Origin of the sequence: Azotobacter bryophylli (genome assembly GCF_042643485.1) — a bacterium.
In the GTDB taxonomy this organism is placed as follows: Bacteria; Pseudomonadota; Gammaproteobacteria; order Pseudomonadales; family Pseudomonadaceae; genus Azotobacter; species Azotobacter bryophylli.
On sequence record NZ_JBHRSJ010000031.1, the window covers coordinates 56,742 to 111,475 of the forward strand.

Annotated in this window: 53 protein-coding genes and 1 pseudogene (2 of these 54 cut by a window edge); 24 read left to right on the forward strand and 30 right to left on the reverse strand. The window is 66.9% G+C overall.

The features are described 5' to 3' along the window. On the forward strand, nt 1-1,725 hold the end of the coding sequence (locus tag ACFOJE_RS15120) for an NAD-glutamate dehydrogenase (RefSeq protein WP_377815288.1). 3,183 nt of this gene lie to the left of the window's left edge; only the last 1,725 of its 4,908 coding nucleotides appear in the window; its start codon lies beyond the left edge, outside the window; the stop codon is at nt 1,723-1,725. Nucleotides 1,726-1,757: 32 nt separating this feature from the next. Here the strand turns inward: ACFOJE_RS15120 and ACFOJE_RS15125 are convergent, their stop codons facing one another. Next, nucleotides 1,758-2,093, reverse strand: coding sequence for a hypothetical protein (locus ACFOJE_RS15125; protein ID WP_377815289.1), 336 nt, complete (start codon nt 2,091-2,093; stop codon nt 1,758-1,760). Between the two features lie 131 nt (nt 2,094-2,224). On the opposite strand from ACFOJE_RS15125, the gene ACFOJE_RS15130 reads away from it, so the two are divergent. Continuing rightward, nucleotides 2,225-2,650 carry a helix-turn-helix domain-containing protein gene (locus tag ACFOJE_RS15130; RefSeq protein WP_377815291.1) on the forward strand — a complete coding sequence of 142 codons (426 nt, stop codon included), beginning with the start codon at nt 2,225-2,227 and terminating at the stop codon, nt 2,648-2,650. Nucleotides 2,651-2,674: 24 nt separating this feature from the next. On the opposite strand, the gene ACFOJE_RS15135 is transcribed toward ACFOJE_RS15130, so the two are convergent. After that, nucleotides 2,675-3,673, reverse strand: coding sequence for an alpha/beta fold hydrolase (locus ACFOJE_RS15135; protein ID WP_377815292.1), 999 nt, complete (start codon nt 3,671-3,673; stop codon nt 2,675-2,677). Nucleotides 3,674-3,721: 48 nt separating this feature from the next. Continuing rightward, nucleotides 3,722-4,600, reverse strand: coding sequence for a DUF6685 family protein (locus tag ACFOJE_RS15140; protein ID WP_377815293.1), 879 nt, complete (start codon nt 4,598-4,600; stop codon nt 3,722-3,724). A 227-nt stretch (nt 4,601-4,827) separates the two neighbouring features. On the opposite strand from ACFOJE_RS15140, the gene ACFOJE_RS15145 reads away from it, so the two are divergent. Then, the gene (locus ACFOJE_RS15145) at nt 4,828-5,874 is read left to right on the forward strand and encodes a quinone-dependent dihydroorotate dehydrogenase (RefSeq protein WP_377815294.1); all 1,047 of its coding nucleotides are present in this window, start codon (nt 4,828-4,830) and stop codon (nt 5,872-5,874) included. Nucleotides 5,875-5,956: 82 nt separating this feature from the next. Here ACFOJE_RS15145 and rmf read toward each other — a convergent pair whose 3' ends face one another. Further along, a complete protein-coding gene (gene rmf, locus ACFOJE_RS15150) occupies nt 5,957-6,172 on the reverse strand; it encodes a ribosome modulation factor (protein ID WP_377815295.1) in 216 nt (71 codons plus the stop codon). Nucleotides 6,173-6,586: 414 nt separating this feature from the next. Between rmf and rlmKL the strand changes: the two genes are divergently transcribed. Further along, entirely contained in the window at nt 6,587-8,767 is a 2,181-nt protein-coding gene (gene rlmKL, locus ACFOJE_RS15155) for a bifunctional 23S rRNA (guanine(2069)-N(7))-methyltransferase RlmK/23S rRNA (guanine(2445)-N(2))-methyltransferase RlmL (protein WP_377815297.1), read from the forward strand. A gap of 46 nt (nt 8,768-8,813) precedes the next feature. Here the strand turns inward: rlmKL and dacB are convergent, their stop codons facing one another. Next, a complete protein-coding gene (gene dacB / locus ACFOJE_RS15160; protein ID WP_377815299.1) occupies nt 8,814-10,277 on the reverse strand; it encodes a D-alanyl-D-alanine carboxypeptidase/D-alanyl-D-alanine endopeptidase in 1,464 nt (487 codons plus the stop codon). Nucleotides 10,278-10,487: 210 nt separating this feature from the next. Between dacB and ACFOJE_RS15165 the strand changes: the two genes are divergently transcribed. Further along, nucleotides 10,488-10,829: a YggL 50S ribosome-binding family protein gene (locus ACFOJE_RS15165; protein ID WP_377815301.1), complete on the forward strand. Its 342-nt coding sequence runs from the start codon at nt 10,488-10,490 to the stop codon at nt 10,827-10,829. Between the two features lie 90 nt (nt 10,830-10,919). Here the strand turns inward: ACFOJE_RS15165 and ACFOJE_RS15170 are convergent, their stop codons facing one another. From ACFOJE_RS15170 to ACFOJE_RS15190, 5 genes are all read right to left on the reverse strand, one after another. Then, complete coding sequence (locus ACFOJE_RS15170) at nt 10,920-11,996, reverse strand: FUSC family protein (RefSeq protein WP_377815303.1); 1,077 nt, start codon at nt 11,994-11,996, stop codon at nt 10,920-10,922. 85 nt (nt 11,997-12,081) lie between these two features. Further along, nucleotides 12,082-13,413 carry a deoxyguanosinetriphosphate triphosphohydrolase gene (locus ACFOJE_RS15175; protein WP_377815305.1) on the reverse strand — a complete coding sequence of 444 codons (1,332 nt, stop codon included), beginning with the start codon at nt 13,411-13,413 and terminating at the stop codon, nt 12,082-12,084. Between the two features lie 151 nt (nt 13,414-13,564). Continuing rightward, a complete protein-coding gene (locus ACFOJE_RS15180; protein ID WP_377815306.1) occupies nt 13,565-13,900 on the reverse strand; it encodes a hypothetical protein in 336 nt (111 codons plus the stop codon). Next, nucleotides 13,897-14,280: a phage holin family protein gene (locus ACFOJE_RS15185; protein ID WP_377815307.1), complete on the reverse strand. Its 384-nt coding sequence runs from the start codon at nt 14,278-14,280 to the stop codon at nt 13,897-13,899. The genes ACFOJE_RS15180 and ACFOJE_RS15185 overlap by 4 nt, the downstream gene beginning before the upstream one ends. Nucleotides 14,281-14,293: 13 nt before the next feature. Next, nucleotides 14,294-14,683 carry a DUF883 family protein gene (locus ACFOJE_RS15190; RefSeq protein ID WP_377815308.1) on the reverse strand — a complete coding sequence of 130 codons (390 nt, stop codon included), beginning with the start codon at nt 14,681-14,683 and terminating at the stop codon, nt 14,294-14,296. Nucleotides 14,684-15,168: 485 nt separating this feature from the next. Here ACFOJE_RS15190 and ACFOJE_RS15195 point away from each other — a divergent pair, with 485 nt between their 5' ends. Next, the gene (locus ACFOJE_RS15195; protein WP_377815501.1) at nt 15,169-16,377 is read left to right on the forward strand and encodes an ammonium transporter; all 1,209 of its coding nucleotides are present in this window, start codon (nt 15,169-15,171) and stop codon (nt 16,375-16,377) included. A gap of 94 nt (nt 16,378-16,471) precedes the next feature. After that, entirely contained in the window at nt 16,472-16,708 is a 237-nt protein-coding gene (locus ACFOJE_RS15200; protein WP_377815310.1) for a glutaredoxin family protein, read from the forward strand. Between the two features lie 56 nt (nt 16,709-16,764). Here ACFOJE_RS15200 and ACFOJE_RS15205 read toward each other — a convergent pair whose 3' ends face one another. From ACFOJE_RS15205 to ACFOJE_RS15220, 4 genes and pseudogenes are all read right to left on the reverse strand, one after another. Continuing rightward, nucleotides 16,765-17,265, reverse strand: coding sequence for a thermonuclease family protein (locus ACFOJE_RS15205; RefSeq protein WP_377815311.1), 501 nt, complete (start codon nt 17,263-17,265; stop codon nt 16,765-16,767). A gap of 260 nt (nt 17,266-17,525) precedes the next feature. Then, entirely contained in the window at nt 17,526-17,897 is a 372-nt protein-coding gene (locus ACFOJE_RS15210; RefSeq protein ID WP_377815313.1) for a VanZ family protein, read from the reverse strand. Nucleotides 17,898-18,029: 132 nt separating this feature from the next. Next, nucleotides 18,030-18,578 carry a hypothetical protein gene (locus tag ACFOJE_RS15215; protein ID WP_377815315.1) on the reverse strand — a complete coding sequence of 183 codons (549 nt, stop codon included), beginning with the start codon at nt 18,576-18,578 and terminating at the stop codon, nt 18,030-18,032. 138 nt (nt 18,579-18,716) lie between these two features. Further along, a pseudogene (locus ACFOJE_RS15220) lies at nt 18,717-19,418 on the reverse strand (dienelactone hydrolase family protein); the annotation flags it as partial. 315 nt (nt 19,419-19,733) lie between these two features. On the opposite strand from ACFOJE_RS15220, the gene ACFOJE_RS15225 reads away from it, so the two are divergent. The 3 genes from ACFOJE_RS15225 to ACFOJE_RS15235 all read left to right on the forward strand — a co-directional run bounded on the left by ACFOJE_RS15225 (nt 19,734) and on the right by ACFOJE_RS15235 (nt 22,508). Beyond that, nucleotides 19,734-19,892 (forward strand): hypothetical protein, encoded by a 159-nt coding sequence (locus tag ACFOJE_RS15225; RefSeq protein ID WP_377815317.1) that lies wholly within the window; start codon nt 19,734-19,736, stop codon nt 19,890-19,892. Between the two features lie 23 nt (nt 19,893-19,915). Further along, on the forward strand, nt 19,916-21,277 hold the full coding sequence (locus ACFOJE_RS15230) for an OprD family outer membrane porin (RefSeq protein WP_377815318.1): 1,362 nt from the start codon (nt 19,916-19,918) through the stop codon (nt 21,275-21,277). A gap of 106 nt (nt 21,278-21,383) precedes the next feature. Next, nucleotides 21,384-22,508 (forward strand): GNAT family N-acetyltransferase, encoded by a 1,125-nt coding sequence (locus tag ACFOJE_RS15235; RefSeq protein ID WP_377815320.1) that lies wholly within the window; start codon nt 21,384-21,386, stop codon nt 22,506-22,508. Nucleotides 22,509-22,549: 41 nt separating this feature from the next. Here ACFOJE_RS15235 and ACFOJE_RS15240 read toward each other — a convergent pair whose 3' ends face one another. Together ACFOJE_RS15240 and ACFOJE_RS15245 are read right to left on the reverse strand one after the other, a co-directional pair. Next, complete coding sequence (locus tag ACFOJE_RS15240; RefSeq protein ID WP_377815322.1) at nt 22,550-23,104, reverse strand: peptidylprolyl isomerase; 555 nt, start codon at nt 23,102-23,104, stop codon at nt 22,550-22,552. A 126-nt stretch (nt 23,105-23,230) separates the two neighbouring features. After that, nucleotides 23,231-24,157, reverse strand: a complete 927-nt coding sequence (locus ACFOJE_RS15245) for a LysR family transcriptional regulator (RefSeq protein WP_377815324.1) — start codon at nt 24,155-24,157, stop codon at nt 23,231-23,233. A 170-nt stretch (nt 24,158-24,327) separates the two neighbouring features. Here ACFOJE_RS15245 and ACFOJE_RS15250 point away from each other — a divergent pair, with 170 nt between their 5' ends. Next, a complete protein-coding gene (locus ACFOJE_RS15250; RefSeq protein ID WP_377815325.1) occupies nt 24,328-24,927 on the forward strand; it encodes an FMN-dependent NADH-azoreductase in 600 nt (199 codons plus the stop codon). A gap of 161 nt (nt 24,928-25,088) precedes the next feature. After that, entirely contained in the window at nt 25,089-26,423 is a 1,335-nt protein-coding gene (locus ACFOJE_RS15255) for a DEAD/DEAH box helicase (protein WP_377815326.1), read from the forward strand. Between the two features lie 3 nt (nt 26,424-26,426). Here ACFOJE_RS15255 and ACFOJE_RS15260 read toward each other — a convergent pair whose 3' ends face one another. Then, nucleotides 26,427-26,666, reverse strand: coding sequence for a hypothetical protein (locus ACFOJE_RS15260; protein WP_377815327.1), 240 nt, complete (start codon nt 26,664-26,666; stop codon nt 26,427-26,429). 154 nt (nt 26,667-26,820) lie between these two features. Between ACFOJE_RS15260 and ACFOJE_RS15265 the strand changes: the two genes are divergently transcribed. Then, nucleotides 26,821-27,285, forward strand: a complete 465-nt coding sequence (locus ACFOJE_RS15265) for an outer membrane lipoprotein (RefSeq protein WP_377815328.1) — start codon at nt 26,821-26,823, stop codon at nt 27,283-27,285. Between the two features lie 70 nt (nt 27,286-27,355). On the opposite strand, the gene ACFOJE_RS15270 is transcribed toward ACFOJE_RS15265, so the two are convergent. After that, nucleotides 27,356-28,027 (reverse strand): COG3650 family protein, encoded by a 672-nt coding sequence (locus tag ACFOJE_RS15270; RefSeq protein ID WP_377815329.1) that lies wholly within the window; start codon nt 28,025-28,027, stop codon nt 27,356-27,358. A gap of 63 nt (nt 28,028-28,090) precedes the next feature. On the opposite strand from ACFOJE_RS15270, the gene ACFOJE_RS15275 reads away from it, so the two are divergent. From ACFOJE_RS15275 to ACFOJE_RS15285, 3 genes are all read left to right on the forward strand, one after another. Continuing rightward, on the forward strand, nt 28,091-28,489 hold the full coding sequence (locus ACFOJE_RS15275; RefSeq protein WP_377815330.1) for a DUF488 domain-containing protein: 399 nt from the start codon (nt 28,091-28,093) through the stop codon (nt 28,487-28,489). Between the two features lie 97 nt (nt 28,490-28,586). Then, entirely contained in the window at nt 28,587-28,910 is a 324-nt protein-coding gene (locus ACFOJE_RS15280) for a DUF2288 domain-containing protein (RefSeq protein WP_377815331.1), read from the forward strand. A gap of 42 nt (nt 28,911-28,952) precedes the next feature. Beyond that, the gene (locus ACFOJE_RS15285; RefSeq protein WP_377815333.1) at nt 28,953-29,321 is read left to right on the forward strand and encodes a DUF5064 family protein; all 369 of its coding nucleotides are present in this window, start codon (nt 28,953-28,955) and stop codon (nt 29,319-29,321) included. A 17-nt stretch (nt 29,322-29,338) separates the two neighbouring features. Here ACFOJE_RS15285 and phnE read toward each other — a convergent pair whose 3' ends face one another. From phnE to ACFOJE_RS15315, 6 genes are all read right to left on the reverse strand, one after another. Further along, complete coding sequence (phnE, locus tag ACFOJE_RS15290; protein WP_377815334.1) at nt 29,339-30,106, reverse strand: phosphonate ABC transporter, permease protein PhnE; 768 nt, start codon at nt 30,104-30,106, stop codon at nt 29,339-29,341. Further along, complete coding sequence (locus ACFOJE_RS15295; RefSeq protein ID WP_377815335.1) at nt 30,103-30,933, reverse strand: PhnE/PtxC family ABC transporter permease; 831 nt, start codon at nt 30,931-30,933, stop codon at nt 30,103-30,105. Before ACFOJE_RS15295 ends, phnE begins: the two co-directional genes overlap by 4 nt. Then, nucleotides 30,927-31,730: a phosphonate ABC transporter ATP-binding protein gene (locus ACFOJE_RS15300; protein ID WP_377815337.1), complete on the reverse strand. Its 804-nt coding sequence runs from the start codon at nt 31,728-31,730 to the stop codon at nt 30,927-30,929. The genes ACFOJE_RS15295 and ACFOJE_RS15300 overlap by 7 nt, the downstream gene beginning before the upstream one ends. Further along, nucleotides 31,727-32,590, reverse strand: a complete 864-nt coding sequence (locus tag ACFOJE_RS15305) for a putative selenate ABC transporter substrate-binding protein (protein ID WP_377815338.1) — start codon at nt 32,588-32,590, stop codon at nt 31,727-31,729. Before ACFOJE_RS15305 ends, ACFOJE_RS15300 begins: the two co-directional genes overlap by 4 nt. 141 nt (nt 32,591-32,731) lie before the next feature. Beyond that, the gene (locus ACFOJE_RS15310) at nt 32,732-34,762 is read right to left on the reverse strand and encodes an LTA synthase family protein (RefSeq protein WP_377815339.1); all 2,031 of its coding nucleotides are present in this window, start codon (nt 34,760-34,762) and stop codon (nt 32,732-32,734) included. A 25-nt stretch (nt 34,763-34,787) separates the two neighbouring features. Continuing rightward, nucleotides 34,788-35,171 carry a diacylglycerol kinase gene (locus tag ACFOJE_RS15315; RefSeq protein ID WP_377815340.1) on the reverse strand — a complete coding sequence of 128 codons (384 nt, stop codon included), beginning with the start codon at nt 35,169-35,171 and terminating at the stop codon, nt 34,788-34,790. A 176-nt stretch (nt 35,172-35,347) separates the two neighbouring features. Here ACFOJE_RS15315 and ACFOJE_RS15320 point away from each other — a divergent pair, with 176 nt between their 5' ends. The 3 genes from ACFOJE_RS15320 (at nt 35,348) to ACFOJE_RS15330 (ending at nt 39,044) form a co-directional block, all read left to right on the forward strand. Then, nucleotides 35,348-36,136 carry a hydroxypyruvate isomerase family protein gene (locus tag ACFOJE_RS15320; RefSeq protein ID WP_377815342.1) on the forward strand — a complete coding sequence of 263 codons (789 nt, stop codon included), beginning with the start codon at nt 35,348-35,350 and terminating at the stop codon, nt 36,134-36,136. 303 nt (nt 36,137-36,439) lie between these two features. After that, entirely contained in the window at nt 36,440-37,675 is a 1,236-nt protein-coding gene (locus tag ACFOJE_RS15325) for a glycosyltransferase (protein WP_377815343.1), read from the forward strand. Nucleotides 37,676-37,766: 91 nt separating this feature from the next. After that, the gene (locus ACFOJE_RS15330) at nt 37,767-39,044 is read left to right on the forward strand and encodes a glycosyltransferase (protein WP_377815344.1); all 1,278 of its coding nucleotides are present in this window, start codon (nt 37,767-37,769) and stop codon (nt 39,042-39,044) included. On the opposite strand, the gene ACFOJE_RS15335 is transcribed toward ACFOJE_RS15330, so the two are convergent. Then, nucleotides 39,032-40,039: an NAD-dependent epimerase gene (locus tag ACFOJE_RS15335; protein ID WP_377815345.1), complete on the reverse strand. Its 1,008-nt coding sequence runs from the start codon at nt 40,037-40,039 to the stop codon at nt 39,032-39,034. The two genes, ACFOJE_RS15330 and ACFOJE_RS15335, sit on opposite strands and share 13 nt — an antisense overlap. Before the next feature lie 206 nt (nt 40,040-40,245). After that, nucleotides 40,246-43,095, reverse strand: a complete 2,850-nt coding sequence (gene rapA / locus ACFOJE_RS15340; RefSeq protein ID WP_377815346.1) for an RNA polymerase-associated protein RapA — start codon at nt 43,093-43,095, stop codon at nt 40,246-40,248. Between the two features lie 155 nt (nt 43,096-43,250). Here rapA and ACFOJE_RS15345 point away from each other — a divergent pair, with 155 nt between their 5' ends. The 3 genes from ACFOJE_RS15345 (at nt 43,251) to ccoM (ending at nt 44,433) form a co-directional block, all read left to right on the forward strand. Continuing rightward, nucleotides 43,251-43,847 carry an alpha-ketoglutarate-dependent dioxygenase AlkB family protein gene (locus ACFOJE_RS15345; protein WP_377815347.1) on the forward strand — a complete coding sequence of 199 codons (597 nt, stop codon included), beginning with the start codon at nt 43,251-43,253 and terminating at the stop codon, nt 43,845-43,847. Beyond that, nucleotides 43,844-44,005 carry a hypothetical protein gene (locus tag ACFOJE_RS15350; protein ID WP_377815348.1) on the forward strand — a complete coding sequence of 54 codons (162 nt, stop codon included), beginning with the start codon at nt 43,844-43,846 and terminating at the stop codon, nt 44,003-44,005. The genes ACFOJE_RS15345 and ACFOJE_RS15350 overlap by 4 nt, the downstream gene beginning before the upstream one ends. Before the next feature lie 317 nt (nt 44,006-44,322). Beyond that, the gene (gene ccoM, locus ACFOJE_RS15355; RefSeq protein WP_377815349.1) at nt 44,323-44,433 is read left to right on the forward strand and encodes a cytochrome c oxidase subunit CcoM; all 111 of its coding nucleotides are present in this window, start codon (nt 44,323-44,325) and stop codon (nt 44,431-44,433) included. A gap of 118 nt (nt 44,434-44,551) precedes the next feature. Here ccoM and codA read toward each other — a convergent pair whose 3' ends face one another. Then, nucleotides 44,552-45,820: a cytosine deaminase gene (codA, locus tag ACFOJE_RS15360; RefSeq protein WP_377815350.1), complete on the reverse strand. Its 1,269-nt coding sequence runs from the start codon at nt 45,818-45,820 to the stop codon at nt 44,552-44,554. Nucleotides 45,821-45,958: 138 nt separating this feature from the next. Beyond that, complete coding sequence (locus tag ACFOJE_RS15365; protein WP_377815351.1) at nt 45,959-46,429, reverse strand: MaoC family dehydratase; 471 nt, start codon at nt 46,427-46,429, stop codon at nt 45,959-45,961. 376 nt (nt 46,430-46,805) lie between these two features. On the opposite strand from ACFOJE_RS15365, the gene ACFOJE_RS15370 reads away from it, so the two are divergent. Both ACFOJE_RS15370 and hrpA read left to right on the forward strand, forming a co-directional pair. Further along, on the forward strand, nt 46,806-48,503 hold the full coding sequence (locus ACFOJE_RS15370) for a long-chain fatty acid--CoA ligase (RefSeq protein ID WP_377815352.1): 1,698 nt from the start codon (nt 46,806-46,808) through the stop codon (nt 48,501-48,503). Nucleotides 48,504-48,629: 126 nt separating this feature from the next. Next, nucleotides 48,630-52,694, forward strand: a complete 4,065-nt coding sequence (gene hrpA, locus ACFOJE_RS15375) for an ATP-dependent RNA helicase HrpA (RefSeq protein ID WP_377815353.1) — start codon at nt 48,630-48,632, stop codon at nt 52,692-52,694. A gap of 174 nt (nt 52,695-52,868) precedes the next feature. On the opposite strand, the gene ACFOJE_RS15380 is transcribed toward hrpA, so the two are convergent. Together ACFOJE_RS15380 and ACFOJE_RS15385 are read right to left on the reverse strand one after the other, a co-directional pair. Further along, nucleotides 52,869-53,243: a low affinity iron permease family protein gene (locus ACFOJE_RS15380; protein WP_377815354.1), complete on the reverse strand. Its 375-nt coding sequence runs from the start codon at nt 53,241-53,243 to the stop codon at nt 52,869-52,871. Nucleotides 53,244-53,449: 206 nt separating this feature from the next. After that, a protein-coding gene (locus tag ACFOJE_RS15385) for a methyl-accepting chemotaxis protein (RefSeq protein WP_377815356.1) crosses the window boundary here: on the reverse strand, nt 53,450-54,734 show its 3' portion. The gene runs 662 nt beyond the window's last position; only the last 1,285 of its 1,947 coding nucleotides appear in the window; its start codon lies beyond the right edge, outside the window — the gene reads right to left on this strand; its stop codon occupies nt 53,450-53,452.

The window sequence follows — 54,734 nt, forward strand, 5'->3', positions numbered from 1 at the left end:
AAGAGCATCGCCATCAGCCCGCAGATGCGCGAGCGCTTCGCCATCGGCGCCGAGCGGCTGACGCCCAACGAACTGATCGGCGCGCTGCTACGGGCGCCGGTCGATCTGCTCTGGAACGGCGGCATCGGCACCTACGTGAAATCCAGCCAGGAAAGCCACGTGGACATTGGCGACAAGGCCAACGACGCGGTGCGGATCAACGGCAGCGAGCTGCGCGCGCGGGTGGTCGGCGAGGGCGGCAACCTCGGCATGAGTCAGCTCGGCCGGGTCGAATACGCCCTGGCCGGCGGCGCCTGCAATACCGACTTCATCGACAACTCCGGCGGGGTCGACTGCTCCGACCACGAGGTCAACATCAAGATCCTGCTGGGGGACGTGCTCGCCGCCGGCGACATGACCGAGAAGCAGCGCAACCAGTTGCTCGCCGAGATGACCGATGCGGTGGCCCAGCGCGTGCTGACCGACAACTACAAGCAGGCCCAGGCGCTGTCCATCGCCGAGCGCCGGGCCCGGGTGCATCCCGGCGAGTTCCGCCGGCTGATCGAGGCCCTGGAGCAGGACGGCCGGCTCGATCGGGCCCTGGAGTTCCTGCCCGGCGACGAGCAGCTGGCCGAACGCCTGGCCGCCGGCCACAGCCTGACCCGTCCGGAACTCTCGGTGCTGATCGCCTACAGCAAGATCGACCTCAAGGAGGCCCTGCTGACCTCCGCGGTGCCGAACGACGACTACCTGATCCGTGATATGGAGGGCGCCTTCCCGGCGCTGCTGGTCGACCGCTTCGGCACCCTCATGCGCAGCCACCGGCTCAAGCGCGAGATCGTCAGCACCCAGATCGCCAACGATCTGGTCAACCACATGGGCATGACCTTCGTCCAGCGCCTGAAGGAGTCCTCCGGCATGAGCGCGGCCCAGGTGGCGGCGGCCTATGTGATCGTGCGCGACATCTTCCACCTGCCGCACTGGTTCCGCCAGATCGAGGCGCTGGACCACCAGATCCCGGCCGAGCTGCAGCTGGCCCTGATGGAGGAGCTGGCCCGCCTCGGACGCCGCGCCAGCCGCTGGTTCCTGCGCAACCGTCGCAACGAGCTAAATGCCGCCCGCGACGTGGCCCACTTCGGCCCGCGGGTCGCCGCCCTCGGCATCCGGCTCAACGAACTGCTCGAAGGCGGCACCCGCGAACTCTGGCAGCTGCGCTACAAGGCCTACGTCGCGGCCGGGGTGCCGGAGCTGCTGGCGCGGATGGTCGCCGGCACCGGTTACCTGTACACCCTGCTGCCGATCCTCGAAGCCGCCGATCTCACCCGCTGCGAACCGGCGATGGTGGCCGAAACCCATTTCGCCATCGGCGGGGCGCTGGAGCTGCCCTGGTATCAGCAGCAGATCACCAACCTGCCGGTGGAGAACAACTGGCAGGCGCTGGCCAGGGAAGCGTTCCGCGACGACATGGACGCGCAGCAGCGGGCGATCACCGTCTCGGTGCTGCGGATGGAGGGCGGGCCGAAGGCGATCGATGCGCGGGTGGCGCTGTGGCTGGAGCAGCACCAGGCGATGGTCGAGCGCTGGCGGGCGATGCTCGTCGAGCTGCGCGGCGCCATCGGCACCGATTACGCCATGTTCGCCGTCGCCAATCGCGAGCTGGCGGATCTGGCCCAGAGCGCCGGCGTTGCCGGCGCCCCGCCCGACCGCTCATCGGTCAGGAGCCAGATCCAGCTCGTTCACGGTTGAGGCTTGGGGCAGAATCCGGAACGATTACCGGGTCACTGTCGTTTGGGCCGGAAGCAATGGCTGTGTTCCGGCAACCATCTGTAGAAGAAGTAGAACTCGAACAGGTTGGGTTGGATGCAATGGCATACGGCCATGTCAGGGGATGACGGCCGGAAGCTGTATTCGAGATAGCCCAGCTCGGCCATCGGCGACAACGCGTCCTGTTCCTCCGGGCTCAGCCAGACGGGTTGTCCGCGGGTCAGGTCGACGGCATGGCCGCAGAGCCTGGCCAGTGTCGCTTTGCCATTCTGTCGAGGAGTGGTCTGTCCCGGTCGGCGATTGGGCACACGTTCCAATGGCATACCGCCACATTGCCATCCTTTGTCCATACTGCTGCCTCCATGTCCTTTTATTGGAATCTTGTTATCTGGCACGGCTGTACATTCAGTTGTAGTTACTAAGTTTTAGTAGGTCAACTCGCCTTAGTGTTACTTAGTGTTATTCCAGGGATGGGATAAGCATGAACAGGAAACGCTTTCTCTTCACGACCGGCGAGCGCCTGCGTGGCCTGCGCGGACTGCTGGGCCTCAGCCGGCCCGAGTTCGCCCGGGTCGTCGGCATGTCGGCCAAGCGCCTGGAGAATATCGAGAGCGGTCGGCAGCGCATGCACGACGAGGATCTGCAGAAGGTCTGCAGCACCTTCGAGGCGTTCAGCCGCTGGCTCGTCTACGAAGGCCCGGTCGAACGCCGGCTTCCGGGGCTGAAGATCACCGATTCGGCACACAGGGCGGCCCTCTATCTGATCAAGTGCAATCCGCAGTTGCTGGAGGGCAGCGGTCTATCGTTCGAGGACTGGCAGATGCGCCATCGCGATGCGCTCCTCGAACTCGGGGAGCGCATCGAGCGCGGCGGCGACGGGGAGTCGGCCCGGGCCGGGACGGACTGATCCGCCCGCGGGTTATGGACGGGTTCAGCGTGGGGTTCCCAGCTTCTCCAGCAGGGCCTGGTGGAAGCGCTCCGGCGCCTGGATATGCGGCGAATGGCCGAGATCGGCAAAGGTCACCAGGGTCGCGTCGGGAATGCGCGCGGCGACCTCCCGGCTGATCCGCGGATAGTCGCCGAGCTTGCCGCGAATCTCCGCCGGCGCGGCGTCCTTGCCGATCGCGGTGTTGTCCTTCTCGCCGATCAGCAGCAGAGTCGGCACCTGCAGCTGGCCGAACTCGTAGTACACCGGCTGGGTGTAGACCATGTCGTAGGTCAGCGCCGAGTTCCAGGCCACGAGCTCCCGGCCGGGTCCGCGGAACATGCCGGCCTGCATCTCCACCCAGCGGTCGAATTCGGGACGCCACTGGCCGGCGTAGTAGGTGTTCTGCTGATAGGCGCGGATGCCTTCGGCGTCGGTCTTCAGCTCGCGGGCATACCACTGGTCCACGCTGCGCCAGGGCACGCCGACGGCCTTCCAGTCCTCCAGGCCGATCGGGTTGACCAGCACCAGCCGCTCCACCTGCTGCGGATAGAGCAGGGCGAAGCGGGTGGCGAGCATGCCGCCCATGGAGTGGCCCATGACGGCGTGGCGGCGGATGCCGAGGTGCTCGAGCAGGGCCCGGGTATTGGCCGCCAACTGGTGGAAGCTGTACTGGTAGTGCTCGGGCTTGCTCGATTTGCAGAAGCCGATCTGGTCCGGCGCCACCACCCGGTAGCCGGCATCGGTGAGCGCCTTGATGCTGCCCTCCCAGGTCGCCGCGCAGAAGTTCTTGCCGTGCAGCAGCACTAGGGTGTGCCCGTTGGGCTTGGCCGGCTGCACGTCCATGTAGGCCATCTGCAGCCGCTTGCCCTGGGATTCGAATTCGAAACGCTTGACCGGATGGGGATAGTCGAAGCCCTCCAGCTCCGGCCCGTAGACCGGCGCCTCGGCGGCCAGGGCCGGCAGGCCCAGGGCCAGGAATGAACAGCACAGCCAGCGCGACATCGGGACTCTCCTTGAGAGGTGTGATCGGAATGGCAGGCGCCCTCGGCTTCAGGCCGGGAGCTGGGTGGCCGCTTCCTGCTCGGCGAGGGTGGCGACCACATCCGGCGCCCCGGCTAGGCGCAACCCTTCGCCGAGGGCGTCGGCCGCCGCATGCTGGCGCGGCAGCAGGAGGAACTCCGGGGCTCCGTTCTGGCGCAGCAGGGCGAGGCGGGCATAGGGCAGGCGGTTGTCCAGCAGCAGCCCCATGAAGGCCGGGTCGCTCCAGGCCTCCACCGGCATGCCGAGCACATGGTAACGCCGCCGCAGCTCGCTCAGACCGTCGCGGCTCAGGCGATAGTGGGTCAGCTCGGCCGGGCGCACGACTTCCAGCCCGCGCCGCCGGGCGTAGACGATGGCGCAGGCCAGGGCCTGGGGATGCTGATCCCCGGCGAGGAACAGGCGGGAGCCGCGCCAGCCGGCCTGGCGCAACTGCAGGGTTCCCTCGCCGGCGAGCGCCGGCAGCGCGAGGCCGCTGGTCTTGAGGAAATCCCGGTAGCTGATGATGCGGATGTGCCGGCACTCGGGCGTCTTGCTGTAGTCCTCGAGCGAGACGTAGGCCGGCGCCAGCGGGTCACTGCCGCTCAGGCCGTCGATCCGCCGCAGATCGATGGCATCCAGATCGCGTTGCTCCTGCTCGATCACCCGCATCAGCACGGTGCGGGCGGCGGCCTTGTCGTCCTGGACCGGTCCGGAGAGGGCGTCGCGCGGCAGGTCGATCAGGCGCTGCAGGGGCGGGTCGGCCTGCCACCAGATGCTTTCCGGGACGGCGGGCAGCGGTTGGAAGGGCAGGCGCAGCGCGCGGGCTCTTGCCAGTATCTGACGCGGGACGCGGCCCGCCAGCCCCAGACGTTGAGCGAGGGCGGCGAGGGGCGAGGGCAGAAATGGCATGCGGCGGTCGGCTCGTCTATCTAACTAACGGAACAAAGGCGGCAGTGTGGCAGACCCTGTCCACCCTGGCCAGGCGCGAAGATAAAGGGGGGGCTTGCCTCAGGCAAGGGGCATGGGGGCTGGTGCCGATCCCGTCGACCTCTTCGACTATAGCGCCTCGCTTGCCCGGCACGTGCTGGCTATAATCGCCGCCTACTTTCCTGCCATTCACCGAGCTAAGCCTGCCCATGTACAACCTGGCCCGCGAGCTGCTGTTCAAACTGTCCCCGGAAACTTCCCACGAGCTGTCCATCGATCTGATCGGAGCCGGCGGTCGGCTGAACCTCGACGGTTTGCTGTGCAAGAAGCCGTCGAACCTGCCCGTGCAAGTGATGGGGCTGAACTTTCCCAATCCGGTCGGGCTCGCTGCCGGCCTGGACAAGAGCGGCGACGCCATCGACGGTTTCGCCCAGCTGGGTTTCGGCTTCCTCGAGATCGGCACCGTGACCCCCCGCCCGCAGCCGGGCAATCCGAAGCCGCGCCTGTTCCGCCTGCCGCAGGCCGAGGCGATCATCAACCGCATGGGGTTCAACAACCACGGCGTCGACTATCTGGTGGCGCGGGTCAAGGCGGCGAACTACCGCGGCGTGCTCGGCATCAATATCGGCAAGAACTTCGACACTCCGGTCGAGCGCGCGGTGGACGACTACCTGCTGTGCCTGGATAAGGTCTATGCCCACGCCAGCTACGTTACGGTCAACGTCAGCTCGCCGAACACTCCCGGCCTGCGCAGCCTGCAGTTTGGCGATTCGCTGAAGCAGCTGCTCGACGCCCTGCGCCGGCGCCAGGAGGAGCTGACCGAGCGCCATGGCCGGCGCGTGCCGCTGGCGATCAAGATCGCTCCGGACATGACCGACGAGGAAACCGCACAGGTCGCCCAGGCGCTGCTCGACGCCGGCATGGATGCGGTGATCGCCACCAACACCACCCTCGGCCGCGAGGGCGTCGAGGGCCTGCCGTACGCCCAGGAGGCGGGCGGTCTGTCCGGCGCGCCGCTACGCGAGAAGAGCACGCACATGGTCAAGGTATTGGCCGGAGAGCTGGGCGGGCGGCTGCCGATCATCGCCGTCGGCGGCATCACCGAGGGCAAGCATGCCGCCGAGAAGATCGAGGCCGGCGCCAGTCTGGTGCAGATCTATACCGGCTTCATCTACAAGGGACCGGCGCTCATCCGTCAGGCGGTGGATGGCATTGCCCAGTACAGGGTCAGCCAGCAACTGCGCGGGGGAGCATGAAGAAGGGCTCCCGAAGGAGCCCTCAGGGCCTTTGCCCGACGCCCGGGTGGGGCGTTCCTAGTTGGACTGCCGTGATCCTGGGTCAGCCTACGGCATTGAATTGGTTCAGGCGATGAATGCCGGCCGTGCCGGTCAGGCCATCCCAGTTGTCACCGCGACCCTCCCGCCAGCCGTTGATCCAGGCCTGGCGGGTCTCGGGGTGGTTGAACGGGCAGAGCTCCCGGGATTTGCCGTGAATGCCGTGCTGATAACCGCGCAGGAATGCCCTTTCCACCGGATCACGCTTGAGTCTTCTCATAGGGTGTTGCCCTCACTGTCTTGACTGTTATGTCCCATTGGCCTCATGGCGAGACCTGGCAGCTCTGGCTGCCGCGGAAACCGCTGCCGGCGTGGCGGTTCCCCTCCATCGCCATTGCGGCGACGGGCTGACCTGAGTTCTAACCAATGGCTCTGTGCCTGTGAATGATCGTTTTGTCATAACGCCTTAACTTTTGTAGTAAGCCGAACATATATGGCGCAGGCTTGGAGCCGGGAATCGGCGAGACAGCCGCGCCAGTCGGGCCTGTCCGGGATGTCGGCTCCCCCGGACGGGTGGCGCTTCGGTGCGTTTCGGCCGGCATGCGACCAAGGGTCGCCGTGTCATCTGCCGTTCTTGTCAATTCAATAGTGCTACCCAGTGGCGCGTTAACCCAGGACCTGGATGAATTTTCCCATGTCGGATCGTTACGAACTCGTTCTCACCTGCCCGAAAAGCCTCGAAGGCCTGCTCGCCGAGGAGGCGGCCGGCCTGGGGCTGACCGGTGTCCGCGAACAGGTGGCGGCGGTGCAGGGCCAGGGCGACCTGGAAACCGCCTATCGTTTGTGCCTCTGGTCGCGTCTGGCCAACCGCGTTCTGCTGGTGCTGGTACGCTTCCCGGTGGGCAACCCCGAGGAGCTGTACCAAGGAGTGCAGGCGGTCGATTGGCAGGATCATCTGCTGCCGAGCGGCAGTCTGGCGGTGGAGTTCAGCGGCCGCGGCGCAGGCATCGACAACACCCATTTCGGCGCGCTCAAGGTCAAGGACGCGATCGTCGACCAGCTGCGCCGCCTGAGCGGGCAGCGCCCCTCGGTGGACAAGCTCAACCCGGACCTGCGCGTCCATCTGCGCCTGGACCGGGGCGAGGCAGTACTGTCGCTGGATCTCTCCGGCCACAGCCTGCACCAACGCGGTTACCGCCTGCAGCAGGGCGCCGCGCCCCTGAAAGAGAACCTCGCCGCGGCGATCCTGATCCGCGCCGGCTGGCCGCGCATCGCCGCCGCCGGCGGCGCCCTGGCCGACCCCATGTGCGGGGTCGGCACCTTCCTGGTGGAGGCGGGCATGATGGCTGCCGATATCGCGCCGAACCTGCGCCGCGAGCACTGGGGCTTCTCCAACTGGCTCGGGCATGTGCCGGCGCTGTGGAAGAAACTGCACGCGCAGGCCGAGGAGCGCGCCGCGGCCGGCTTGGCCCGGCCGCCGTTGTGGATCCGCGGCTACGAGGCCGATCCGCGGCTGATCCAGCCGGCGCGCAACAACATCGAGCGCGCCGGGCTGGAGGGCTGGATCAGGGTCTACCAGGGCGAGCTGGCCACCTTCGAGCCGCGCCCGGATCGTAGCCAGACCGGCCTGGTGGTGTGCAACCCGCCCTACGGCGAGCGCCTGGGCGACGAGGCGAGCTTGCTCTATCTCTATCAGCATCTCGGCGAGCGCCTGCGTCAGGCCTGCCTGAACTGGGAGGCGGCGATCTTCACCGGCGCGCCCGAGCTGGGCAAGCGCATGGGCCTGCGCAGCCACAAGCAGTACGCCCTGTGGAACGGCGCGCTGCCCTGCAAGCTGCTGCTGTTCCGGGTGCGCCCCGAGCAGTTCGTGCTGGCCGAGCGGGGCGCCGAGGGCGCTGCCGGGCAGCAGCTGGGGACCGAGTCGGCGCGGCTCTCCGAAGGCGGGCAGATGTTCGCCAACCGTCTGCAGAAGAACCTCAAGCAGCTGGGCAAGTGGGCACGGCGCGAAGGTGTCCAGTGCTACCGCCTGTACGACGCCGACATGCCGGAGTACGCCCTGGCGGTGGATATCTACGGCGACTGGGTGCACGTGCAGGAGTACGCGCCGCCGCGCTCGATCGACCCAGAAAAGGCCCAGGCCCGCCTGCTCGACGCCCTGGCGGCGATCCCCGCTGCCTTGGGCGTGCCCGCCGACAAGGTGGTGGTCAAGCGCCGCGAGCGGCAGACCGGGACCCGCCAGTACGAGCGCCAGGGCAGCGAGGGGTGTTTCATGGAGGTGCAGGAAGGCGGGGCGAGGCTTCTGGTCAACCTCACCGACTACCTGGACACCGGCCTGTTCCTCGATCACCGGCCGCTGCGCCTGCGCATCCAGCGCGAAGCGGCCGGCAAGCGCTTCCTCAACCTGTTCTGCTATACCGCCACGGCCACCGTGCACGCGGCCAAGGGCGGGGCACGCAGCACCACCAGCGTCGACCTGTCGAAGACCTATCTGGACTGGGCGCGGCGCAACCTGGCGCTGAACGGCTTTTCCGAGAAGCAGCGGCTGGTGCAGAGCGACGTGCTGGCCTGGCTAGCGGAGGAGCGCGGGGAATTCGACCTGATCTTCATCGATCCGCCGACCTTCTCCAACTCCAAGCGCATGGAGGGCGTGTTCGACGTGCAGCGCGACCACGTGCGTCTGCTCGACCTGGCCATGGCCCATCTGGCGCCGGGCGGCGTGCTGTACTTCTCCAACAACTTCCGCAAGTTCCAGCTCGATCCGGCGCTGGCCGAGCGCTATGCCGTCGAGGAGATCAGCGGGGCCACCCTCGACCCCGACTTCGCCCGCAATCCGAAGATCCACCGGGCCTGGCGGCTGCAGGCGCGCAAGGGCTAGGAGGCTCCCGCGCAGCCTTCGTGGCTGCGCGGAAGCGTCGGGGCGATCAGCGTTGCGCCGTCTGGCTGGTCTGTTTCGGCTGCCGGTACAGATCGACCAGCACTTGGTCCAGGATCGCCGAGGCACCCCACGGACGAGGGTGATTGAGGATGGCCACCACGGCCCAGGTGTTGCCGTTGGCGTCGCGGCTGTAGCCGGCGATGGCGCGGACCGTGTTCAGGGTGCCGGTCTTTATGTGGGCCTCGCCGGCCAGGTCGGTTCGGCGCAGGCGCTTGCGCATGGTCCCGTCCATGGCCACCAGTGGCATCGAGGCGATGAACTCGGCGGCGTAGGGGCCGTCCCAGGCGGCTTTCAGGAGTGCCGCCATTTCCCGCGCGCTGACCCGCTCGGCGCGCGACAGGCCGGAGCCGTTCTCCATCACCAGATGCGGGGCGCTGATGCCCTTGCGCGCCAGCCACTGGCGGATCACCCGCTGCGCGGCCTTGGCGTCGTCGGCGTCGGCCGAGGTGCGGAATTCCGCGCCGAGGCTGAGGAACAGCTGGCGGGCCATGGTGTTGTTACTGTACTTATTGATGTCGCGGATGATCTCCACCAGATCCGGCGAGAAGGCGCGGACCAGCAGGCGGGCGTTCTTCGGTACCTCGCCCAGGCGATCCTGGCCCTGGATGGTGCCGCCCAGCTCCTGCCAGATGGCGCGCACCACGCCCGCGGCATAGGCCTGGTGATCGAGCGGTGCCAGGTAGGACTGCACGCTGCAGCCGGCCGGCAGCTTGCCGGTCACCACCATGGTGCTGCCGTCGAACTGCTTGACCAGGTTGTAGCGGACGTCCGGGAAGTCCGGGCATTTGCCCGCCGGCAGCGCCTTGACCTGGTTGTCGATGCGCATCCCGGCGATCGGCGGCTCCACGGAGACGCTCACCTTGCCCGGCTCGCCCCGGGCGATGAAGCGCATCGCCTTGAGGTTGATCAGCAGCGAATCCGGCTCGACCAGGAAGGGTTTGTCGTCGTCCCCGCCGTCATCATTGAACTGCGGCAGTTCCGGCTGGACGAAATGGCTGCGGTCGAGCACCAGATCGCCCTTGACCTCGCGTACGCCGTTGGCGCGCAGGTCGCGCATCAGCAGCCAGAGCTTTTCCATGTTCAGCTTGGGATCGCCGCCGCCTTTCAGGTACAGGTTGCCGTTGAGCACGCCGTCCTTCAGTTGGCCGTCGGTGTGGAACTCGGTCTTCCACTGGTGGGTCGGGCCGAGCAGTTCGAGGGCGGCATAGGTGGTGACCAGCTTCATGGTGGACGCCGGGTTCACCGATACGTCGGCATTGACGAAGTTGGACGTGCCGGGGCCGTTGAGCGGCACCACCGCCAGGGACAGCGCGTTGGTGTCGATCTTGCTGGCCTTCAGGGCCTTCTCGATGTTCGCGGGTATCGCGGCGTTGGCCGGACTCACGGCTGCGGAAAGGGCCAGAGGCAGCAGGAGGCTGGCGATGGCGAGCCGGCGAAAGAATGAGATCATGAACGATGCCCCTCCGACTGAGGGCTGAAAAGGAAGCGAAACACAGGCGATCCCCTGGCTGCTAGCGGGATGGACACCATTATGCCCGAGCGCTCCGCGAAATGTGATCGGCTGCGCAGGCGTCGGGAATCGCTGATCGGCCATATTCGTGCGCAGTTCTGCCGACGAACTGATAGAGTGCCGGCCCTTTCATTCATCGAGGATTACGACATGGCTACCAACCGCTCCCGCCGTCTGCGCAAGAAGCTCTGCGTGGGCGAGTTCCAGGAACTCGGCTTCGAATTGAACCTGGTCTTCCAGGAGGGCTTGGACGACGAAGCCGTCGACAACTTTCTCCAGCAGTTCCTGAACGAGGCGATCCGGGCCAATGGTCTGGATTTCGTCGGTGCGGAGGATTTCGGCTTCGTCTGCCTGGGCAAGCGCGGATCGGTCAGCGAGGAGCAGCGGGCCCAGGTCGAGGCCTGGCTGCGCAATCGCAAGGAGCTGCGCGAGGCGTCGGTCAGCCCTCTGCTGGATGTCTGGTATCCGGAAAACCCGGTCAACCCGGCATGATGCGATCGGGCGTCAGGTCCGTCTGGGAGATCTGACGCGATCGGAGATAGGCCCGGGCGTTCCGCAACGCACGGGCCTCATGTCCTGGGCTCAGGGTTGGCTATCGGTCCTGGGCTGGGCGACAGCGGCCAGCCGGCTGGCCCGGCGCAGCATCAGCAGGTGCACGCCGTAGACCAGCAGGGCGACCAGCAGCGCCAGGGCCACGCCGATCATGCTGTTGATCAGGCGCCACTGGTACTGCTCCCAGTCGCGGGCCAGGCTTTCGGTCAGCAGGACGAAGCAGAAGGTCATCTGCATCACGAAGAAGCCGTAGTCCTTCATCTGGAAGGCCCGGTTGAGCAGGATTAGCGGCAGCACGATCATCACCATCTGCGGCGGACTCTGCAGAGTATGCCCGATCAGTACCAGCAGGCCGGCCGCGAGCAGGCCGGCGAGGGCGACCTGGAGCTTGCGCAGCAGTTCGTCGGTGAAGTCCATCTGCAGGCTGGCGACCAGGGCCAGGCTCAGCCAGTAACCGCGGGGCAAGTGCGCTAGGTTGACGATCAGGCCGGCGAGAGCGCAGGCCAGGGTGCAGCCGAGGGCGTACATCCGCCACTCTTGCCGGGGCAGGCGGCTGGCATGGCGTCTCAGCACCTTCAGCACGCTGAACAGACGCGGCATGTACGGCCACATACGCAGACCGTGCAGTCCGCGCAGACCGAAGGCGAGCAGGGCGACCCAGAGCCCGCCGAGGGTGAAGAGCATGGCCACCGCATAGGGATTCGGGATATTGCCGAGGCTCTGCTGGCCCTGCCCCAGGCAGAGGCAGACCAGCATGCTGATGCCGAGCTTGCCGGTTTCGCTGCCGAACCGCTGGAACCAGGCGAGCAGCAGGCCGCCCGAGGCGAACACCAGCAGACTGGTCAGCGGATCGGGAGCGGACCAGAAGCCCAGGCCGACGCTGGTGGCGCCGAGGACGATGAGCAACAGCATGCGCAGCATGCCGAAGCGATGCAGGGGATTGGATTGCGCGGCCTGGAAGGCGCCAATGGAGGCCCAGAGAAAGCCGGAGTGGCCGCTGAACAGCCCGAGCAGCAGCGGCAATGCGCAACCGAGTGTGGCCACCATGGCGGTTCCCCAGAAGGGGTGGATCTTCCATTGCTTGAGGTGGGGTAAAAGCCGGCGCATTGTCCTGCGCACTCTCCAATTCTCGAATCGAACAAACGCTGCGCATGGGCCGGATTGGCGCTAATCGATAGCGCCTGGGCGATCGTCACAACGGCTTGGACAGCCCTGTCATTTCCCGAGCCATTTCCGTGGCATAGCTGTCGGTCATTCCTGCGATGTAGTCGATCATGCGCAGGAACGCATCATACAGCGGCAACTGGGGATCGGGTGCATTATTGCCGAGCAGATCGAGGATGCGCCGGTTCTTGAAGGAAGGCCGCCGTCCGCCGTGCTGTTCCAGTGCGGCACCGCAGAAGGCATTGAGGAGAATCTCCAGGGTGGTATAGGCGCCGATCTCGTGCAGAGTCTTGCGCTTGTCATGGAAGATCTTCTCGCGTGCGATGCGCTTGGCCTGCAGTACGCAGCGCTTGGCCGGTCCGTGCATGTGCTCGACCAGATCGCCAGCCAGGGTACCCGCGAGCAGCGAGTCCTGCTGTTCGACGAAAGCACGGGCCGCGGCGTTGGTCAGGTGCTCGATGGCCTTGCCGCGCAGGATGGCCAGCTTGCGCCGCTTGGAGTCGTGCGGGCCGAGCTGGCGGTAGGTATCCGGCAGGTCGTCGCCGACCAGGCCGAGGAGCAGGGACTCGACTTCGGCGTATTCCAGCAGCTCCATCTCCAAGCCGTCCTCGAGATCGATCAGGGCGTAGCAGATGTCGTCGGCCGCCTCCATCAGGTAGACCAGCGGATGCCGGGCCCAGCGCTGCTCGTCCACCTGTGGCAGGCCGAGCTTGCGGGCGATCTGCTCGAGCAGGGGCAGTTCGCTCTGGTAGCAGCCGAACTTCTGCTTCTTGTAGCCCAGCGCCTCGGCATGGCGCGAGGCCCAGGGATACTTGAGGTAGGCGCCGAGGGTGGCGTAGGTGAGGCGGGTGCCGCCGTCGAACTGGTGGTATTCCAGTTGGGTGAGGACGCGAAACCCCTGGGCATTGCCCTCGAAATGTAGGAAGTCGTCACGCTCGGCATCGCTCATCGCGTCCAGCCAGCCGCGCCCGGCGGCCTGCTGGAACCAGTAGCGGATGGCGTCTTCGCCCGAGTGGCCGAAGGGCGGATTGCCGATGTCGTGAGCCAGGCACGCGGACTGGACGATCATGCCGAGGTCGTCGGGGTCGCACCACTCCGGCAGGGCATCGCGCAGCACCTCGCCGACCCGCATGCCCAGCGAGCGGCCGACGCAGCTCACCTCCAGGGAGTGGGTGAGGCGCGTGTGGATATGGTCGTTGCTGGAGACCGGGTGGACCTGGGTCTTGCGTCCCAGGCGGCGGAAGGCGCCGGAGAAGATGATGCGGTCGTGATCCTTGTGAAAGGGGCTACGCCCCAGTTCGTCGACGCTGTGTACCGATTTGCCCAGGCGTTCCCGGGTCAATAGAGTCTGCCAGTCCAAAGCCACATCTCCTCACAATCGAACGGCCGTCGCTGCGGCCGGGGGCGAACCACTGGATTGGCGCCTCGCCGTCTTCGCATGCGCTCGACGACGCAAATGCATGATCCGTTCCGCATCCTTGTCGGCTCTTCCGCCGCCGTCAAGCTCGGGATCAGCGGGTCTTCTCCTTCTCTTGTACCCGTTCCTCCGGACGCTGTTTCAGGTGGGCGCCGATCAGCGGATATACCGCCAGCGCGAAGCGGGCCAGCTTGCCGACTCGCCCCAGGCGACTGCCGAGCAGGGTCAGCAGCAAGGCACCGCCCAGGGCGAGCGGCGTCTTTTTATCGTTCGCGGCGCTGCCCGGAGCGAGCAGATGGCGGATCTGCTGCAGGGGATGGCGCAGGGGCTCGGAGTGGTAGTGCAACTGCTGGCGATGCATCTCCATGCGCAGGCGTACCAGCTCCTTGCGCAGATCCAGGCGGGTCGGTCGAGACGTGGGCAGACTCATGGCAGCAGCTCCCGGTTGCGCGCCAGCTCTTCCAGCGAAGCCTGGAAGGGGGAGGTGTCGCGCCGCGCCAGCCTCAGCGTGCGCACGCCGCACAGCAGCAGGGCCAGGCCGTAGACCAGGCAGAGGCCGAGGACTGCCGTCAGCCGATGGGTGTCCCAGAAGGCGATGAGCACGGCGGCGGAAACGCCCAGCAGGGTCAGCAGGCCGAAGACCAGGCTGAGTCCGGCGAACAGGAACAGCCTGAGAGCGTGTTCTTTCTCTTCCTGGAACTCGAGTCCCAGCAGCTCCAGGTGGCCCTGCAGCAATCCGACGAAGGCTCCGCCCAGGCGTTTGAGGGATGGCCTGACGGCTTCGTCGGCAGGCATCGATGAAGCATCCATTCGCAACTCCCGTTCAACGGCGTCCTAGCAGCAGACCGAGCAGAAGACCGGCTCCGGTGGCGATGCCCACCGAGCGCCAGGGATGCGCATGCACGTATTCCTCGGTCGCCTCGAGCACTTCCTGCCCCCGCTCGTACAGACGGCCCTGGCTGTCCTTGAGCACTTCCCGGGCGCGGGTCAGGTTGTCGTTGATTTTCGCCCGTACTTCGTCCGCCTGGCTGCCGGTCACTTCCGCCGTGTGCTTGAGCAGGCGTTCGGTGTCGTCGATCAGCGCATGGAACTCGTCGATCAGCGCCTGCTGGGCAATGCGCAGGTTGCGCTTGTGCTGAGAGATTTCCGCTTGCGGGGCAGTGCCGTAGAGGTCGGCGGCTTCCGGCGGATTCTGCGTGCTTTCCATGGTCATGCTGCGTGTTCCTCGTTCTCGGGGCGGCGACGGTTCGTTCGTCGGAAACGGTTCTATTCGGGAGCGGGGCTTAAGTTGGTGCCAGCGCATCCGGCTTCACGGTCAAGCATGCGCAAGACCGCCTATCAGAAGAGACTCGATCGGCACTTTTTTCAATAGGCTAGTCGAGTTTCGGGCATCGCTGCCAGATCGTAATTCCGGGTAGTGAGGTTAGGCTTGGTACGGGTATTGCATCTTTATGGTGCCGGATTTGTCCGGTGCGCCCTTTCATTGGGCGCGATAGGAGCTATCCATTCTGCGACGGTTTTACCTATCTTATTGAAATTCAAAGGGAAAATTTCACGTTGAATTTCTCTCCCATTGCACTGAGCAGCCTCTGAAACGTAACGCGTCAAATCGTGTGTTCTAAGTTGCCTTATCTTGGTGCCTTGTTACTAGGTCATGGATGGTTTTGGTGCAATCTCTGCCGAGGTCGACAAATCCAGATGGAAAACCTTACCAGTGCCGTCGAATCCCTGGTTCACGGTTCCAATACCCTGTTCATCCTGCTCGGTGCCGTTATGGTTCTGGCCATGCACGCCGGTTTCGCTTTTCTCGAAGTGGGGACGGTGCGGCAGAAGAATCAGGTGAACGCGCTGTCCAAGATTCTCAGCGATTTCGCTGTTTCCGCCCTGGCATATTTCTTCGTCGGCTACTGGGTAGCCTACGGGGTGACTTTCCTTTCGCCGGCCACGGCCCTGACTGCGGACAACGGCTACGCGCTGGTCAAGTTTTTCTTTCTGCTCACCTTCGCCGCGGCGATTCCCGCGATCATCTCCGGCGGCATCGCCGAGCGCTCCAAGTTCTATCCCCAGCTGTGCGCGACCCTGATGATCGTGGCCTTCGTCTATCCCTTCTTCGAGGGGATGATCTGGAATGGCAATTTCGGTCTGCAGGACTGGCTGAAGAGCAGCTTTGGTGCATCCTTCCATGACTTCGCCGGCTCGGTGGTGGTGCATGCGGTTGGCGGCTGGCTAGCTTTGGGGGCAGTGACCTTGCTCGGGCAGCGCAACGGCCGCTATCGCGACGGCCGCCTGATGGCATTCGCGCCGTCGAACATCCCCTTCCTGGCTCTGGGGTCGTGGATCCTCATCGTCGGCTGGTTCGGCTTCAACGTGATGAGTTCCCAGGCCATAGAGGGCATCAGCGGGCTGGTCGCGGTCAATTCGCTGATGGCCATGGTCGGGGGAACGGCCTCGGCGCTTCTGATCGGGCGCAATGACCCGGGGTTCCTGCATAACGGCCCCCTGGCCGGTCTGGTCGCCGTCTGCGCCGGCTCCGATCTGATGCATCCACTCGGCGCTCTGGCTACAGGGACGGTGGCCGGTGCGCTGTTCGTCTGGGCCTTCACTGCCACCCAGAACAAATGGAAGCTCGACGACGTACTCGGCGTGTGGCCGCTGCATGGCCTGTGCGGGCTGTGGGGCGGCATCGCCTGCGGCATCTTCGGGCAGCAGGCTCTGGGGGGCATCGGTGGCGTGAGTCTGCTGAGCCAGATGGTCGGTTCGGCACTGGGCGTGATGGTGGCCTTGGCCGGCGGCTTCGCGGTTTACGGTCTGCTCAAGAAGCTGGTGGGCATCCGTTTGAGCGCCGAAGAGGAATTCAACGGCGCCGATCTTTCCGTGCACCGGATCGTTGCCACCAGCAACGACTGACGCATCATCAGGGGAAGCATGCCGGCGCTTCTCAGTGAACCGCTGGCGTGCGTGCTAGACTCCCTGCCTTCTCAAGTCTGAGGAGGCTTTCTCCATGCTTCCCGAGTGCCAACTGTTCGGGACCCTGGGCTGCCACTTGTGCGAGATGGCCGAGGCGCTGCTGATGCCCTTCGTCGAGCACGGTCTGCTGGTGGAGCTGGTCGACATCGCCGAGGACGAGCGCTGGGTGGAGGCCTACGGGCTGCGCATCCCCGTGCTCCGTCGTCTGGACAGCAACGCGGAGCTGGACTGGCCATTCGACGCGGAACAGGTCGTGGCCTTCCTGAAATAGCGGGCAGCCCTATCAGCAGCCCTCGCTGCCGGGCGGGACGGCCGCAGCCGCCGACATCACGGCTGGCTCTTCTGGCTCAGGCTGGAGGCCCGGCTCTTGCGCCACAGCCAGGGTTCGACGATATCGCTCTGAGGCTGGCTCCAGAGGCCGCGTTTGGCCGATTTGGCCTCGGCTTCCAGCTGGGGGAGCGCCGAATCGCGGTTGAATTCGGAATACACCCAGGCGGCGCCCAGCTTGACCATTTCTGCGTTGACATCGAGGTCCCTGGTGCGGACGCGGGCGATCCTCGCGCCGTAGCGCGATTGCTCGACGACTTCGAAATCGACGTTCCGGTTGTAGACCAGTCGGAACAGCTGCGACCGCGCCTGCGGCCCGTAGCCTTGGGACATTTCCGGGGCGTCGATATCGGCGAGGCGGAGCTTCAGGCGTTGTTCCTGCGGGGTCAGGCAGAGCAGGCTGTCGCCATCCGGCACGTCGATGACCTTGCAGGTCCTGTCGGCGGCCCAGGCGGTGGCTCCACTGAAGAAAACGGCGGCACATATGACGAGTGGCTTCATTCCTTTGCGCGCGAGAATCCCTGCGTTCCGTGGCAGGGAGGGATAGCACATCACGCATGGCGTGATCCGGCTCTCGCTTCCTCCTTGGTTTCGGCGCTATCTCCGGTTGACAGATAATTGCAGCCATTTCCTGCATGGCTTTATTTTTTTGTGGTCTTTCTCATTCTATTGTTTTTCTTGTCCTCGCGCCTGGCTGGCTTCGGCCAGGGCTCACGGGCGACTCTGGCATTGAATGAGGGCGGGACACTTCTGTCCAGAGGTCAAAATTGGGAATGTACGGGATCTCTACGGCGCTTGATCCACATGCCGCCTGATGCTATGAGGCAGCCGAGCAGGATGCCCAAGGTATCGGCGAGCAGGTCCTCGATATCGGCGCTGCGATAGCCGGTCATCGCTTGCAGCACTTCGATCAGCAGCCCGTATCCCAGCAGGCCGAGCGGCAGGAGAAGCCGCCGTCCCGGGTAGGACAGGCGTCCGAGAAGGGCGAGGACGGCGAAGGCGAGCAGGTGGTTGCTCTTGTCCCAGCCCGTACCGAGCGAAGGGTCGGGATCCTTCGTCAGGGACAGGATCAGAACGATGGCCAGGCATATCCAGAACGCCAGGCGCGTCAGCAGCGCGAATAGTCGAAGCATTGCGGCGATCCCTACCGGCAATTCCTTTTGGGGGATCTCCTGCCCGAGCCCCGGAGGCGCGGTCTCGAGGCAGGAGAGGTTCCGCCCGCCGGCTGCCCTATAGCACCCGCGTCTGCGGGGGAGATGGTCAGTCTAGGCCGTCGGCCGGGAGGCTTCCTCCTGTTCGGCGCGCAGCGATTCGTAGGCCGGTGCGGCGTAGATGCCCACGTCGACCGCCAGCTTCAGGACATCCTCGAGATCGCAGGTATACACCAGCACGGCCTGCAGTTCGTCGTCCAGCGGTTCGCTGAAGTCCACCAGCACATAGCCGCCCTTCTCCGGATACAGACTGCTCAGCTGGACCTGGATGCGATTGAGCGCCTTGATCGGCTCGACCTTGGCCAGTTGCTTGGACTTGAGCACGAAGGAGACGTCCTGGCCGAACGAGTCGACGATCTGCTGGAACAGTTCCTCGTAGGTGTCCGCCTGGAACAGCACGGTCTCCGGCAGGCTGCCGACCACTACCCATTCGCCCAGGGGAATGGGGAAGCTGTCGTCGTAGTTGATATCGGGATTGGTCGCGAGGAAGGCTTGCGGATCGGCATAGGCCTGCGCCGCTTCTTCGGCGATCCGTGCGATCTCCTCCTCGCCCATGCAGCCCGAGCTGATTTTGCGGATGAGTTCCAGAAGTTGCTCTTTCATGGGATACCTCGACGAGGAGCAGGGCAGTCGTGCCCGGACCTCAAGGGCCCGGGCTGCCGAAACGGGACGGCAATTCTAGCACTGCGGCAGCCGTTCCGGCCGCCGGCTCTGTGCGAGGATGGGGCCTCGAAGCCCTCAGCCGATGGAGCGGCGCAAGGCGGCGATGCTGCGCTCGTGGGCGAGTTCGGCCGCGGCCTGCTCGTAGTGCATGCCGCCGACCCGGGCGAAGGCGTGGTCGCAGCCGGGATAGACGTACAGCTCCATATCCGGCCGGCCGCCCAGGCCGGCGAGGATGGCCGCACGTGCCTCGGCCGGGCAGAAGGGGTCGGCTTCGGCGATGTGCAGCACCAGGCGTCCCCGGATGTTGGCGGCTTCCGCGAGCAGATGCTCGATGCCGACGCCGTAGTAGCCCACCGAGCAGGCGACGCCAGTGCGGGCGGCGGTCAGGTAGGCGAGCTTGCCGCCGAGGCAGAAGCCGACGAAGCCGGCGCCGGCCGCGGCGTCCACTTCGGGCAGGCGGGCTGCTGCGGCGAGGGTGGCGGCGATGTCCTCGACGCCCTTGTCCACATCGAATTGCCCGAACAGCTCGAATGCCTTTTCCCGATCCGCGCCTTCGTAACCCAGCTGTACGCCCGACTCCAGGCGCCAGAACAGATCGGGGGCGATGGCGACATAGCCTTCCTCGGCATAGCGGTCGGCCACCGAGCGGATGTTGGCGTTCACGCCGAATATTTCCTGGCCGATGACCACGGCCGGCCCGCGGCCGCTCTCGGGCAGGGCGACGTAGGCGTTGAACTGGCCGCTGCCATCGCTGGCGTTGATCTGCAGGGTGGAAGCCATCGGTTTCTCCTTCATTAAAAAAAGCGAATGCCTGGGTGGATGAAGCGGGCGGGCAGGCTCACGGGCGGAGCCGGGCCGCTGCACATAGTTTCCCCCAGGTTGGCCCGGCTGCGTTTCGATTTCGCTATCTCTTTGAATGTCCGGCGAAAGAGTTACAGGCGAGCCCTGTGCCGGCTATCCGCAAAAAAGTTCCCTCGTCATAAAACCTTCATCTTCGAGAAATTCTCTTGAAATGAGATCTCGACAAGATGCCCCTCCAACAAACGTACCAACACCCAGAGCTCTTCTAATCAAATTAAAAGGGGAAATTCCTTGATGATCCGCAAGCAGTCCGCTGGCCTGATCGCCAGCGTCTCGGCTCCGGCCATCACGAGCCGGGCTTACGCAGGCTCCATCGTCGCTATCGATCGTGTTGAAAAGGAATTCAGTCTGCTGGCTGGGTGCGTGATCAACCACAACTGGGATGCAATCTGATGATCCGTCGGGAAAAGCGCGTGATGAAGAAGTCCACTCTGACCCTGGCGGTGATGGCTGGCGCCCTGGGACTCCCCCTGACTGCCGAGCAGGCCAGTGCCGCTCCGGCTTTCGTCGACGATGTGATGGGGTCTTCCTTCTTCAAGGACAGCAAGGCCACCCTGGGCCTGCGGAACTTCTACGTCAACGAGGATACCCGCCATGCCGGTCCGGGTGGTGCCCAGACGGCCAGCGACTGGGGCCAGGGCTTCGCTCTGAAGTACCAGTCCGGTTTCACCGAGGGGCCGGTCGGCTTCGGTGTCGACGCGCTGGGCCTATGGGCCGTGCGTCTGAGCGGTGGCGGCAACGGCCCGGGCGGCGATGTTCGCCCGGCTTCCTTCCCGAGCGACAGCGGTGCGCCTGTCGATCAGTTCGGCAGCTTCGGCCTCACCGGCAAGGTGCGCGTTTCCAAGACCATCGGCGAATACGGCACCCTGACCCCCAACCTGCCGGTCATCCAGACCACCGACAGCCGTATCCTGACCCAGACCTTCAACGGCGGGCAGATCACCTCCAAGGAGATCGACAACCTGACCCTGGTCGGCGGTCGCATCGACCACACGAAGACCCGCGCCTCCAGCGACATGGTCGGCTTCGGTCTGCCGGGCACCTATAACTCCCGTGCCGACAGCAACGAGTTCTACTACGGCGGCGGCGACTACAAGGTCACCAAGGACCTGTTGGTGCAGTACTACTACGCCAACATGAAGAACTACTACAACCAGCACTTCGCCGGTCTGGTTCACAACTGGGGACTGCCGGTCGGCAAGCTGACTACCGACCTGCGCTTCTTCCACAGCACCTCGGACGGCCAGAACAGCAACTCCACCAGCCGTAACGACTACGGCAGCCGCGGCTACTACGGCAACGGCCGCCAGTTCGGCAAGGTCGACAACGATGCCTACAGCGCGATGTTCACCTACAGCCTGAAGGGCCACTCGCTGAGCGCCGGTTATCAGGTGCTCACCGGCAAGAGCGATTTCCCCTTCATCGACGCCGGCGACGGCAACACCGCCTACCTGATCACCAACGCGCTGGTGGGGCGCTTCCAGCACGCCGGCGAGCGTACCTGGCTGGCCCAGTACGCCTACGACTTCGCCAATATCGGCCTGCCGGGCCTGAGGGCGTCGGCGGTCTACCTGCAAGGTAATGGCATCGACTCCGCCCGCGGCAATCTGAGCCAGCACGAGACCAACGTCCGCCTGGATTACGTGATCCAGTCCGGCATGCTCAAGGGCCTGGGCTTCACCTACCGCGGCGGTATCCTCCGCGGTCAGAACATCCCCGGCGATGCCGATCGGGATCACAACCGTCTGATCGTCAGCTACAGCATCCCGCTGCTCTGATCCTCCGGCGAGAGCGGAGCCACGCCACGGGCTCCGTTCGCGCAGACAGCTCTGCCCCGCCTCGGCGGGGCTTTTTTTCGCCGGCAGGAAAGGCCAGACTTCATCCATGCCGATGCTCACCCTTTCCCGTCTGTCCGATCTCGCCGCCTCCGCCTGGGATGCGCTGCTGCCCACGGCTCAGCCCTTCCTGCGCCATGCCTTTCTCGCCGCGCTGGAGGACAGCGGCAGCGTCGGCGGGCGCAGCGGCTGGCAGCCGGCCCACCGGCTCTGGCTCGATGATTGGGAGCGTCCCCTGGCGGCCTTGCCCGCTTATCTCAAGCGCCATTCCTATGGCGAGTACGTGTTCGACTGGTCCTGGGCCGAGGCCTGCCAGCGGGCCGGCATCGCCTACTATCCGAAGCTGCTCTGCGCGGTGCCTTTCACGCCGGTCGGCGGAGCGCGCCTGCTCGGCGAGTCCGGCGCGGCCGGACGCCTGCTCGATGCGGTGACGGCCGGGCTGGAGCAGCAAGGGCTGTCCGGCCTGCACGTGAACTTCACCGACCCGGCGGCGGATGCCTTGCTCGAGGGGCGCGAGGGTTGGCTGGAGCGCCTGGGCTGCCAGTTCCACTGGCGCAATCGCGGCTACCGGGATTTCCAGGATTTCCTCGACGCATTGGCCTCGCGCAAGCGCAAGCAGCTGCGCAAGGAGCGCGAGCAGGTGGCCGGGCAGGGCATCGACTTCGACTGGCGCGAAGGCCATCAGCTCAGCGAGGCCGAATGGGACTTCGTGCATGCCTGCTATGCCAACACCTACCGGGTACGTGGCCAGGCGCCCTATCTGACGCGCGCCTTCTTCAGCCTGCTGGCCGAGCGCATGCCCGAGGCGATCCGCGTGGTGCTGGCCCGTCAGGGCGGGAAGCCGGTGGCCATGGCCTTCAGCCTGGTGGGCGGCGACAGCCTGTACGGCCGCTACTGGGGCTGCCTCGCCGAGTTCGACCGTCTGCATTTCGAGACCTGCTTCTACCAGGGCATCGACTATGCGATCGCCCGAGGCCTGCAGCGCTTCGATGCCGGAGCCCAGGGCGAGCACAAGCTGATTCGCGGTTTCGAGCCGGTGATCACCCGCTCCTGGCACTACCTCGTGCATCCGGGGCTGCGCCATGCCGTCGCGGGATTCCTCGAGCAGGAGCGGGCGGGCGTGCTGGACTACGCGCGGCAGGCCCAAGAGCTGTTGCCCTACCGCCAGGGGTGACGGGGTAGCGGGGCGGTTCGCTCCCCTGCCTACGGGATGGTTCAGAGCCGCTTGGCGGACTTGATCAGCACCGGCGTGCGCGGCACGTTCTGGTGCATGCCGCGGTTGCCGGTGGGCACCTGGGCGATCTGGTCGACCACGTCCATGCCCTTCACTACCTTGCCGAACACCGCGTAGCCGAAGTCCCGCGAGCCGTGGTCGAGGAAGGCGTTGTCCTTGTGGTTGATGAAGAACTGGCTGGTCGCCGAATCCACCGCCTGGGTACGCGCCATGGCGAGGGTGCCGCGCACGTTGTGCAGGCCGTTGTCAGCCTCGTTCTTGATCGGCGCCCGCGGCGTTTTCTGCTGCATGTCGGCGTCGAAGCCGCCGCCCTGGATCATGAAGCCCGGGATCACCCGATGGAAGACGGTGCCGTTGTAGAACCCGGAATCCACGTAGGCGAGGAAGTTCTGCACGCTGACCGGCGCCTTGTCGGCCTCCAGCTCGACTTCGATCTCTCCGAGGCTGGTCTCCAGCAGGACATGGGGCTTGTCGGCCGCCATGAGGTTGGCGGCGAACAGCAGGGAGCAGGCGGTGAGGGCAAGTTTTTTCAGCATTCGGGGATTCCTGTTGATCCTGGTAGGTCGGCGAGCGGACCGGGCGGGCCGTCGTCGATGACTGCGAGTGAGCCAGCCGGCGCCGGGCGGCGACGCGGCCGAGGCGTTTCCGCCGCGATGATAGCCTCAGGCGTCCGCCAGCGGGGGCGGGAAGGGAGCATTCAGCGGGGCGCTGTCGAAACTTTTGATCATCTCCACAAGAATCTGCGTGGCCGGGCCGAGCGGCTTGTCCTTGTTGGCGTAGAGGTAGAAGCGCGGCTTGTGCGTGGCGCCCTCTTCCAGCGGCAGGGGCTTCAGCACGCCTTCGGCCAGTTCGCGGCCGATCAGGTGGCAGGGCAGCCAGGCGAAGCCCAGGCCGTTGCCGACGAAGGTCGCCGCGGTGGCCAGGCTGCCCACGGTCCAGCGCTGCTCGGCGCCGAGCCAGCCGATGTCGCGCGGCTGCTGGCGCCCGGTGTCGCGGATCACCACTTGCATGTGGGCCTCCAGGTCGGTGGCGCTCAGTGTGCGCTGCAGGCGGTGCAGCGGATGGTCGGGGTGGGCGACAGCGATGAAGTCGACCTCGCTCAGGGCGGTGCCCAGGTAGCCGGGAATGGTCATGCCGCAGATGGCCAGGTCGGCGGCGCCTTCCTTGAGCACTTCCTCGACGCCGGAGAGCACTTCCTCGCGCAGGCGCACCCGGCAACCGCGGCTCTGCGGCATGAAGGCCGACAGCGCGTGAACCAGGCGCAGGGTGGGGTAGGCGGCATCGACCACCAGGCGCACCTCGGCCTCCCAGCCCTGTTCCAGATGATGGGCGAGATCCTCCAGCTGGCTGGCCTGCTTGATCAACTGCCGCGAACGGCGCAGCAGCACGGTCCCGGCCTCGGTCAGCACCGCCTTGCGTCCCTCGATGCGCAGCAGCGGCACGCCGAGCTGCTCCTGCATGCGCGCCACGGTGTAGCTGACCGAGGATTGCGAGCGATGCAGGACCTCGGCGGCCTGGGCGAAACCGCCGTGGTCGACCACCGCCTGGAGGGTACGCCATTGGTCCAGGGTGACGCGGGGAGCTTTCATCGGGACATGTCCGGTTGGGAGTCGCTGGAGGGGCTGTCTGGCAAGACTAGCCCCGTCTGGTTTAGCTATCAAATTAGTCGATAGTTTATAGCGGTTTTTTCCGCTTTTTTATCGGTATATGTATTCCCTATGCTGACCCCATCCGACGCATCAACCCGATGGAGAAGCCCATGTCCCGCGTTCTGGTCATTGAAAGCAGCGCCCGCCAGGAAGGTTCCGTATCCCGCCAACTGACCCAGGAGTTTCTGGCCCGCTGGAAGGCCGCCCACCCGGCCGAGGAGATCGTCGTCCGCGATCTGGCGAGCAAGCCGGTGCCACATCTGGATATCGATCTGCTCGGCGGCTGGATGAAGCCGGCCGAGCAGCAGAGCGCCGCGGAGAAGGCCGCCCTGGCGCGCTCCAACGAGCTGACCGAGGAGCTGCTCGCCGCCGACGTGCTGGTACTGGCCGCGCCCATGTACAACTTCGGCATCCCGAGCACCCTGAAAGCCTGGCTGGATCACGTGCTGCGCGCCGGGGTCACCTTCAAGTACACCGAGACCGGCCCGCAGGGCCTGCTCGAAGGCAAGCGCGCCTTCGTCCTGACCGCCCGCGGCGGCATCTACGCCGGTACCGGCCTGGATCATCAGGAGCCCTACCTGCGCCAGGCGCTGGGCTTCATCGGCATCCGGGACGTGCAATTCATCAACGCCGAGGGGATGAACCTGGGTGGCGAGCAGATGGAGAAGGGGCTTTCGGCCGCGAAGGCCAAGCTGAGCCAGGTCGCCTGATCGGCGATCCCCGCGCCTTCTGCGTCCCGAACCGGTCGAGCGCTTGCGCCCGACCGGTTTTTCTTGTCCGGCAATCGGCCGACCTCATCATTCTGCGGGTATTTGCCGGCGACAACCGTTAGGCTATGCAGCCGTTTTATCGTCTGCATCGAGGTAGTCCCGTGTTCTCCCAATTCGCCCTGCACGAACGCCTGCTCAAGGCCCTGGCCGAACTGAAATTCGTCGAGCCGACGCCGGTGCAGGCGGCAGCGATTCCCCCGGCCCTCGAAGGATGCGATCTGCGGGTGATCGCCCAGACCGGCAGCGGCAAGACCGCGGCCTTCGTCCTGCCGCTGCTCAACCGGCTGATCGGCGATGCCCAGCCGCGGGTCAGTATCCGGGCATTGATCCTGCTGCCGACCCGCGAGCTGGCGCAGCAGATCCTGAAGGAGGTGGAGCGCTTCTCCCAGTTCACCTTCATCAAGTCGGGGCTGGTCACCGGAGGCGAGAACTTCAAGGTGCAGGCGGCGCTGCTGCGCAAGGTGCCGGACATCCTGATCGCCACCCCGGGGCGCCTGCTCGAGCACCTGAACGCCGGCCATCTTGAGCTGAAGGACGTGGAGGTCCTGGTGCTCGATGAGGCCGACCGCATGCTCGACATGGGTTTTGCCGAGGACGTGGAACGCCTGGTCGAGGAGTGTCTCAACCGCCGGCAGACCCTGCTGTTCTCCGCCACCACCGGCGGCGCCGGGATGCGCGAGATGGTCGCCAAGGTCCTGCACGAGCCGCAGCACCTGATGCTCAACCCGGTCAGCGAGCTGTCCGAGACGACCCGCCAGCAGATCATCACGGCGGACGACCCGGCCCACAAGGAGCGTCTGGTGCACTGGCTGCTGGAGAACGAGACCTACCGCAAGGCGATCGTCTTCACCAATACCCGTGCCCAGGCCGACCTCCTCTACGGGCATCTGGTCGCCGCCGGCCACAAGGCGTTCGTCCTGCACGGCGAGAAGGACCAGAAGGAGCGCAAGCTGGCCATAGAGCGGCTCAAGCAGGGCGGCGCCAGGGTGCTGGTGGCCACCGACGTGGCGGCGCGCGGCCTGGACGTGGAAGGGCTGGACCTGGTGATCAACTTCGACATGCCCCACTCCGGCGACGAGTACGTCCACCGCATCGGTCGTACCGGGCGAGCCGGCGCCGAGGGGCTGGCGATCTCGCTGATCTGCCACAACGACTGGAACCTGATGTCGAGCATCGAGCGCTACCTCAAGCAGCGCTTCGAGCGGCGGGTGATCACGGGGCTGAAGGGCAGCTACCAGGGGCCGAAGAATCTCAAGGCTTCCGGCAAGGCGGCCGGGACCAAGAAGAAAAAGACCGAGAGCAAGAAGACGGGCGCCAAGGCTGTGCCCAAGCGCAAACCGTCCTCCGCCGGTGGTGGGCAAGGCGGCAAGCCGTCGAGCGTGGTCAGCCAGGACGGCATGGCGCCGCTGCGGCGGCGCAAGCCGGCGGCGGATTAGGGCCTACTTTTGCGCCGGCGTTTCGGCGGCGGCGCGCTCCAGCCATTGCGCCAGATCGCGCCGCTTGACCCCTTGGCGCTGGGCTTCGGCCAGGCGTTCGAGCATGAAGGCGCGCCGGGTCTCGTCCTGGCCCGCCAGAGACAGGGCCAGGTCGCGGTCCGCCCAGCGCTTGATGCGTACGTACAGCCACCAGTGGAAGTACAGCCCGGCCACGGTGGTGATGACTATGATGAAGTAATCCATGAATATCCTCCGGGCCGACACCCTAGCCCATTCCGGCGTCTGCCGGAAGAGCGCAGCGCGGACGCACGGGCGTTGGGCAAAGTGCCAGAAGCGTGGTGACAATGGGGCGGGGGCGGGAGTTTAATGTTCCAACGTACAATTCCGGAGAAATACCATGCGCAAGCCTGCCTTACTGATCGCCTCCCTCACCTCGGTGACGCTGCTGCTGGGGGGCTGTGCCTCCAGCCTGCAGGGCGATGTCTATTCGCGTAGCGAGGCGCGCACCGTACAGAACGTGCGCATGGGCAGCATCGTCGCGCTGCGCCCGGTGCGCATCGAAGGCACCAAGACCCCGATCGGCGCCGGCGCTGGCGCCATCGCCGGCGGTGTGGCCGGCAGCAGCATCGGCGGTGGCCGTGGCAGCGCCGTGGCGGCGGTGATCGGCGCGGTGGCCGGCGGCCTGCTCGGCTCCGCGGCGGAAGAGGGGCTGACCCGCACCCAGGGCGTGGAGATCACCGTGCGCGAGGACGACGGCGGCATGCGCGCCTACGTCCAGCAAGTGCAGCCCAACGAGATCTTCCGCGTCGGCGACCGGGTGCGCATCCTGACCGTCAACGGCACCAGCCGCGTCGCCCACTGATCGCTTTACCTCCCCCCGAAGGGGCGTTCGCCGACTGGACTGACGCCCCGTCCGAAGCTTCCTCGCGACTTCACTCGTCCCGCTTGCCGCCAGCGTAGGCGCAGCCGCGCAGCACTTCGCCGTTCAGGCGCAGCTCCGCCGACAGGTGGCGCCGCGCGCCGCTCTTGCCGTCGACGCAAGACTGCGGCGCGACCCAGAGCTCCAGATGCTGGCCGTTGGCCTCGCTGGTGAAGTTCAGGCGGTCTCCGGGCAACTGTTCCTCCAGGTAGGGCAGGGCCTGGGGCGCCTGATTCGGGCGCTCCAGCAGCAGCCCCTTGTCGCCTATCCTGACGCTCCAGGCGGGATCGCTGCCCGTCGCCCTCAGGCTCAGGTGTTCGAAGTCGGGATCCTCGCAGGCCGGTCCGCCCCGCTCCAGACGATAGAGCTGGCTCAGGTTCAACTGGCCGTCGACGTCGGGCTGCCGGCTGCTTTCGAAGCGGCCTTTCAGATCGACGAACAGCGCTCCCCGGCCGTCGGCCATCAGTTCGTCGGCATCGCGGGCGATGCCGGTATTGCCGCCGTCCGTCACCACGAAGCGCCGCTGCTCGCCGCAGGGGCGCAGCAGCAGCTGGCCATCCCTCGCGCTCAGCTCGCCCTGCAGGCGGAGCTCCGGTGCCGGCGGGGTCTGCTCCTTGTGGGAAAAATGCGGGCAACCGGCGAACAATGGCAGAAGGGTATATAAGAAAAGACGGGCAACGCGCATGACGATCTCCTCGAGGGACGGTCACGTTACCCAGCCGTCCGACCAATCACAAGGGAGCGCACGATGATCCGCTGCAAACGCGTGTACGAGGCGGCAACCGCCGACGACGGCTGCCGGGTGCTGGTCGACCGGCTGTGGCCGCGCGGTTGCCGCAAGGACTCGCTGGGGCTGGATACCTGGTCGCGCGAGGTGGCCCCTTCGACCGAGGTACGCCGGCGTTTCGCCCACGATCCGGCGCATTTCGCGGATTTCCGCGAGGCATACCGCAGCGAGCTGGCGGCGCGCCCCGAACTTTGGTGGGGGTTGCTGGAAAAGGCCCGGCAGGGCAACTTGACCCTGCTTTACGCCGCCCGCGACGAGCAGCTCAACAATGCCCGGGTGCTGGCGGAGTTTCTCGAGGAAGAGCTGGAGCGGAGACAGCCGGGCAGCTCGCCCGTCTGCTATGCCGACGAGCAGGGATGAACCATGCCGACCGACGCCTGTGCGTCCATCGGCAGCGGCGAGGTTGTCTGGCGTCCGCGGGCCGCTATGATGGCGCTCCTTTCTATCGGTGAGTCCCATGACAGAACACAGCTCCCTCTACCTCAAACTGCTCGGCGAGACCGCTCCGATCCGCTGGGAGGAACTGCAACCCTTCTTCGCCCGTGGCGCTCTGCTCTGGGTGCACGGTTCCCTGGACCTGGTGGAGGTGGCCCTGGCCGTGGCCGAGGACAACCGGGACAAGGTGACCGGCTGGCTGACCTCCGGAGAGCTGGGCAAGGTGGAGGAGAATCGCGCCGGGGATCTGCTCGCCCGCGACCCGCAGCTGTGGGCCGTGGTGGTCGCTCCCTGGGTGCTGGTGCAGGAACGCGCGGGAAGCGAGGCGTCGGGCGAGAATGCCTGAGTTTCCTCAGGCTGAAATACATCCATTTTTCAAGGTGATTCCATGTTCGAGCCGGGGCATTTGCATCGGGAAATCCGGGCGGATGAATTGAGCGGTCAGACATTCGTCTACGACCTGTACTACGACGTCCGCGAAGATCCAGAAGAAGGCAGCATGCTGCACGTGCGCATGACCGGAACGGTGGACGGCAAGTCCTTCGCCGAGGAGTTCGAGCTGCACCGGGACACCGCCTTCAACTTCTTCGGCGTGGTGACCAAGCTCGCGGTGAAGCACGGGCTGCATCCCCGCGGAGGGCCCGTGCTGATCGGGCACGAGGAGTACGACCGGGTGTTCGAGGACATCCGCGCCAAGCTCGGCGGAACCCTGGGCACGCCGATCGACTGGGAGCACCTCAAGCGGGACGACATCTAGCCCCGCTCGGCTCGTTTTTAGCCGCGGACCCAGCGCTGGCGGGTCCAGCCGCTGAGGGCGTCGACGCCCAGCACCAGCGCCAGCATGGCCAAGATCACCGTAGACGCCTGGGCCTCCTGGAACAGGCTGAGGCTCATGTGGAGCATCTGCCCCAGACCGCCGGCGCCGACGAAGCCGAGCACGCTGGCCATGCGGATGTTGTTCTCCCAGCGGTACAGCATGTAGGCCAGCAGCTGCGGCCAGACCCCGGGCAGGGTGCCGTAGCAGAAGGCCGCGATGCGTCCGCCGCCGGCCAGGCGCACCGCCTCGGCCGGCTCCGCGGGGGTGTTCTCCAGCGCTTCGGCGAACAGCCGGCCGAGCACCCCTGCGGTGTGCACGGCCAGGGCCAGGGTCCCGGCATTCGGCCCGAGGCCGGCGGCCAGCACCATCAGCGCCGCCCAGACCAGTTCCGGTATCGCCCGCAGGGCATTCAGCAGCAGCCGCGCGCCGCCCTGCGCCAGCAGCCCGCAGCGCCCGCCGGCGGGCAGCGCCAGCAGCAGGCCGAGGGCCGCGGCGAGCAGGGTGCCGATGGCCGACATGGCCAGGGTTTCCAGGGCGCCGCGGCCGATGGCGCGCAGATGCTCGGCGGAGAAGTCCGGTTGCAGGAAGCCGCCGGCGTAGTCGCCCATCTGCTCCAGGCTGTCCGCGCCGAACAGCGCCGGCAGGTCGATCTGCAGGTAGCGGAAGGAGGCCGGCACCGCGGCGATCAGCGCCAGCAGCAGGGCGAGATTGCCCGCACGTCTCATGTCAGCCTCCCGCGCAGCAGACGGCTGAGCTGGTCGGCGAGCAGCACCAGAAGCAGGAAGGTCAGCAGCATGCTGGCCACCTCGCCGCCGGCGAACATGCGCATGGACAGGTCGATCTGCTGGCCGAGTCCGCCGGCGCCGACGAAGCCCATCACCACCGAGGCGCGGATCGCGCACTCCCAGCGATAGACGCTGTAGGAAATCATCTCCGAGGCGGCGTTCGGCAGCACGCCGTAGGCGAAGGCGGCCAGCCGCCCGCTGCCGGCCCCGAGCAGGGCGCGCGCCGGGCGCAGGTCGACCGACTCGAAGATCTCCGCGTAGACCTTGCCGAGCATGCCGGCGTAGGTGATGGCGATGGCCAGCACCCCGGCGGTCGGTCCCAGGCCGACGGCGCGGACGAAGAGCAGCGCCCAGACGATTTCCGGCACGCTGCGCAGGGCGATCAGCAGCCCCCGCACCGGCCAGCGCAGGCCGGCCGTCCACCACGCAGGCCGGCCGCCGCGGTGCAGGGCGGAAAGCGACAGGGCGCTACTGGCGAAGAGTGCGCAGGGCACGGCGATCAGCAGTGCCAGGCTCATGCCGGCGGTGGCGATGGCCAGGGTTTCCAGCGTGGCCCGGCCGAGCAGGGCGAGGAATTCGCGGCCGTGCTCCGGCGGCCAGAAGCCGGCGAGGAACTGAGCCATGGTCGTCGCGCTGTCGCCATGCAGCAGGACGCCCAGGTCCAGTTCGCTGAGGGAGAGACCCGGCCAGAGCAGGGCCAGGGCCAGCAGGGTCAGCAGCAGGCGCGGCAGGGCGGCGGGGTCGCGGGGCGCGGCGGTCGTCAGCATCGGGGAATATGCAGGATCTGCGGGGACGTCACGGGCGAGCCGGGCCGGGTCTGCAGCTGTTCGTTGGCATAGAGCGCGTCCAGCTCGGCCTGGGCGAGCGCCTGGGCCGGGCGGTCGAAGGCGATGCGGCCCTGGCGCACGCCGACGATCCGCGGGAAGTGCGCCAGCGCCAGGTCCACCGCATGCAGGCTGGCGAGCAGGGCGACGCCGCGGCGGCTGGCTTCCTCGCCGAGCACGGCGAGGGTATGGCCGGCGAGTACCGGGTCCATGGCCGACACCGGCTCGTCGGCGAGGATCAGTTCGGGCTCCTGGTACAGCACGCGGGCGATGCCGACCCGCTGCAACTGGCCGCCGGAGAGCTGGTCGCAACGCTCGAACAGCTTGTCCTCCAGATCCAGCCGGGCCAGGGCCCGGGCCGCGCCGGCGCTGTCCAGCGGATGCAGCAGGTTGAGCAGGCTCCTGGCCAGGGACCACTGGCCCAGCCTGCCGGCCAGCACTGCGGTGACCACCCGCTGGCGTGGCGGCAGCGGCGGTGCCTGGTGGATCAGGCCGATACGCGCGCGCAGCCGCTGGCGGGCGGCGGCGGACAGGCGCCAGGGCTCGACGCCGAGTAGTTCGAAGCGGCCCGCGCTGGGTCTCAGCCCGGTGGCGAGCAGGCGCAGCAGGCTGGTCTTGCCGGCCCCGGACGGCCCGATGATCGCCACCCGTTCGCCGGGAGCGACTTTCAGGTCGATATCCTGCAGGGCAACCTGGCCGTTGGCGTGGACCAGGCCCACGCCGGACAGGTCCAGGGTCACTTCAGCAGGCCGGCGGCGCGCGCCGCTTCCTCGATGCCCTGGTAGTTTTCCGGCTTGGTCTCGATGAAGCGGGTGGCCGCCTGCAGGTCGAGGATTTCCTTGTGCTCGGGCTTGGCCGGATCGAGCTTGAGGAAGGCCCGCTTGATCTTCTCCGCCAGCTGGGGATCGAGGTCGCCGCGTACCGTCCAGTTGTAGTCGAAGTAGGTCGGGGTGGTGGCGAACACCTTGACCTTGGCGGTATCCAACTTGCCGGCGGCGACCAGCTTGTCCCATACCGAGGCGTTGAGCACGCCGGCGTCCACCTTGCCGGCCTGGACCCAGGCCACGGTGGCGTCGTGGGCGCCGGAGTAGGCCACGCGGCTGAAGAAGGTCTCCGGCTTGATGCCGTCCTGCAGCATGAAATAGCGCGGCATCAGGCTGCCGGAGGTGGAGGACACCGAGCCGAAGGCGAAGGTCTTGCCCTTGAGGTCCTGCAGGGACTTCACCGCGGGATCGGCGCTGATGAACTTGCTGGTGAACTTGGCGTCCTGCTCGCGCTGTACCAGCGGGATGGCCGGATGTCCGCTGCCCTCGGTCTTCAGGCGGGTCTGGACGAAGGTGAAGCCGCCGAGCCAGGCCAGATCGAGGCGGTCCGACGCCAGCGCCTCGACCACCGCGGCGTAGTCGGAAACCGGCACGAACTTCACCGGCATGTTCAGCTCTTTTTCCAGATAGGCGCCGAGCGGCTTGAACTTGCGCAGCAGTTCGGTGGGCGCCTCGTCGGGAATCGCCGAGACCCGGAGGGCTTCGGCGGCTTGAGCGAAAACGGCGGACAGGGACAGGGCGAAGCCGGCGGCGAGCGCCAGGGTACGCTTGAGCATGGGGTTCTCCGGTTCAATGGCGGAAAAAGCACTGGGTTGCGGATTATAGAGGGGCGCCGAGGGCGCATGGCAATGGGCTGGCACATGTGCCCGGCGAAAAGCGGCGGGGTATCGCGGGCCGCTTTCCGGACGGGCCGGCGTCTACCTGACGCCGGCCTTGTTGTTCTGCAGGCTGTCGGTGGCCGACTGCAGGAAGGCCTCAAGCTGCCGCTGCGCGGTCCGGTCGTCGGGAGCGAGCCCGTCCCGCACGCTCTGCGCCTCCCGGCCCAGCCGGTAGGTGTAGACCCGCGGATCCAGGCCCTTGGGCTGGACCAGGATGCGCTCGCCCTTGATCATCGCCACGGTCTGGTCGCTGCCGGAGGGCTTGATGATGCCGAAGCCCGCATCCGTCCGGGGCAGGGCGAGCAGATCCCGTCCCCAGCACTGGTGGCGGACCTCGCCGCCCAGGCGGCCCATGATGGTCGGCACTATGTCCACCTGGGTGCCGACGGTATCGCGACGATCGCCGAATTTCTCCGTGATGCCGGGGGCGATCAGCAGCAGCGGCACATGGAAGCGGAACAGGTCCATCTCGGTCAGCTGCTCGTTGGCGCCGAAGCCGTGGTCGCCGACGACGACGAACAGGGTGTCCTTGTAGTAGGGCGAGCGGCGCGCCTGCTCGAAGAACCGGCCGAGCGCCCAGTCGGAGTAGCGCATCGCGGTCAGGTGCTCGTCCAGGGAGCCGTGGCCGGTCACCCGCTCCACCGGCAGGTTCTCGGGCAGGGCGTAGGGGGTGTGGTTGGAGAGGGTCTGCAGCAGGGCGTAGAACGGCTTGTCCGGGGACATCTTGCCCAGCTCGTCGGCGGCGCGGTCGAACATGTCCTGATCGGACACCCCCCAGGTCGGGTCCTGCACCACCGGGTCGACGTAATCGTTGCGGCCGATGAAGCGGGTCATCCCCTGGTTGCTGAAGAAACCGGCCTGGTTGTCCCAGGCGAAGTCGCCGTTGTAGACGTAGAGGTCGTCGTAGCCGCGGGCGCTGAGCAGCTGCGGCAGCCCGGAGAACTGGTGCCCGCCCTCGGGCGTCTGCATCAGGTATTCGAAGCCCGGCAGGTTGGGGAAGCAGGCCATGGTGGCGAACATGCCCTGATGGGTATGGGTGCCGTTGGCGAAGAAACGAGTGAACAGCAGGCCTTCTCCGGCCAGCCTGTCGAAGTTCGGGGTGATGCCGTCCGGATTGCCGAGGGCGCCGACGAAACGGCCGGCGAAGCTTTCCAGGAGGATCACCACCACGTTGCGCACCGGCAGGGTATCGGCGGCGGGGGGATGGTAGTCCCGCCGCACCGGCGCGCTGTCGGCGTCGACCAGACGGTCGTCGCCGGTCAGCAGCAGGTCGCGGACGGTCGCCTCGGCCTCCGCGGCCGGCATGCTCGGCTTGAGGATGTTGCTCTTGGTCTCGGAGAACTGGCTGCGTGCGGCGTCGATCAGGCTGAGGGTACCGTTCAGGCCTAGCTGGTTGGCGAACATGGACTCGGTGGTGAAGGCGTCGCCCCAGCGCAGCGGTGGGCCCTGGCGCAGGGTGCCGCGGGCGGCGAGGGTGGCGCCGAACAGGCACAGCAGCAGGACCAGGAGACGCCAGTGCAGGGCCGGAGCCGCGTGCCGCCGGCTCGCCAGCGCCGGGGCCGGGGCCGGCCGGGTCAGGCGATCGAGCCAGGCGAAGACGGCCCAGGCCAGGGCGCTGAGGCCGAGCCAGGCGAGCAGCAGGCGCAGTACGGGGAAGCCGTTCCAGAGCATGCTGAGCACGGTCTTCGGGTCTTCCTTCAGGTATTGGAAGACCAGGCTGTTCAGGCGCTGGTGGAACTCCCGGTAGAAGTCCAGCTCGATCAGGCCGAGCAGGATCGCCACGCTGGCGCAGGCGCCCAGCCAGTAGCGCTGCACCCGTCTGGCGGCCATCGCCCGCCCGCTGAGCAGCGACAGCAGCAGGGGCGCGCAGACGAACACCACCGCCCGCAGATCGAAGCGCAGGCCGTTGAGGAAGGCCTCGGCGAAGCTGGCGAGCGGCGTCGCCGCGGCCAGTTCGCGGTTGTAGAGCAGCAGCCCTAGGCGCAGCAGCGCGAACAGCAGGAGGAAGGCGATGGCGCTGGCCGCGGTGAAGGCGAGATGCCGGGCGGTGCCGATAGGGGATCTATCCATGATGGCTACAGGATTCCGCAAGATTTCAGAGCAGGATGCAGGCCCAGACCAGGGCGACCAGGGTCAGGGCCATGAACTGGGCGGCGCTGCCCATGTCCTTGGCGCGCTTGGACAGCGGGTGCAGCTCGAAGGAGATCCTGTCGATCGCCGCCTCGATGGCCGAATTGAGCAGCTCCACGATCAGCACCAGGAATACCGCCGCGATCATGATGGCACGCTCGGCGCGGGTCACGTCCAGCAGGAAGGCGGCGGGAATCAGCAGCAGGTTCAGCAGCGCCAGCTGGCGGAATGCCGCTTCGCCGAGGAAGGCCGCCTTGAGCCCGTCCAGGGAGTAGCTGGTGGCGTTGAGAATGCGACGGAGGCCGGTCCGGCCTTTCAGGGCCTGGCCGTCGAACGATTCGCTGGGCATGTGTGGAAGGTCTCCGCGGACTTGGCTACCGTTGGCCGGACGTCGGGCAAATGGCGCCCGATGATAGCCGATGACCACCCCCCGCTTGTCAAAGTGGGGTGAAATATTCCCGGAACGCCCGCTCGCTGTGCGGTCCGTCCTTGGGATTCCGCCACTTCGCTGTTTCAGGTCGATGAATGAAGATTTCCGCCAATCTCTCGCTGTTGTTCACGGAAAAACCCTTGCTGGGGCGCATCGTCGCCGCCGCGGCGGCCGGCTTCGACGGCGTGGAGATCCAGTTTCCCTACGAGGTGCCGGCGATTCGCCTGAAGGAAGCGCTGGAGCGGGCCGGCATGCCGCTGGTGCTGATCAACCTGCCGGCCGGCGATCTGATGCAGGGCGGCGCCGGGCTGGCAGCCGTACCGCAGCGCCAGGCGGAATTCGACGCCGCCCTGGAGCAGGCGCTGACCTACGCCGCCATGGTCCGCCCGGGCGCGGTGAACGTGCTGCCCGGCCGCCTGGCGGAAGGCGTGACGCGGGACGCGGCGCTGGCGACCCTGGCCGCCAACCTCGCCAGGGCCGCCGCCGCCTTCGAGGTGCTGCGGATTCCCGTGCTCTGCGAGGCGATCAACCCGCTGGACATGCCGGGCTTCCTGATCAATACCCCCGAGCAGCTGGACGAACTGCTGCGAGCCGTGGATCACCCCAACTGCCTGGCGCAGCTCGATCTCTATCACCTGGCCCGGCAGGAACTGGATATTCCGGCGGCCATCGAACGGCTGGCCGGGCGTATCGGCCATGTGCAGTTCGCCGACTGCCCGGGGCGGGGCGCGCCGGGCACCGGCCGGCTAGATTTCGCCGCGGCGCTGGCCGCCCTCGAGGCCGGCGGCTATCGGGGCTGGCTGGGCGCCGAGTACCGCCCGGCCGGCGCCACGGCGGACGGCCTGGAATGGCTGGCCCGCTGGCGGGCAGGGAGTTACCGGTAGTCCGTGGCTTTCACGCTGCACTGCGCGCCCTGTCCTTGGCTCCTCCCTCCCGGATGTTTTCGTCGCCGTAGAGGGCGGACCGCTGCCCCGGAACGAATCTGGCGTTCGGCTATCGAAAATCGCTGTGTCCCGGAGCGATTCGGGCCACGTTGAATGCACGCGCAAGGCAGATCGGCGGGGGAGGGAAGACCCGAGCGACGCCGGATCGCCCCGCTGCCGCGTTACCCGTCGTCGATGCAGGGAGTGCAAACGAATGACCGAACGCCGGTCCGCCCTGGACGTCGCCAGCCAAGGGGGGGCGCCATGCCGCGGATAGCCCTGTACCTGCCCAATTTCGCCGGAGGCGGCATGGAGCGGGTCATGCTGCACCTGGCGGAGGGCTTTCTCGCCCGGGGGCATGAGGTCGATCTGCTGGTGAGCAGCGCCGAAGGCCCGTATCGGCATCGGGTCCCGGCAGCCGCCCGGATCGTGGTGCTCGAACGCGCGGGCTCGCTGAGTAGCCGCCTGTTGGCTCTGCGGGCGTCTGCCGCGTCCGACTGGCTGGCTCTGGCGCGGCCCGTACTCCTGGCACGCCGCTCCGGCAGGCAGCTGCTCTGTCTGGCGGCGCTGGTCCGCTACTTGGGTGAGCGGCGGCCGGACGCGCTGATCGCTGCCTATCCCTACTGCAACCTGAGCGCCATCTGGGCCAGGCGGCTGGCGCAGGTCGGCACCCGGGTGATGCTGACCGAGCACAACATGCTGTCGCGCAAGATCGCGGCCAAGGGACGCAAGGGCGCGCAGTGGCGCGAGTTGCCGCCCCTGATCGGGCGGGGCTACCGGCAGGCCGACGCCATCGTCGCGGTTTCCCGGGGCGTTGCGGATGACCTGGGCGTCACCGCGGGCTTGCCGCGCGAGCGGATCGAGATCGTCTACAACCCCGTGGTGACGGCCGAGCTGGCCGCCCTGGCCGCGGAGCCTGAACCGCATCCCTGGCTGGCCGGGTGCGGTGAGGTGCCGGTCATCGTCGCGGCCGGCCGCCTGGTGCCGCAGAAGAACTTTCCCCTCCTGCTCCATGCCTTCGCCCGGGTGCGCAAGGAGCGGCCGGCGCGGCTGCTGATCCTCGGCGAGGGGCCCGAGCGGCCGCAGCTCGAGGCGCTGCGGGACTCGCTCGGAATCGGCGAGGACGTGGCGCTACCCGGCTTTATCGGCAACCCTTATGCGGCTTTCGCCCGCGCGGCGCTGCTGGTCCTGTCGTCGGACTACGAGGGACTGGGCAACGTCCTGATCGAGGCCCTGGCCTGCGGCTGTCCGGTCGTGAGCACCGACTGTCCCAGCGGTCCGGCCGAGATCCTCGAGGGCGGGCGGTTCGGCGAACTGGTGCCGCCGAACGATGCCGCAGCCCTGAGCGCCGCCATCCTGCGCACCCTGGCCGATCCGCTGCCGGCGGACCGGCTGCGCGGGCGCGGCGCCGAGTTCGGCCTGGAGCGCAGCGTGGCGCGCTATCTCCAGCTGCTGCTGGCCGGGGCCGAGCCGGTCGAGGTCGAGCCCCGGAGGCTCTGAGACGGCTGACGCGGTCGCCGGGACGAGCGGGGCGAACGGGCGATCTGCCGGCAATGTCCCAGTTCTGCCGTGCTCATGAAAAGGATTTTCCATGACGGAACGTCAACGCCAGACGATAGCCATGCTCCTGCCCTCACTCGCCGCCGGCGGTGTCGGGCGCTCGATGCTGCGTCTGGCCGGAGCCTTCCGGGCGGCCGGCCATCCGGTGGATCTGCTGCTGTGCCGCGCCGAAGGCCCCTACCTGTCGGAGGTCCCGGCCGGCGTGCGGGTCGTCGCCCTGCGCCGGCAGAACGGCCTGTCCACCAGGCTGCAGCTCGCCCGCATGGACCCCGGCGGCATGGCGGCCCTGGCCCGCCCCGCGTTGCTGACCTGGCGGCCGGCTCCGGTGCAGCCCTACCTGGCCGACCTGGCCCGCTACCTGAAGAGAGAGCGCCCGGCGACGCTGCTCTCCGCGAAGACGCCCACCAACCTGTTGGCGCTCTGGGCGCGGCGTCTGAGCGGGGCTCCCACCCGTGTCGTGGTCAGCGAGCGCACCCAGCTGTCCCAGGCCATCGCCATGAGCCGTAAGTGGCGCTGGCGTCATATCGCCCGACTGGTCGCCCGGACCTATCCATGGGCCGATGCGATCGCCGCGGTTTCCAACGGGGTCGCCGACGACCTCGCCGCGACCACGGGGTTGCCGCGGGATCTGGTCACCACCGTCTACAACCCGGTGGTCACGCCCGGGTTGGCCGTCCTGGCCGGCGAGCGGGCACCCCATCCCTGGCTGGAGGACGGCGGAGCGCCGGTGATCGTCGCCGCCGGTCGCCTGGTGCCGCAGAAGAACTTCCCGCTCCTGCTACGCGCCTTCGCGCGGCTGCGCGAACGGCGGCCGGCGAGGTTGCTGATCTTCGGCGAAGGGCCCGGGCGCAAGGAGCTGGAGAGCCTGGCCCGTGCGCTCGGCATCGCTGGCGACCTCGCCCTGCCGGGCTTCGAGGCCAATCCCTATGCGGCCTTCGCCCGGGCCTCCCTGTTCGTCCTGTCGTCGGACTACGAAGGCCTGCCCAACGTCCTGATCGAAGCCATGGCCTGCGGCTGTCCGGTCGTGAGCACGGATTGCCCCAGCGGCCCGGCGGAGATCCTGCAGGGCGGTCGCTGGGGCGAGCTGGTGAGCCGCGACGATAGCGAGGCGCTGTGCGCCGCCATGCTGCGCACGCTCGAGGCACCGCTGCCCAAGGACGCCCTGCGCGCCCGGGGCGGCGAATTCACTTTGGAAAACAGCGCCAGGCACTACCGGGAGCTACTTCTGGGGACAGGAGACCGGGAGCGAGCGGCGAGCAGGGACAACTGGCTGCCCGGCCTCGCCGTTCGCGGCGATCAGACCCGGTAATAGCGTCGATACCACTCGACGAAGCGGCCGACCCCCGTGTCGATATCCGTCTGTGGCGTATAGCCGAGCAGGTTGTCGAGTCTGTCGGTGTCGGCATAGGTGTTCACCACGTCGCCGGCCTGCAGGGGCAGCAGGTTCTTGCGGGCGGCGATTCCCGTGGCTTTCTCGATGGCGGCGATCAGGTCCATCAGTTCGACGGGGCGGCTGTTGCCGATGTTGAACAGCCGGAAGGGCGCGCTGCTGCGGCCGGGGTCCGGCTGCGCGGGGTCGAAGTCCGGGCAGGGTTCGGCGACCCGGTCCAGCGTGCGGATCACCCCTTCGACGATGTCGTCGATGTAGGTGAAGTCGCGTTTCATCCGGCCCTGGTTGAACACGTCGATGGGGCGGCCCTCGAGGATGGCCTTGGTGAAGAGGAACAGCGCCATGTCGGGCCGGCCCCATGGTCCGTAGACCGTGAAGAAGCGCAGGCCGGTGGTCGGCAGGCCGTAGAGATGGCTGTAGGTGTGGGCCATCAGCTCGTTGGCCTTCTTGGTGGCGGCGTACAGGCTCACCGGATGATCGACGCCGTCGCTCTCGGAGAACGGCATCTTGGTGTTGCCGCCGTAAACGCTCGAGCTGGAAGCGTAGACCAGATGCCCGACTTGCGAATGCCGGCATCCCTCCAGGATGTTGACGAAGCCGACCAGGTTGCTGTCCACGTAGACGTGGGGATTCTGCAGCGAGTGGCGCACCCCGGCCTGGGCAGCCAGGTGCACGACCCGATCGAATCGCTCGCTGGCGAACAGCGCCTCGATCCCGGCGCGATCGCTCACGTCCAGGCGGACGAAGCGAAAGTCCGGGCTGGTCTCGAGGCGGGCCAGCCGGGCTTCTTTCAGATTCTGATCGTAGTAGGCGTTCAGGTTGTCGAGTCCGACGACCGTGTCGCCGCGAGCGAGCAGGCGCTCGGCGGTGTGCATCCCTATGAACCCGGCGGCGCCCGTGACCAGAATTTTCATGGCTACCCTTCGTTCGTTCCCATGCGTTTGCCGGAAAGCCGCGTAGCCCGCCGGGGTCGGCCTCAGAGCCTGTTCACGATCCCGCGAGCGAAGGCCAGGCAAGGCGAAATCGGTTGAGGATGTGGAGTTTACGCGTGGTAAACGAGCATTCCAAAACCGATTTCAACGTTGCATTGGCCGACGCGCAGCGGATCGTGAGCAGGTACTCAGCCGGCCACCATCACGCGAATCGCCTCCAGGCGCAGGGCGGCCTTGTCGAGCATGGCCAGACCTTCTTCCCGTTGCCAACGCAGGGCGTCCAGTTCGCTGTCGCGCACGCTGGGGTTGACCGCCTGCAGCGCGGTCAGACGCGCCAGCTCCTCGTCGAGGCTGGCCTTGAAGCGCTGCTTGGCCTCGTTGACGCGCTCGGCGTGGCGCGGCGCGATCTTGCTCTCGGCGATGGCGATCTGCTTGACCAGTACGTCGCGCTGGGCCTGCACGAACTTGTTGGCGCTGCTGCGCGGTACGCTTTCCAGCTGATCGTTGAGGGTATCGAAGGCGACCTTGGGCGCCAAGTCGTTGCCGTTGGCATCGAGCAGGCAGCGCAGCGCCATCGGCGCCAGGAAGCGGCCGAGCTGCAGGGCGCGCGGCGCCACCACCTCGCTGACGAACAACAGCTCCAGCAGCACGGTGCCGGGCTTGAGCGCCTTGTTCTTGATCAGCCCGACCGCGGTGTTGCCCATCGAGCCGGACAGGACCAGATCCATGCCGCCCTCGACCATCGGGTGCTCCCAGGTGAGGAACTGCATGTCCTCGCGGGCCAGGGCCTGATTGCGGTCGTAGGTGATGGTCACCGCCTCGTCGTCGCCCAGGGGGAAGCTGGAATCCAGCATCTTCTCGCTGGGCCTGAGGATCAGGGCGTTCTCCGAGTGGTCCTCGCTGTCGATGCCGAAGGCATTGAACAGCGCTTCCATGTAGATCGGCAGGGCGTACTGGTCGTCCTGCTCGAGGATGGCCTCGACCAGCGCCTCGCCCTCGCCGCCGCCGCGGGAGTTGAGCTCCAGCAGGCGGTCGCGTCCGGCGTGCAGTTCGCTCTCCAGACGCTCGCGCTCGGCGCGGGCATCCTGGACCAGCGCCTGCCAGGCCTCGTCGTCGCCGCCGTCGAGCAGCGGCAGCAGGCGCGGGCCAAACTGGTGCTGCAGGGCGCTCCCGGTGGGGCAGGTGGCGAGGAAGGCGTTGAGGGCCTGGTGGTACCAGTGGAACAGCCGCTCTTGGGCACTGTTCTCCAGATAGGGCACGTGCAGCTGGATGCAGTGCTTCTGACCGATGCGGTCGAGACGGCCGATGCGCTGTTCGAGCAGGTCCGGGTGGGCCGGCAGGTCGAACATCACCAGATGGTGGGCGAACTGGAAGTTGCGGCCCTCGCTGCCGATCTCCGAGCAGACCAGAACCTGGGCGCCGAACTCCTCGTCGGCGAAGTAGGCCGCCGCGCGGTCGCGCTCGAGGATGCTCATGCCCTCGTGGAACACCGTGGCCGGAATGCCGGAGCGCACTCGCAGGGCATCCTCCAGGTCCAGGGCGGTCTCGGCATGGGCGCAGATGACCAGCACCTTGTACTTCTTCAGCATCTTCAGGGTGTCGATCAGCCATTCGACGCGCGGGTCGAAGCGCCACCAGCGGTTTTGCTCGTCGCCGTCCTCCTGCTGGGACTGGAAGCCGACTTCCGGATACAGCTCGGCCTGTTCGCCGGCCGGCAGCTCCCGGTACTGGTCCGGGTTCGGCAGCGGGTAGGGGTGCAGCTGGCGCTCAGGGAAGCCCTGCACTGCGGCGCGGGTGTTGCGAAACAGCACGCGGCCGGTGCCGTGGCGATCGAGCAGCTCGCGGGTCAGGCGGGCGCTGGCTTCGATATCGCCGTCGGTGACCGCGGCGAGCAGGGCCTCGCCCTCGTCGCCGAGATAGCGGTGGATGGTAGCGTGGGCCTGCTCCGAGAGCCGTCCCTGGTCGAGCAGTTCCTGCACCGCTTCGGCCACCGGCTGGTAGTTGGCGCTCTCGGCGCGGAAGGCTTCCAGATCGTGGAAACGGTCCGGGTCGAGCAGACGCAGGCGGGCGAAGTGGCTTTCCTGGCCGAGCTGCTCGGGGGTGGCGGTGAGCAGCAGCACGCCGGGGATGACCTGGGCGAGCTGCTCGACCAGGGCGTACTCGGGGCTCGGCTGTTCCGGGTGCCAGACCAGGTGGTGCGCCTCGTCCACCACCATCAAGTCCCAGCCGGCGGCGAAGGCGGCGTCCTGGGCGAGCTCGGCGGAAGTCAGCCATTCCAGGGAGACCAGCGCCAGCTGGGTGTCCTCGAAGGGGTTGCTGGCATCGCTGGCGGCGAAGCGCTCGGCATCGAACAGCGCCACCTGCAGATTGAAGCGGCGGCGCATCTCCACCAGCCACTGGTGCTGGAGGTTCTCGGGAACCAGGATCAGCACGCGGTTGGCGCGCCCTGAGAGCAACTGGCGGTGGATGACGAGGCCGGCCTCGATGGTCTTGCCCAGACCCACCTCGTCGGCCAGCAGCACGCGCGGGGCGATGCGGTCGGCGACCTCGCGGGCGATGTGCAGCTGGTGGGCGATCGGCTGGGCGCGGGCGCCCACCAGGCCCCAGAGCGAGGACTGCAGCAGTTTGCTGCGGTGCTCCAGGGTGTGATAGCGCAGGCCGAACCAGGACAGCGGGTCGATCTGCCCGGCGAACAGGCGGTCGCTGGCCAGGCGGAACTGGATGAAGTTGGAGAGCTGGGTCTCCGGCAGGCTGCAGGTCTCGTTCTGTGCATCCAGGCCGTGGTAGACGAGCAGGCCGTCGAGGTCCTCGACTTCGCGGACGGTCATCTTCCAGCCGTCGAAATGGGTGATCTCGTCGCCGGGGGCGAAGCGCACGCGGGTCAGCGGGGCATTGCGCAGGGCGTATTGGCGAGTCTCGCCGGTGGCCGGATAGAGCACCGTGAGCAAGCGGGCGTCCGCCGTGAGGATGGTGCCAAGTCCGAGTTCTGCTTCGCTATCGCTGATCCAGCGTTGCCCCGGTTGATACTGCTGCGCCATGCCTGCCTCCGTGATGAAAAAGGCCGGATATGGTAGCGGAAATGTCCGCTATAGATCGACGTCGATCGCCGGCGGATAATTGGCAAGCGTAGCGCCCGCCAAGCGAACCCGCCTGTGCGGCCCGCCGAGAGGCCTGTTTCCGTCCGTCGTCCGCCATGACTCCGATCGATGCCGAACCCGTCCCTCTAGCCGATGCCGACCTGCGCTTCCTGCCGGATTGGCTGGATGCGTCGCGAGCCGATCGCTGGCTGGCGGCGCTGCTGGCCGAGACGCCCTGGGAGCAGCCGCAGGTGCGGCTCTACGGGCGCTCCTTCGCCGTACCGCGGCTGGTCGCCTGGTACGGCGACCCCGAAGCCCGTTACCGCTATTCCGGCCTGAGCCACGAGCCCCTGCCCTGGACGCCGCTTCTGGCGGAGATCCGGAGGGCTGTCGAAGAGGCCGTCGGCCAGCCGCTGAACGGCGTCCTGCTCAACCTCTATCGCGATGGCCGGGACTCCATGGGCTGGCACAGCGACGACGAGGCCGAGCTGGGCCGCAATCCGCTGATCGCCTCGCTCAGCCTGGGTGGTGCACGGCGTTTCGATCTGCGCCGGGCCGGGCAGGGGCGCATCGAGCATTCGCTGTGGTTGGGGCACGGCTCCCTGCTGGTCATGGCCGGCGCCACGCAGCATCATTGGCAGCACCAAGTGGCGAAGACGCGCAGACCCTGCGCGCCACGCCTGAATCTGACTTTCCGCCGGGTGCATATATGAGTTCCGATGAAAACCTGATCGACTTCGGCGCCGAGCGCAAAAAGCGTATTCATGATCTGCACGAAAAACGCTTGAACGAGGTTCGCGAGGCCTTCGCTCAAGCGCTTCCATTGCCCAAAGGGAAAAAGAAGCCCAAGGGAAAGCCGAAGAAACGCTGAACATGCGTTTGATATTGAAACGCAAGTAATCATCGTCTTCTTGGCAATTGTGTAATAGCGCGCCGATAACTTGGCGCCTTCCGCTTTGTTCATCTCGTTCGAACATAAGAAAGCGGCGGGCAATATTGCCTGAAATCCTTAGGAGCCGCGCCAATGGCGGTTTTCAGCTTCGATGTGGGTCGATTGGTTGATCCATGTCAGTAATTGGCCCAACTTCCTCTTGTCGGGGGAGTTGAAGTTGACCTCGATCAATTTTTCCCGCCATCGCTCCCGTTAACTTGAAGCCATCCAAGACGAACTGGCCAAGAGGAACAGCCATGTTTATCGATGATGTAGTGATGGCCGGAGTAGTAACGGTTGCATTGATGTTAGCCTTCTTCAGCGGAGTGGGTTACTTCATCTGGAAAGACTCGCACAAACGCAAGTAGAACCAAGTCTTTTCAGTCAAAAGAGCACGCAAGGCACTTCTGGGCGACTTTGTCGCCCTTTTTTTTGCCTGTTCAATATATAACTGGCCAGCCAGCAATCTGGTCTGGCGCAGTGTTCTCAGCGTGGCCGACGGTGCTCGATTCGCGCCGGCGTGCGCCTCATCAAGATTTCTCCATCGCGGATCGACACCAGCGCGTGGCCCTGGCTACGTAGCAGTTCGTAGTCGCTGTCCGCGGATAGGATCAGGAGATTGGCCGGCCGCCCGACTTCCAGGCCGTAGCGCTCGCCCAGGTGCAGGGTTTTGGCGCCGTTCCCGGTGACTAGGTCGAGGGCGCGCTGCAGATCGGCGTAGCCGAGCATGTGGCAGATGTGCAGGCCGGCCTCGAGGATGCGCAGGATGTTGCCGTTGCCCAGCGGATACCAGGGGTCGACGATGGAGTCCTGGCCGAAGCAGACGTTCAGCCCGGCGCGGTCCAGTTCGGCGACCCGGGTCAGGCCGCGGCGCTTGGGGAAGGTGTCGAAGCGTCCCTGCAGGTGGATGCTCTCGGTGGGGCAGGAGACGAAGTTGATCCGCGACTGCTTCAAGAGGCGGAACAGCTTGGAGCAGTAGGCGTTGTCCCAGGAGCCCATGGCCGTGGTGTGGCTGGCGGTGACCCGCTCGCCCATGCCGCGCACCCGCGCCTCCTCGGCCAGCACCTCGAGAAAGCGCGACTGCGGATCGTCGGTCTCGTCGCAATGCACGTCCACCAGGCAGCCGGTGCGTTCGGCCAGGTCCATGAGAAACCTGATCGAGCTGACGCCCTGCTCGCGGGTGTTCTCGAAGTGCGGGATGCCGCCGACCACGTCGGCGCCCAAGGCGATGGCCTCGGCCATCAGTTCGCGGCCGCCCCGGTAGGATTCGATGCCCTCCTGGGGGAAGGCGACGATCTGCAGATCGATCAGGTGGCGGGTTTCCTCGCGCACTTCCAGCATCGCCTTGAGCGCGGCCAGGGTCGGATCGGTAACGTCGACGTGGGTGCGCACGTGCTGGATGCCGTGCTCGACCAGCATGTCGATGGTCTTCTTCGCCCGCGTCTTGGTGTCCTCGCGGGTGACCAGCGCCTTGCGCTCGGCCCAGCGCTCGATGCCCTCGAACAGAGTGCCGCTCATGTTCCACGCCGGCTCGCCGGCGGTGAGGGTGGCATCCAGGTGGATGTGCGGTTCGACGAAGGGCGGCACCACCAGGTTGCCAGCAGCGTCCAGCTCGCCGCCGCCGCCGCCGCCGCCGCCGCCGCCGCCGCCGCCGGCCGGCGCCAGTTGTGCGGCTATGGCGGAGATGCGTGCGCCGTCCAGTTCGATGCGGTGGAGGCCTTCACGGCCGCGCAGGCGGGCATTGACGATCTTCATGGCGAACCTTCCTTCTGCTGTGCGGAGATGGCCGCCGATCCGGCGGGCCGGATCATTCAAGCAGCTGGCCGCGCATCTGGCGAGGGGACGGAAGGTCGGAGAGAGGCCCCGCCATGGCAGTGGGGCCGGAAGAGGGGGTCAGCCGATGCTGATCGGCGGCAGCTGCGGCAGCTCGACGCTCTGCTGGCGGCGCGGGGCGAGGATTTCCGCTTCGCCGTCGACCACCAGTTCGTCGTGCTGGTTGAACACGCGGGTGGCGATGCGCACGCGGAATTTCGGCAGTTTTTCGAGGATTTCCAGACGCACGGTGAGGGTGTCGCCGAGCTTCACCGCGCGGGTGAACTGCATGGTCTGGCCCAGGTAGATGGTGCCCGGCCCCGGCATGGTGCAGGCCACGGCCGCGCTGATCAGCGCGCCGCTGAACATGCCGTGGGCGATGCGCTCCTTGTACGGGCTGCGGGCGGCGAATTCGGGGTCCAGGTGCACCGGGTTGTGGTCGCCGGACATGGCGGCGAACAGCTGGATGTCTTTCTCCTCCACGGTCTTGCTGTAAGTGGCTTGCTGGCCGACTTCAAGATCGCCATAGGGGATGTTGGTAACCTGGCTCATGCGGTTTCCTTGAAAGGTGGTTGGGAATTTCACCGAATCCGAATCCGGTGCACTGGCAGGCCAAGGCAGAGCCCCGGCCTGCCGGCAACTGTTGTTCGTCGCGTCTGCTTTCTGCGAGCAATTCGTGGCGGGCCTTGATGACTTGTCTCCGCCCGCGGTCAAGGGCCGTGTCGGGCGAAGCCCTCTATTGTAGTGCCGCGGGCCGGCGTTTTCACGGGTTGACAACAGACGGGTGTCGGTCTGCGCGCAGCGGCCCGTCGTACCTTGGCCGGCATCGGGCAAAACTGCTACGCTCGGGACGGAATCTGTCTGTCGGTTGTCCCGCGTCGCACCAATAATAAAGTCCGCCCATGAAGCGGCTTACTGGGGTCATGGCATGATCGAAAACTTCTGGAAGGACAAGTATCCGGCCGGCGTTCCCAGCGAAATCGATCCCGACCTTTACCCGAACCTCTTGGCGGTACTGAAGACCGCCTGCCAGCGCTTCGCCGACAAGCCCGCCTTCAGCAATCTGGGCGAAACCCTCTCCTACGGCGAGCTGTACCGCCGCTCCGGCTCCTTCGCCGCCTACCTGCAAGGACTCGACGACCTCCGGCCGGGCGACCGCATCGCCATCCAGCTGCCGAACGTCCTGCAGTTTCCCGTGGCCGTGTTCGGCGCCCTGCGTGCCGGGCTGGTGGTGGTCAACACCAATCCGTTGTACACCGAGCGGGAAATGCTCCAGCAGTTCAACGATGCCGGGGCCAAGGCCTTGATCTGCCTGGCCAACAAGGCCGATCTGGTCGAGGCGGTACTGCCCAGGACGGGCATCCGCCACGTCATCGTCAGCGAGATCGGCGATCTGCTCTCGCCGATCCGGCGGCTGATGGTCAACGCCGTGGTGCGCTACGTGAAGCATCTGGTGCCGGAGTACCACCTGCCCCAGGCGGTGAAGTTCACCGACGCCCTGGCGCACGGCAAGCACCTGCCGTTGCGCGAGGTCGATCCGCCGAGCAGCGAGGTGGCCGTGCTGCAATACACCGGCGGCACCACCGGTATAGCCAAGGGCGCCATGCTCACCCACCGCAACCTGGTGGCCAACATGCTGCAATGCCAGGTCATGATCGCCGCGGGGCTGGGCGAGGGCTGCGAGACCGTCATCACCCCTCTGCCGCTGTACCACATCTACGCTTTCACCTTCCATTGCCTGGCGATGCTCGTCACCGGCAACCACAACGTGCTGATCACCAACCCGCGCGACTTGCCGGAAATGATCGAAGAGCTGAAGCGGTGGAGGTTCACCTGCTTCGTCGGCCTCAACACCCTGTTCGCCGCCCTGTGCAACAACGAGGAATTCCGCCGCCTGGACTTTTCCGCCCTGAAGCTGACCCTCTCCGGCGGCATGGCCCTGCAGCTGGCCACCGCCGAACGCTGGCGGGACATCACCGGCTGCAGCGTCTGCGAAGGCTACGGCCTGACCGAGGCCAGCCCGGTGGTCTCGGTCAACCCGTTCCGTCACTACCGGACGGGCACTATCGGCATGCCGATGCCCTCGACCCTGTGCAAGGTGCTCGACGAGCAGGGCAACGAGCCGCCCTTCGGCAGTCCCGGCGAGCTCTGCGTGAAGGGGCCGCAGGTGATGAAGGGCTACTGGCAGAACCCCGAGGCCACCGCCGCGGTGCTCGACGCCGACGGCTGGCTGAAGACCGGCGACATCGCGGTGATCCAGGAGGACGGCTACATCCGTCTGGTCGACCGCAAGAAGGACATGATCCTGGTCTCCGGCTTCAACGTCTTCCCCAACGAGCTCGAGGAAGTGCTCTCCACCCTGCCGGGCGTCGCCCAGTGCGCGGCCATCGGCGTGCCCGACCGTCTCTCCGGCGAGGCGATCAAGCTGCTGGTGGTGGCCGAGCCGGGCGCCAACCTGACCAAGGAGGACGTCAGACGGCACATGCGCGCCAACCTCGTCGGCTATAAGCGGCCGAAGTACGTGGAGTTCCGCGACAGTCTGCCGACCAGCAACGTCGGCAAGATCCTGCGGCGCGAGCTGCGGGAAGAGGAGCTGAAAAAGATCGGCGGGCAGCGGACCGCCTGAACGCCCGGCGGGCGACGGCGGCTGTCGTCGCCTGCCGGGGAAATCTGCGACAATTCCCCCATCCTTCGCCTTGCCTGCAGGCGCGGGGCCTACCCGCCATTCCAGCGCAGAACTAAGCCATACCCGATGACCGACGCAACGCCCGCTATCGACTCCCTGCTGAAGAACCTCGACCACGCCCTGATCGCCGACCGCCACCGGCTGCGCCGTCAGCTGCTGGATCTCAAGAAGACTCCGGACGAGGCCCGGCTGGCGAAATGGCTGGAGCGCTTCCAGGCCTCCGCCGCCAGGGTCGAGATGCGCCGGGCCAGCGTGCCGGCGATGCGCTATGACGACCAGTTGCCCATCGCCGCCAAGCGCGACGAGATCAAGGCGGCGCTGGAGAAGCACCAGGTGCTGGTGATCGCCGGCGAGACCGGCTCGGGCAAGACCACCCAGCTGCCGAAGATCTGCCTGGAGATCGGCCGCGGGGTGCACGGGCTGATCGGTCACACCCAGCCGCGGCGTCTGGCGGCGCGCAGCGTGGCGGCCCGGGTGGCGGAGGAGATCGGCACGCCGCTCGGCGAGCTGGTCGGCTACCAGGTGCGCTTCGAGGACCAGAGCAAGGACAGCACGCTGGTCAAGCTGATGACCGACGGCATCCTGCTCGCCGAGACCCAGCACGACCGCTACCTGGAGAAGTACGACACCCTCATCGTCGACGAGGCCCACGAGCGCAGCCTGAACATCGACTTCCTGCTCGGCTATCTGAAGACCCTGCTGCCGCGCCGGCCGGACCTCAAGGTCATCATCACCTCGGCGACCATCGACCTGGAGCGCTTCAGCAAGCACTTTGGCGACGCGCCCATCGTCGAGGTATCCGGGCGCACCTACCCGGTGGAAACCTGGTATCGCCCGCTGGCCGCCGAGGTGGACGAGGAGGGCAACCGGGTCGAGGAGGACCTCACCGTCGATCAGGGCATCCTCGCCGCTTTGGAAGAGATCGCCGCCCACGAGCGCTCGGTCGGCAAGCGCCCCGGCGACGTACTGGTGTTCCTCCCGGGCGAGCGCGAGATCCGCGACTGCGCCGAGGTGCTGCGCAAGGCCAACCTGAAACACACCGAGGTTCTGCCGCTCTACGCCCGGCTGACCCCGGCCGAGCAGCAGAAGATCTTCCGCCCCGCCGCCGGGCGCAAGATCGTGCTGGCGACCAACGTCGCGGAGACCTCGCTCACCGTGCCCGGCATCCGCTACGTGATCGATTCCGGCACGGCGCGGATCAGCCGCTACAGCTACCGCGCCAAGGTCCAGCGCCTGCCGATCGAGGCCGTCTCCCAGGCCAGCGCCAACCAGCGCAAAGGCCGCTGCGGGCGGGTCGAGCCGGGCATCTGCGTGCGCCTGTACAGCGAGGAGGATTTCCTCGCCCGTCCGGAATTCACCGATCCGGAGATCCTGCGCACCAACCTGGCCGCGGTGATCCTGCAGATGCTGCACCTGCGTCTGGGCGACATCGAGGATTTCCCCTTCATCGAGCCGCCGGACGGCAAGGCGATCAGCGACGGCTTCACCCTGCTGCAGGAGCTGTCGGCGGTCGACCGCGAGGGCCGGCTGACCCCGCTCGGCCGCCAGCTGGCGCGCATCCCCATCGACCCGCGGCTGGGCCGCATGCTGCTGGAAGGCGCCCGCCAGGGCAGCCTGGAGGAAGTGCTGATCGTCGCCAGCGCGCTGTCCGTGCAGGACGTGCGCGAGCGTCCGGTCGAGCGCCAGCAGGCCGCCGACCAGGCCCACGCCCAGTGGAAGGACCCGGACTCCGACTTCGCCGCGCTGATCAACCTCTGGCGCGGGTTCGAGGAGCAGCGCCAGGCGCTGGGCTCCAACGCCTTGCGCTCCTGGTGCCGGAAGAACTTCCTTAACTATCTGAGGCTGCGCGAATGGCGCGACGCCCACCGCCAACTGACCCTGATCGTGCGCGAGCTCCAGCTCGGCATGGGCAGAACGGTGGATAGCTCTGGTCATCCACCCTACGCAAAATCTGGCTCCCGTAGGGTGGAAAACGCCGAAGGCTTTTCCACCGGACAGATCGCCCCGACCACCGACAACAAGGTCAACGCCGTCGTCCGCCAGCAAGCCGAGGCCGGCGAAGCCGCGCAGAGGGCCAAGAGCTATGCCGCGGTGCACAAGGCCATTCTCTCCGGCCTGCTCAGCCAGATCGGCAGCAAGACCGAAGAGGGCGACTACCTGGGCGCGCGCCAGCGGCGCTTCTGGGTCCACCCCGGCACCAGCATCGCCCGCAAGCGGCCGCAATGGCTGATGGCCGCCGAGCTGGTGGAGACCACCAAGCTGTTCGCACGCATGGTGGCGAAGATCGAGCCGGACTGGATCGAGCCGCTGGCCGGCCACCTGGTCAAGAAGAACCACTTCGAGCCGCACTGGGAGAAGAAGCGCGGCCAGGTAGTCGCCTTCGAGCAAGTCACCCTCTACGGCCTGATCGTGGTCGGCCGCCGCTCGGTGCATTTCGGCCCGGTCGATCCGGCGACCTCCCGCGAGCTGTTCATCCGCGAGGGCCTGGTGCGCGGCGAGATCAACAGCCGCGCCCGCTGCCTTTCCGCCAACCGCGAGCTGCTGGAGCACCTCGACGAGCTGGAGGCCAAGGCCCGCCGCCGCGACATCCTCGCCGACGAGGAAACCCTCTACGAGTTCTACGCCGCGCGCCTGCCGGCGGACATCTACCAGACCGCCACCTTCGACGCCTGGTACAAGCGCGAGAGCGTCAGCGACCCGCAGCTTTTGATCATGCGCGAGGAGGACGTACTTGCCCGCGAGGCCAGCGAGGTCACCGCCGCCCAGTACCCGGACAGCCTGCGCATCGGCCAGCTGCAACTGCCGCTGACGTATCACTTCGAGCCCGGCCATCCGCGCGATGGCGTCACGGTGCGGGTGCCGGCGCCGCTGCTGCCGCAGCTGCCGGCCGAGCGCCTCGACTGGCTGGTGCCGGGCCTGCTGGAGGCCAAGGCCGTGGCTCTGGTGCGCGGCCTGCCCAAGGCGATCCGCAAGAACTTCGTGCCGGTGCCGGACTTCGTCCGCGCCGCCCTGGGCAAGATCGCCTTCGCTGAAGGTTCGCTGCCCGAGGCCCTGGGCCGCGAGCTCATGCGCATGACCGGCGCCCGGGTGCCCGAAGAGGCCTGGGCCGAGGCGGCGCAGCAGGTGGAAAGCCATCTGAGGATGAACATCGAGGTGGTCGACGCCCGCGGCAAGTTCCTCGGCGAAGGGCGCGATCTGGCCGAACTGACCGCCCGCTTCAGCGAGGCCAGCCAGGCCGCCCTGGCCCTGCCGGAGCGCAAGGCCGAGGCCGGGCCGGTCGAGGCCAGGGGCTTCAGCGTGGCCGAGAGCGCCCAGCAGAAGATCGCGGGACTTTCCATGACCGTCTACCCGGCGCTGGTGGAAGAAGGCGGGGTGGTTCGGGAGGGTCGCTTCCCGACACAGGCCGAGGCCGACCATCAGCATCGGCGCGCCCTGCAACGCCTGCTCCTGCAGCAGTTGAGCGAACAGGCGAAGTTCCTGCGCGGCAAGCTGCCCGGCCTCACCGAACTGAGCCTGCTCTACCGCGACATGGGCAAGCCGGACGCCCTGGTCGAGGACATCCTGCTGGCCAGTCTGGACGGCTGCATCCTCGAAGGCACCGATCCGCTGCCCCGCGACGGCGCCGCCCTGGCCTCGCTGGCCGAACAGCAGCGCAGTGCCTGGAGCGAACACGCGGCGCGCCTGGCGAAGCTGGTGGTGGACATCCTCAAACTGCGCCACGACCTGCAGAAGCGCTTCAAGGGCAAGATCGACCTGGCCCAGGCCATGGCCCTCAACGACATCAAGGCCCAGCTCGCGCGGCTGATCTACCCCGGCTTCGTCCGCGACACCCCGGCCGAATGGCTCAGGGAATACCCGCGCTACCTCAAGGCCATCGAGCAGCGCCTGGACAAGGTCGGCGCCCAGGTCCAGCGCGACCGCGTCTGGACCGGCGAACTCACCGGCCTCTGGGAGCAGTACCAGGCCCGCGCCGCCAAGCACGCCCAGGAAGGCAAACGCGACCCCGAACTGAGCCTCTACCGCTGGATGCTGGAGGAGTACCGGGTATCCCTGTTCGCCCAGCAGCTGGGGACGAAGATGCCGGTGTCGGACAAGCGTCTGGCCAAGCAGTGGGCGACGGTGGAAGGCTGAGTCCGTCAGGGGAGTGCTGACTGGGCCGGCGGCGCCGCTCCCTGCCGACTCCCGGCGGCTCCTGCCCGACGAGGCTGGCTGAACCCGGCTGCCTCATCCTGCGACGGGCGCCGGCCTGCCTTCCTGCGGCCAGGTAGTGCCCGAACCGCCGCTTCCATGAGGGAGAACTCGGGCCTACTGCTGCTGTCCGGGCTGCTTGCGGCCCAGTTCGGTGTATTCGTCCCGCAGCGTCTTGAGCTGCTTGGCCGTGCGGTCGTCCAGCGCCATTAGGTCGTTGCGCGCGTCCTTCGAGGCTCGCAGCAGTTCGTCCAGCTTGATGTGGATCTCGTCCGTGTCGCGGTTCTGGGTGTTCTGGATCAGGAAGACCATCAGGAAGGTGATGATGGTCGTGGTGGTGTTGATGATCAGCTGCCAGGTGTCGTTGAAGTGGAACAGCGGTCCGGTCACCGCCCACAGTGCGATACCGGCGATGGCCAGGCTGAACGTCCGGGCGCTTCCTGTCCTCTCCGCCAGCCACTTGCAGAACGTCTCGAAGCCTTTGTTTTTCATGGCGGACTCCCCGTTGTCGGTCACGTAGTTTGGACAGCCGGGGAGCTGCCGGAATTCCTGAGTCGAGCACTCGGATACCGCTGCGCCTGTCGGATCGTGCGCGGCCTTCCCGAGCGGGCGGATTGCAGCAGGCCGTCTTGCCGTCGCGGGGACTTTCCCGCGGGGGCGGCGAGCGCTCGGGGCCCGCTGCCGGGCCCCGGCTCCACTCAGGCGACCTTGAACACGGCGACCGCCTGGACCAGCTCCTCGGCCTGGCCCTTGAGGCTTTCCGCGGCGGCGGCCATCTCCTCGACCAGGGCGGCGTTCTGCTGGGTGGCCTGGTCCATCTGGGTCACCGCCAGGCTGACCTGCTCCACCCCGGTGCTCTGCTCGCGACTGGCGTCGCTGATCTCGCCCATGATGCCGGTCACCCGCTGGATGGCGGTGACCACTTCCTTCATGGTGGTGCCGGCCTGGTCCACCAGCTCGCCACCGGCGGTGACGCTGTGGACGTTGGCCTCGATCAGGCGCTTGATCTCGTTGGCCGCCTCGGCCGAGCGCTGGGCGAGGGCGCGCACCTCGCCGGCGACCACGGCGAAGCCGCGGCCCTGCTCGCCGGCGCGGGCCGCCTCCACCGAGGCGTTGAGGGCGAGGATGTTGGTCTGGAAGGCGATGCCGTCGATCACGCCGATGATGTCGGCGATCTTGCTGGAGCTGCCGTGGATGTCGCGCATGGTCTCGACCACCCGCCCGACGACCTCGCCGCCGCGCAGCGCCACCTGGGAGGCGTTCAGCGCCAGTTGGTTGGTCTGGCTGGCGCTGTCGGCGTTCTGCCGGACGGTGCCGCCCAACTGCTCCATGGAGGCCGAGGTCTGCTCCAGAGCGCTGGCCTGGCTTTCGGTGCGCGAGGAGAGGTCCTGGTTGGCCTGGGAGATCTGCGCGCTGGCCACGGCCACGCTCTGGGCGCCCTGGCGGACATGGGTGACCACGCCGAGCAGGCTGTCCTGCATGTGCTTGAGCTGGGCCATCAGGCTGCCGTCGTCGCCGCGGCGCAGGCGGATCGGCTCGCTCAGATCGCCCTGGGCGACGCGGTTGGCGATGGCCGCGGCATCTTCCGGATCGCCGCCGATCGGGCGCAGCACCAGGCGTTCCAGGGCCAGGCTGAGGCCGAGGGAGACCACCACGATGCTGATCAGGGTGAGGATCGTGGCCACGGTGTTCAGCCGGGCGAGGCCGGCCATGATCTCGTCCTCCGGCACGCTGGCGACCAGCGACCAGGGGGTGGTGGTGGCGCCGACCTTGACCGGCATGAACAGGCGGCGGACCTCGACGCCGAGCCGCGGGTCGGTGACGAAGTCGGCGTAGGGCTCGCCCTGCTGCAGGCGGGCGAGGATCGCCGGGGGCAGGCCGATCTTGTCCATGCCCTGGCCGACGTTGGCCGCGTCGCGGTCGCCGACGATCAGGCCGCCGTGGGACAGCAGGGTGGCGTAGCCGCTGTCGTAGATGCGGATG

Coding starts and splice junctions, on each gene's coding strand:
- rmf (WP_377815295.1), bottom strand. CDS start 6,172: ATGAGAAGACTCAAGCGTGATCCGGTGGAAAGGGCATTCCTGCGCGGT.
- ACFOJE_RS15335 (WP_377815345.1), bottom strand. CDS start 40,039: ATGAAAATTCTGGTCACGGGCGCCGCCGGGTTCATAGGGATGCACACC.
- ACFOJE_RS15140 (WP_377815293.1), bottom strand. CDS start 4,600: ATGCCATTTCTGCCCTCGCCCCTCGCCGCCCTCGCTCAACGTCTGGGG.
- ACFOJE_RS15205 (WP_377815311.1), bottom strand. CDS start 17,265: ATGAAGCCACTCGTCATATGTGCCGCCGTTTTCTTCAGTGGAGCCACC.
- ACFOJE_RS15200 (WP_377815310.1), top strand. CDS start 16,472: ATGCTTCCCGAGTGCCAACTGTTCGGGACCCTGGGCTGCCACTTGTGC.
- ACFOJE_RS15130 (WP_377815291.1), top strand. CDS start 2,225: ATGAACAGGAAACGCTTTCTCTTCACGACCGGCGAGCGCCTGCGTGGC.
- ACFOJE_RS15190 (WP_377815308.1), bottom strand. CDS start 14,683: ATGACCATGGAAAGCACGCAGAATCCGCCGGAAGCCGCCGACCTCTAC.
- ACFOJE_RS15320 (WP_377815342.1), top strand. CDS start 35,348: ATGAAGATTTCCGCCAATCTCTCGCTGTTGTTCACGGAAAAACCCTTG.
- ACFOJE_RS15225 (WP_377815317.1), top strand. CDS start 19,734: ATGATCCGCAAGCAGTCCGCTGGCCTGATCGCCAGCGTCTCGGCTCCG.
- ACFOJE_RS15315 (WP_377815340.1), bottom strand. CDS start 35,171: ATGCCCAGCGAATCGTTCGACGGCCAGGCCCTGAAAGGCCGGACCGGC.
- ACFOJE_RS15310 (WP_377815339.1), bottom strand. CDS start 34,762: ATGGATAGATCCCCTATCGGCACCGCCCGGCATCTCGCCTTCACCGCG.
- ACFOJE_RS15180 (WP_377815306.1), bottom strand. CDS start 13,900: ATGAGTCTGCCCACGTCTCGACCGACCCGCCTGGATCTGCGCAAGGAG.
- codA (WP_377815350.1), bottom strand. CDS start 45,820: ATGAAGATCGTCAATGCCCGCCTGCGCGGCCGTGAAGGCCTCCACCGC.
- ACFOJE_RS15250 (WP_377815325.1), top strand. CDS start 24,328: ATGTCCCGCGTTCTGGTCATTGAAAGCAGCGCCCGCCAGGAAGGTTCC.
- ACFOJE_RS15210 (WP_377815313.1), bottom strand. CDS start 17,897: ATGCTTCGACTATTCGCGCTGCTGACGCGCCTGGCGTTCTGGATATGC.
- ACFOJE_RS15170 (WP_377815303.1), bottom strand. CDS start 11,996: ATGCGCCGGCTTTTACCCCACCTCAAGCAATGGAAGATCCACCCCTTC.
- ACFOJE_RS15135 (WP_377815292.1), bottom strand. CDS start 3,673: ATGTCGCGCTGGCTGTGCTGTTCATTCCTGGCCCTGGGCCTGCCGGCC.
- ACFOJE_RS15260 (WP_377815327.1), bottom strand. CDS start 26,666: ATGGATTACTTCATCATAGTCATCACCACCGTGGCCGGGCTGTACTTC.
- ACFOJE_RS15265 (WP_377815328.1), top strand. CDS start 26,821: ATGCGCAAGCCTGCCTTACTGATCGCCTCCCTCACCTCGGTGACGCTG.
- ccoM (WP_377815349.1), top strand. CDS start 44,323: ATGTTTATCGATGATGTAGTGATGGCCGGAGTAGTAACGGTTGCATTG.
- hrpA (WP_377815353.1), top strand. CDS start 48,630: ATGACCGACGCAACGCCCGCTATCGACTCCCTGCTGAAGAACCTCGAC.
- ACFOJE_RS15215 (WP_377815315.1), bottom strand. CDS start 18,578: ATGAAAGAGCAACTTCTGGAACTCATCCGCAAAATCAGCTCGGGCTGC.
- ACFOJE_RS15195 (WP_377815501.1), top strand. CDS start 15,169: ATGGAAAACCTTACCAGTGCCGTCGAATCCCTGGTTCACGGTTCCAAT.
- ACFOJE_RS15185 (WP_377815307.1), bottom strand. CDS start 14,280: ATGGATGCTTCATCGATGCCTGCCGACGAAGCCGTCAGGCCATCCCTC.
- ACFOJE_RS15295 (WP_377815335.1), bottom strand. CDS start 30,933: ATGCTGACGACCGCCGCGCCCCGCGACCCCGCCGCCCTGCCGCGCCTG.
- ACFOJE_RS15270 (WP_377815329.1), bottom strand. CDS start 28,027: ATGCGCGTTGCCCGTCTTTTCTTATATACCCTTCTGCCATTGTTCGCC.
- ACFOJE_RS15365 (WP_377815351.1), bottom strand. CDS start 46,429: ATGAGCCAGGTTACCAACATCCCCTATGGCGATCTTGAAGTCGGCCAG.
- ACFOJE_RS15345 (WP_377815347.1), top strand. CDS start 43,251: ATGACTCCGATCGATGCCGAACCCGTCCCTCTAGCCGATGCCGACCTG.
- ACFOJE_RS15235 (WP_377815320.1), top strand. CDS start 21,384: ATGCCGATGCTCACCCTTTCCCGTCTGTCCGATCTCGCCGCCTCCGCC.
- ACFOJE_RS15145 (WP_377815294.1), top strand. CDS start 4,828: ATGTACAACCTGGCCCGCGAGCTGCTGTTCAAACTGTCCCCGGAAACT.
- ACFOJE_RS15285 (WP_377815333.1), top strand. CDS start 28,953: ATGTTCGAGCCGGGGCATTTGCATCGGGAAATCCGGGCGGATGAATTG.
- ACFOJE_RS15230 (WP_377815318.1), top strand. CDS start 19,916: ATGAAGAAGTCCACTCTGACCCTGGCGGTGATGGCTGGCGCCCTGGGA.
- rapA (WP_377815346.1), bottom strand. CDS start 43,095: ATGGCGCAGCAGTATCAACCGGGGCAACGCTGGATCAGCGATAGCGAA.
- ACFOJE_RS15240 (WP_377815322.1), bottom strand. CDS start 23,104: ATGCTGAAAAAACTTGCCCTCACCGCCTGCTCCCTGCTGTTCGCCGCC.
- ACFOJE_RS15245 (WP_377815324.1), bottom strand. CDS start 24,157: ATGAAAGCTCCCCGCGTCACCCTGGACCAATGGCGTACCCTCCAGGCG.
- ACFOJE_RS15280 (WP_377815331.1), top strand. CDS start 28,587: ATGACAGAACACAGCTCCCTCTACCTCAAACTGCTCGGCGAGACCGCT.
- phnE (WP_377815334.1), bottom strand. CDS start 30,106: ATGAGACGTGCGGGCAATCTCGCCCTGCTGCTGGCGCTGATCGCCGCG.
- ACFOJE_RS15325 (WP_377815343.1), top strand. CDS start 36,440: ATGCCGCGGATAGCCCTGTACCTGCCCAATTTCGCCGGAGGCGGCATG.
- ACFOJE_RS15330 (WP_377815344.1), top strand. CDS start 37,767: ATGACGGAACGTCAACGCCAGACGATAGCCATGCTCCTGCCCTCACTC.
- rlmKL (WP_377815297.1), top strand. CDS start 6,587: ATGTCGGATCGTTACGAACTCGTTCTCACCTGCCCGAAAAGCCTCGAA.
- dacB (WP_377815299.1), bottom strand. CDS start 10,277: ATGATCTCATTCTTTCGCCGGCTCGCCATCGCCAGCCTCCTGCTGCCT.
- ACFOJE_RS15275 (WP_377815330.1), top strand. CDS start 28,091: ATGATCCGCTGCAAACGCGTGTACGAGGCGGCAACCGCCGACGACGGC.
- ACFOJE_RS15165 (WP_377815301.1), top strand. CDS start 10,488: ATGGCTACCAACCGCTCCCGCCGTCTGCGCAAGAAGCTCTGCGTGGGC.
- ACFOJE_RS15370 (WP_377815352.1), top strand. CDS start 46,806: ATGATCGAAAACTTCTGGAAGGACAAGTATCCGGCCGGCGTTCCCAGC.
- ACFOJE_RS15305 (WP_377815338.1), bottom strand. CDS start 32,590: ATGCTCAAGCGTACCCTGGCGCTCGCCGCCGGCTTCGCCCTGTCCCTG.
- ACFOJE_RS15350 (WP_377815348.1), top strand. CDS start 43,844: ATGAGTTCCGATGAAAACCTGATCGACTTCGGCGCCGAGCGCAAAAAG.
- ACFOJE_RS15125 (WP_377815289.1), bottom strand. CDS start 2,093: ATGGACAAAGGATGGCAATGTGGCGGTATGCCATTGGAACGTGTGCCC.
- ACFOJE_RS15380 (WP_377815354.1), bottom strand. CDS start 53,243: ATGAAAAACAAAGGCTTCGAGACGTTCTGCAAGTGGCTGGCGGAGAGG.